Source organism: Duncaniella sp. (assembly GCF_029054785.1).
In the GTDB taxonomy this organism is placed as follows: domain Bacteria; phylum Bacteroidota; class Bacteroidia; order Bacteroidales; family Muribaculaceae; genus Duncaniella.
In genome coordinates this window covers 1-44,674 of the sequence record NZ_JAIDEN010000025.1, presented here as the reverse complement: position 1 = coordinate 44,674, position 44,674 = coordinate 1, and the positions used below count along the sequence as shown (strand labels likewise).

Here is a 44,674-nt window from a genome sequence, read left to right as displayed (position 1 = left end):
CGCTTACTTTTTTGCCGCTTTTGGCAAGAAGAGTGAGGAAGAGCGCTACGCCTACAAGAGCATCACGGCCATAGTGGGCAGCCGGATAGATCACTCCGCCGTTGCCTTCGCCGCCGATCACGGCGCCGGTTTCTTTCATCTTGGTGGTCACGTTGACCTCGCCGACTGCCGCTGCTGAGTATTCGCAGCCGTGGCGGTGTGTCACATCGCGTAAAGCTCTCGAAGAGCTGAGGTTGGAGACGGTAGAGCCGGGAGTGTGGGCGAGCACATAGTCCGCGATGGATACAAGGGTGTATTCCTCGACAAACATTTCGCCGTTTTCCATAACAATGGCAAGACGGTCTACGTCAGGATCGACAACAAAGCCTACATCAGCCACACCTTTGGCCATGAGACCTGAAATTTCAGTCAGGTTCTGGGGAATGGGTTCCGGAGTATGGGCGAACTTGCCGTTGGGCTCGCAGTTGAGTTCGATGATGTTCTTTACGCCGAGCGCGCGCAGAAGCTGGGGGATGACAACGCCACCGACTGAATTGACTGCATCGACGGCGACTGTGAAGTCTGCTTTGCGGATAGCTTCGACATCGACAAGGTCGAGGGCGAGAACCTGTTCGATATGACGCAGGTTGTAGGTGTTGTTGGTATATTCGTGGCCGAGGTCATCGACTTCAGCGAAAGTATAGGCTTCCTCTTCGGCGATGCGGAGCACTTCTTTGCCCTGGGCATCGTTAAGGAATTCGCCGTTTTCATTGAGAAGTTTGAGCGCGTTCCACTGCTTGGGGTTGTGGCTTGCAGTGAGGATGATACCGCCGCATGCTTTTTCAGCTACAACCGCTATTTCAGTAGTGGGAGTCGAGGCCGGACCGATGTTGATGACGTCGAAGCCCATTGCTGTCAGAGTTCCGACAACGATGTCATTGACCATTTTGCCGCTAAGACGTGCGTCGCGACCGACAACGATGGTGCGGTTCTGGCGGCTGGTGTTTGCTGCTATGAATGTTGCGTAGGCGGCAGTGAATTTGACAATATCAAGTGGGGAGAGGCCGGTGCCGGGAGCTCCTCCAATTGTACCGCGGATTCCTGAGATGCTCTTGATGAGTGACATGAGTGCTATTAGATCATTGATTTATAATAAGTGATGGTGTAAAGGTAGGGGACTACGTATGACATGTCGCTTTCCGGACCGGCCTGCGACTTGACAACGATGTTTACCTTTGAGTTGTAGCCGAGGAAGCGAAGCGGCAACTGGATGCCGGTTCCGTATTGGGTCGATTCGCTCACGCTTGTGTTTTCAAACAGGAAGAATGTCGACTGTGAGTTCATCGAGTCGGCGTTGCCGGATCCGATGAGCGAATTGTCTGCACCTACCACGTAGTAGAACAGATTGTAGCGTGTGAAGCGGAAATAAACCCGGTCATCTTTCTTGGGTTTTTCGTCAGTGCCGACTGAGATCACCTGCATGTAGACGTTTGATTCATCGTCAATGCGGTAGTAGGGGGCATCTTTGGCCGGGTCTTTTTCAAGGTCGGCCATGATCTCCACGAGGGCCTGCTCATAAGCTGTTTCATCGGCAGCTTCCTTCCCTGATTCTTCGAATATCTTTTCGGCAATCTCCCGGCGGGTGATGAACACGGAGTCTGAGGGTACATAGTCGACCACATGGTGGCGTACCAGAAAGTCGTTGACCGCGTAGTTTTCATCAGCGAGAAGTTCTGCGTAGCTCTTCGAATCGTCGCATGAACTTGTCAGAAAAGCCAGTGCGAGAAGTGTGAATATTGGGAAAATTAATTTTTTCATTGAAGATATTTATCGTATGTTGGAATGATTTCAAGTAATTTCTGGAGAGCCTGTCCGAGCGGGCCTTTGAATTCGCCGCCGGCTGCGTTGGTGTGTCCTCCGCCTCCGAAGTGCTCTTCGCAGATTCGGCTCACTGAAAAGTCACCTTTGCTTCGCATCGAGACTTTCACGCAGTCTTTGGCATCTTCACGCAGAAATACGGAATAGGTGATTTCCGGAATCGATAGCGGGACGTTGACCAGGCCTTCGGTGTCTCCTTTTGAGTAGCCGAATTCTTTCAGTTCCTCCTCGCTGAGCATTATGACTGCGGCGCGATGCCGGTCAAGAATCTCCATCCGGTACTGGGCGAAGCCCATGATGCGGATTCTCGACTCGGATGACGTGTTCATCACGAGTTTGTAGAGATTGTCCTTGTCGATCCCCTTGCGCATCAGGTCATGGATGATCAGATAGAGGTCAGGATCGTTTGAATTGTAGGAGAAGTTTCCGGTGTCGGTCATCATGCCTGTGTAGATGCAGGCAGCTGAATTGCGGTTGAGATAGCGTGTCCATCCGGCCTGCCAGAGAAAAATGTAGAGCAGGGCAGAGGTGGACGACACCTCCGGTCGCGAAATGATTATCTCGCTGTCAATGCGTGGCTCAAGGTGATGGTCAATGACGACTTTTTTTGCCGTAGATTTCAGGATGGCGTCTGAGAGTCTGTCAACTCTTTCGATGTCGTTGAAATCAAGGCAAAATATGAGGTCGGCGGCGGCGATCAGTTCGTGTGCGCGGTCGCCGTTGCGTGTCGCGGCTGTAATGTCACGGACTCCCGGCAGGAACTGGAGGCTGCGCGGGGCGCAGTCGGCGGTAACTACATTGGCGTTCTTGCCAAGGGCTTTGAGCACAAAACAAAGCGCGCATGATGATCCCAAGGCATCTCCGTCAGGACTGACATGGCAGGTGATGACGATGTTGCGTGATGCCAGCACAAGTTGTTTGACCCGGTCGACAATCGCCGGATCAAGCTCTGTGAGAAAGCGTGAGTGTCTCTTTGTTTCTGCCATAATGACTGCAAAATTACAAAAAAGTCGTGGATTTTCAGTCGTGCAAAAAAACTAATTATTATTTATTGGCTTTTCAGGAGCTTATTTTTTCGGTAATATCAGCAGGAAGCGTGAGCCTCGTGTGTAGCTTTTGTCAAGTACAACGTCGCCTCCGAGGATTCTCGCCAGCAGGCGTGAGATTGTCAGACCGAGACCTGCGCCCTGGGTCTCCTTGTCGAGTTTTACAAAGCGCTCGAATATCACTTCTCTTTTTTCATCCTTGATGCCGATGCCGGTGTCTGTGACGCTGAAGATGACGGTTTCCTTTTCGTTGTCAACTCTGTAAGCGAGAGTGATGCTTCCCTTGCTGGTGAATTTGGCTGCATTGGTGAGCAGGTTGAGCAGGATCTGATGGACGCGCTGAGGATCGGTGAAAAGACTTATGTCAGGCGATGCGGCGTCAAACATCAGAGCCACCCCCGGACTGAGCCTGTGGCGCACTCCGTCAAGGACCATTGTGCAGAGCGGCCGCAGTTCGACAGACCGGTTGTGGACCGGAACCGAGTCACTGTCGATTTCAGAAATGTGGAGCACATCGTTGATTATCGTTGAAAGCAATTCGCTGTTCAGTTCGACCAATGACGAGAAGCGTTCGAGATATTTTTTATTTGAGGCGTCTGAACAGTCGGTGATCAGCTTGCAGTATTCGTTAATGGCTTTCAGGGGTGCTTTGACTTCATAGCTCATGTTTTTGATGAAGTCGGTTTTCATGTAGTTCGCTTTCTGAGCCTGATCACGCGCTTTCAGCAGATCTGTTTTTGATTTCTCAAGATGGATGCTTTCAGCCCGCAGTGCTTTGTTGCTTTTGTCAAGAGTCCGGACCAGTTCGCGGTTTTTGCGGTAGAGTCTGAAGAGGATTGCGATGAAAACCAGCAATATCAGAATCGCAATGGCGGCAGTCGTCACGATGGTCTTCATGTTTTCGGCTTCGGAGTTCTGCTTTTCCAACCGGAGTTTGTCATAGTTGTTGCGGATCTCGTATGTGTCATAGATGACCTGGAGCTCTTTATATTTTTCGTCAAGGCGATCGCTGAGATAGTCTTCAAGCATCCGGTTATATTTCAGTGAAGCCTGGAGCTGAGTCTGCTTGTCTCCGGTGGCCTGTGCACATTCAATCTGATGTCTGAGCAGTGACATCAGCCGGCTGGAGTTCTCGGCGATATAGGGGGTGTCAATACATCCGTTTATGTAGTCCAAGGCCTTACGGTAATTCTTATGGGCCATGTTGTAGTATATCTGCGGGCCGGGGAAGGTGCTGTTGGTCTGACAGACAGTGGAATCCTTGCTGACGAGCTGTTGGGTCAGCTTATAGTATTTCTCTATTTCCGGGGCGGAGAGTTTTGTGTAGTTTGAGAGGATCCGCTGATAGATGATATATCGGTTGGCATCATAGTTGCGGAATCTGCGGCCTCTTTCCCGGTATTGTTTTTCCAGTGTCTTTATTGCTTCCAGTGTTTTCAGATCGGCTTGATAAGACTTTTCGAACTGGGATGTGGAACTATATATGAGAGCCGCGTGTACGTAATAGGCATTATGGAGCGAGATTGCGGATGACGGGAGTTCCTGGATCAGAGAGCCGAGTTTGTCAAGATAGCGAGAGAGCAATGCTTCTGAGCTTGTATGTCCGAGCAAGGTGCAGATTGCATGCAGCAATACGATCCTGTCATAAAGATCGGCGGGCTGGTCCATCGTATAGGTGTGGATGAGTTCCTGAAGAAGCTCGTTGCGTTTGTTGTCGTCGGCGTGGTTGGCTCTATGGATGTTGCGGGTCAGTTTCAGAAAGGTTCGAGTTTCTTTCAATTCATCGGTGTTGGCCCGATAGGGACTGTCTTCTGTCGGTGAGGGGCCATCATGAAAATAGAGGGTCTTGTTGTAAAGCTCCATGAGCATTGAGTCGTTGCGGATGTAGCGGTTGGCAAGCTGACGTAGGATGTTGAGCGCAGCGCTGCTGTCTCCCGCGCGGTTTGCCACATCGAAAATTTCAAGACCCAATAAAGACCCTTCTCCGCGAGGCAGGACATCAAAGAGATTTTCCATGATCCTCAGGGAGTCTGTCGGTGTTGAGGCTTCTGACAGATTACTGTACAGCGAATCTGCGATTTCCTCGGATGTTTTTTCTGTCGCTACGGTGTTTGTGGCTGTCGTAAGCAGGAACAGACATCCGAGCAATATTCCTTTTGTGTTCATGATGGTAGATCAGTAGAATTTGAGTTGTAAACACCTGGCTCAGAGGAGCGTTTTTGGCTTTCTGGAGTCTGAAATTCAGATGTCCTTCCGTTTTTGTGTGATTCAGACATCAAGTTCAAGCCCCGGACGCTTTACGACGGTGATGATTTCGTCCGGAGAATCGACGATATTGTCGGCGTGATGGTCGCGCAGTTCTTTCACCGAACGGAAGCCCCAGCTGACTCCGCATGAGTCAACGCAGGCTCTGCGGGCGGTTTCCATGTCTACACCTGAATCTCCGACGTAGAGGACCTTTGATTTGCGCGTCGGGCATTTGGACAGAATCTCGAAGACGATCGAGGGGTCCGGTTTTGTCGGTACACCCTCTTTGTTTCCCTCGACAGCCTTCCAGTCCACATCAGGGAAATAGTGTCTGACGAGCGAGACGACAGCCGACTGGTACTTGTTGGAGGCCACAGCCATTTTCACGCCCATTGCGCCGAGCTCTTTCAGCAGTTCCGGAATTCCGGGGTAAGGACGTGTGAGATCTGTCTTGTGCTCGTTGTAATACTCGGTGAATTTTTCGCGGACTTTTGCCACGGTTTCAGGAGTCTTGTCGTCTTCCGGCAGTGAGCGCTCGATGAGGCGTGTGATGCCGTTGCCGACAAATTTTGTATATGATGCGAGATTATGTTCGGGATATCCGAAAGCTCTGAGCGCATGGTTTGTCGCGGATCCGAGATCCGAAATGGTGTCGAGCAGAGTTCCGTCAAGATCGAAGATAACAAGCTGTTTCATTATGAGGCGATTTAAAAGGGTGTATACAAAGGTTGCTGATGGTGGAGAGCCTGCGGGCCTGTTGTCAGAACGGATAGCCGACGGCGAAATGGAAAGTGGCGTCGCGGTGCCAGTCCGGATGTATGATCGGCCATCGTTCCTGACCGGCAGCCGGGTTGTGGGCTTTCAGACCGAGGTCAAGGCGCAGAAGGAAGTAGGTGAAGTCGAAACGCAGGCCGAGTCCGTAGGCTGCGGCTATCTGTTTCCAGAATGTGTCGAAGTGGAATATGCCGCCCGGCTGGTTTTCGTAATTTTTGATTGTCCAGATGTTTCCCGCGTCGGCGAAGACACCGCCTTCGATGACCCAGAAGAGTTTTGCCCTGTATTCGAGGCTGAGGTCCAGCCGGATGTCACCGCACTGGTTGATGAAGTTTGACACGGAGTTGCGTGAGTTGTAACATCCAGGGCCTAATGTCCTGACACCCCAGCCTCTGACTCCGTTTGCGCCGCCCGCATAGAAGCGTTTTTCGAATGGGAGCACTGTCGAGTTGCCGTAAGGGATGCCGATTCCGGCGCCGACATGGAATGCCAGTGAGTGCCGCTGATTGAAATTGCGGGTTAGTGAATAGTCTACTTCGCCTTTGACATATTGCGAATAGTTTATACCGAAGATGTTATAGGCGCCGTTATGGCGTTTTCTGTCGGAGAGGTCTGAAATAGCGTAGAGCAGATTGCCGGCGGTCTCGATTGATGTGCGGACCGTGTAGATCATCGGCTGTAAGGTGTATTTGCGCAACAGAGACGATGGAATCCGTTTATTTGTGAAGTAATAACGGTAAGCCATGCTCATGATGAAGTGGTCTTCGTAGCTGTAACGCAAAAGCGGGTTGTCAGGGGCTATCTGGTCAAGGAAGTCAAGGGTTCTTTCAGGAAGATAGACATAGTTTATGTCGATAAGGTCGAAATTGTGGCGACGGGTGTTGTTGCGGTTGACCCATTTGTATTTCCAGGCGGCGCCTGCAATGATGCGCGTATATTCCGGGCGTTCCTGATAGTTGAACGAGAGGGCGAACTCAGTGTCAACGTTGAGCCGCTGCCTTACACGCTGAGATGCGAACGGGAACTCGAATTTCGGGAATGTGATGCCAACTTCTCCGGCATACTCCGTGTATCTGTTGTTGATCAGGCCGTTGAATTTGCCTGAAAGACTTTCATAGTTCATGCGCAGACGGGCAGTCAGGAGCTGAGAGCCTTTTGCAAGATTGCGGTGCTGATATGTGGCTCCGAGACCGAAGCCAAGATCGCCTTCAGAGTTAGTCCCTTCGACGTCGAATGTTATCGACTGTTTTTTGTTTCTTGAAAGCAGGATGTAGGCATCAAGTTCTTTGCGTCCGTTTTCAGTCTTGGCAGGAACAAGTTCGATGTTTATGGACTTGAGGATTCCTAAACGGGCAAGGGCCTCATAGGTGCGGTCGACTTCCGAGGCCTTGTAGATACTGCCCGGTGTGATGAAGCATTTCTGATGCAATGCGCCTGGTGTGAGGTAATGGTCGCGGCCATAGATCACTGTGATATCCTTGTAGCTGACAGTGTCGCCTTTCAGCTCTCCAATCGCAGTGGCATTCGCACCGTCGGTTGCAAAGATTATGCGGTTTATATAATATACGTGGTGGTTCGTGGCGCTGTCGGTTGCCTGCCGTATAGCTCCCTGTGTGCGCGGTGCTCTGACCGTGAGGGTCAGATCGACATCTTTGTTGAATTCGGATGTGTCGGCATAGAATGTAATATACTCTTTGGAGAAAGAATAGTATCCGTGTTCTCGCAGGCGCTGGGTGATCAGAGCCCTTTCCGAGTCAAGATTGTCGCGGTCGAATCGGTCGCCGGGACGGATTGTGAACTGAGCCGAGTCGCTCATGATTATCCGTCTGACGGCCGTGTCGGGAATTTCATGGCTGATGGATGCTATGCGTCGCGGCTCACCGGTGGAGACCATGTAGTTTACCTTGATTTTTTTTTCGGTCGGGAACATCAGGGTGTCGGCCACAACCTTAGCTTCGAGATAGCCACGGTTGACAAGGGCAAGTTGCAGTTGTCTGGCCGAGGCATCGGTCAGCGACTGGGAATAGATGACAGGAGGCTGTCCCATGCGTCTCACCCAACGGTTGTACCATTTGGTCGTGTCTTTGCCTGAAAGGTTATATGTCCCAAGCTGGAGTTTCCAGAACCCCAACACTTCATGGTTGGGTGATTGTTTCAGATAATTGACAAGGTCGTGGCTCGTGACTTCTTTGTCGCCTGAGATCTTGATGCTGACATCATCAAGCATGTATTTTCCGGCAGGAACATGACGCGTCGCACTGCAACTCCACATGAAGATAAGAGCACACAGTGACAATACGATGATCAGAATTTGCGGTTTTCTACGCATATTAATATGCAAAGTTACATTTCCGCTGTCAAATAACCAAGCAGATGTCTCAAAATCGAATAAAATCGCAGTTGAACCGGTCGGGCCTGCAATATGCTGTGAAACATAGTCTGAGATGTCTGTTTGTATATTATTCTCAGTAAATTTGTTGCCTAATTCATACGTTATGAGCTATTTTGATACATTTGTTTTACTTAGCCTGCTTGAAGACATATTCGGCAGTCTTAAAGATTTAGCCACCTCTCCTGATACCGCCAAGTGGTTTTGGGGTATCGCTATTGCTCTTATTGTTATTCTGTCTCTCGCGTTACTAATTGTGTCGATCATATAATTATGGATAATATTAGGTGACTTTGCTGAACAACTGGCAAGATATGAGCAGGAGTGTTATGAAAGTAAAAACTGCGCCGCATCTTCAGCGCAACAAAAAACATCAGTCATTAACACACACTCTCTCAAAAATCCAGGTCATATAAATTTAAACAGTATCTAAAACTTCAATTAAAATTTGTTAGTCACTGCAAAAATTTGTATTTTTGCAGTGACTTTGTTAAACCTCTCCCTGGAATTTTCCGTTTTATGGGCTATGTATGTGGATATTTTTTGACAATAGATCTTTATTTTAGGCTTAGAACGCACACAATAGGATCTGTTTTTATCACTTCAGGCTGTTAGTTGACTGAAAAAAACGGGCTTGCAGGTTGCCGGATTCATACATTTTTATATGCCAATCTTTTTTAGACACTTTTAATAATATGTACCACAAATCATTTTCACGACTGTCGTTGACGGCTGTCGCAGTGGCATGTCTGCCATTGGCTGCGTGTGTCGACGATAATTACGACCTTTCGGATATCGACACAACTGCCGAGATCAAGGTGAACAATCTTGTCGTTCCGGTTAATCTTGATGAAATAACCCTTTCGAATGTCTTTGATCTTGACGAGGGCAGTGTAGTCAAGGATGTCAACGGCATCTATGCAGTGCTTGTCGATGGCGAGTTCAAATCGGAAGAACTTAAAGTAAACGCTGTTTCACTGGCGCGCCCGACCATTCCGGCTACCTCTACCACAATCTCTCTTGTCAGCGGAAGCGGCGGAGTTGAAGTCCCTCCGCTTAACATCGGTGAGCAGAGTTTTACTTATGAAATCGACGGGTTCAACACTTCGTTCACATACCAGACAGCCACAGTTGACAAGAGCATCCGTAAGCTTTCGAAGATTGCCGTAGACTGGACCATAAACATCCGTCTTACAGTGCTCAACAACGGCAATGTATTTAAATCAGTAGCATTCCGCAATGTCAGCTTGAAATTGCCCGCCGGTCTCCACACTCCGGACTATGCTTCACAGAATGGCGTCATCACTCTTCCTGACATCAATCTGAGTGCCGGCCATATGACTTATGATGTCGCTATACGTGTGGATGAGGTTGATTTCACTCGTCTCACTTCGCAGGAGTTCTCATTTATCACAGATCCGAATGGAGAGAAGCCCGGCACACTTAAAATCAACGGTAACATCGGCGTCGAGAGCGGTTATGTCCTCGTTGTGACCAACAGCAATGTAACATCTGTTCCCACCCAGACATCTCTGACCCTGGCACCTGTCGGCTCCGATATTCTTGTCAAAGCTGTTGACGGTACCATCCGCTACGGCATCAGTGACTTCAACATTGATCCTGTCCGGCTGAACGATCTTCCTGATCTGCTGCGTCAGGAGGGAACCAACATCACAATGACCAACCCTCAGCTCTATCTTTCGATCAACAATCCTCTTGCCGATTACAGCCTTGACGCGAACAGCGGTCTGACTCTCACCGCCTGCCGTGACAACGGTAGCCGCGATCAGTTCTCGCTTGATGCCGGCCAGTCGATAAAGATAGGCTACAACGCCGGTATTGTCGGCCCCTATAAATTCTGTCTTGCTCCTGACCCCTCGGCAGCAGGTGACTTCGCAGGATTTGAAAACGCCACTCCTGTGCTTTATCATGGCCTCAGCAATGTGCTCAGCGGCAACGGACTTCCTTCGACAATCGAAGTGTCCTTCGATGATCCACATGTAGGTCCCGGTGCTGTGACCGGTTTCGCCGTACCCCAGACGCTTCAGCGACTTGAAGGCGAATATCATTTCTATGCCCCGCTCAATCTTGGCGTAGGTTCGGAGATCGTCTATGACGAGGTTACCGACGGCTGGAGCGACGAAACTCTTGAAAAGGTTACAATCCAAAAGCTCAAACTGAATGCTTCCGTGACCAACTCTCTGCCTTTTGATATCGTTCTTTCAGGCTATCCGGTGGATGAAGCCGGCAACCAGTGCAAGGATATCAAGACCGGAACACCTGTAAGTTTCGGCAGTGTTACAGTCAAGGCCGGCGAGACAATGCCTATGGTTCTCGAAAGCACCGGCACAATCACCCGCCTCGACGGTGTGCGCTACTTTGCGACAGCTACCGTGACCAAGGCCGATGTCACTCTCCGTCCGGATGCAACCATCAAGCTTGCCGGTATCAAGGCGACAGTTTCAGGCTTCTATATTGATGAACTTTAACCCGACCATACCCTTAAAACACAGTAAAAAATGATACACAATATAAAATCTTTAGCCGGATGGGGGATGGCTGCGGTTATTGCCCTTCTTCCCGCAAGTGTCGCAGCCCAGAATCTTCAGTCGGGCTACTTTGACGACAATTATCTCTATCGTTTCCAGTCCAACCCCGCTTTTGGCAATGAAGGTCACGGATTCGTGGCTATGCCCGGACTCGGCAACCTGAACCTAACCACCAACGGAACAATCGGTGTCAACCACATATTATATAATGTCAACGGCAAGACAACGACATTCCTTAACCCCGAAGTCAGTGCCTCGAAGGTGCTCGACGGTCTGAAGGACAAGAGCCGTCTGGGTGTCAACCTGCGTGAGACAGCGCTCGCTTTCGGTTTCAAAGGTTTTGGCGGCTACAACACAGTGAGCGTAAGCGCCCGTGCCGATGTCGGCATCGCTCTTCCGAAAGACATTTTCCGCCTGGCAAAGCAGGGTGTGGAGAATTCGACATATGATCTTTCCGATCTCAACGTCCGCGGTGTCGCATGGGGTGAGATCGCTTTGGGCCATTCCCGCCAGATCAACAAGAACCTCCGTGTCGGAGCAACTCTGAAATTACTTGTCGGTGTAGGCTCTATTGAGACCAACATCAATTCCGCCAAACTTCAGTTGCGTGAGGATACCTGGGTGGCCGATGTCGATGCCGAGATCCAGGGAAGTCTCAAGAATCTCAAATACAAGACCGAGTACAATGAAAACACCAAGCGCGACTATGTCAACGGTGTGGAAGTGGAAGATTTTTCTCCCATCAGCGGCTATGGTATGGCTGTTGACCTCGGTGCTGTTTATAAACTCAATGATGATTGGGAATTCTCTGCATCGGTGCTTGACCTCGGTTTCATTTCATGGGACAACAACCATGTCGCATCAACCAACGGCAAGCAGCAGGTAGTTACTGATGACTACTCTTTCAATGTGGACAACAACGACACATGGGATAAGTTCAAGGACAATCTTTCGATGCTCTACCAGCTCGAAGACCTCGGCGATACCGGTAGCCGCACTTCCGGCATCGGCGCTACCGTAAACCTCGGCGCTCAGTACACCCTTCCGGTCTATCGTCGTGCGAAATTCGGTTTCCTCAACACCACCCGTGTCAACGGTCCTTTTACCTGGACTGATTTCCGCCTGTCGGCAAACGTGGAGCCTGTCAAGTTTTTCTCGGCCGGAGTCAACTTCGGCGTGGGTACCTTCGGCCCGTCGTTCGGCTGGATCGTCAACCTCAAGACATCCGGATTCAATCTTTTCGTAGCATCTGACCACACTCCAGGCAAGACCGCCAAGCAGGGTGTGCCCCTCAACTCCAATACCAACGTAAATCTCGGTATCAACATCCCGTTCTGATCTGACGGCGTTTTTTTACAGAACTGACAGTCAGCCCCGGATATCCCGACAGATATCCGGGGCTGATATTTTTATCCGCTTGTGGACCTGAGGTGTGATTGTTGCTACATTGGTTCACGAGGTATTAAAACGCCATCGGGACAGATGAAAAAATTACTGCCGCTTGGCGGATCCGATTTGCTTTTTATCTGCACGTTTAGTAATTTTGCAAAATTTCAATAGCCAATTCTTAAGAGGGCGTTTTTTAGCCTGAAAGTAAAATCTGAGCGGAGTGTCTGACCGCCGCTCTTAAACAGAACAAATATTCAAAAAAATTCGACAGCAGTATGAAAGGTAAAATGTCGCCGATGATCATTCTGATCATAGTCCTGGCAGTTCTTTTGCTCATCGCCGTAGGTTTCGGAGTCACCCAGGTGGCATCCCTCAAATCGGAGGTCAACGAAGCCCGTCTTCAGAATGAGGAGCTTCAGCTCCAGAACGAGCAGCTTCAGCTCTCCAACGAGTTCGATATGCTCAATGCTGAATTCCAGCAGTATGAGGACCAGGCCCAGCGTCTGGCCAATGACACGATCCTTGCAAAATACACAGCGGCCAAGGCCAAGGTCGAGGAACTTATGAAGGAACTGAAGAGTGAGAAAGTCAAATCTCAGGCCCGTATCAATGAGCTTCAGAATGAGATCTCGACACTCAAGGGTCTCCTGCGCCATTATATCGCCCAGATTGATTCTCTGAACAAGGAAAACGCAGGTCTGCGTGCCGAAAATCAGGAAATCAAGGATCAGAACCAGCGCCTGTCATCGCAGGTGCAGGAAGTGACCCGCAGCAACGAGACCCTCAGCGAGCGCATGACTCTTGCCGAGAAACTCAATGTTACCGGTGTCACTCTGACAGCGTTGAAGAAAAACGGAAAGGTAGAGAAGAACGTGACCAAGGCAAAACAGCTGATGGTGACATTCACCATTCCTCAGAACAATTCTACTCCTGTCGGCGAAAAGGTGATCTATCTCCGCATCGTCAACCCTGAAGGTCAGTTGCTCGGCGGCGCAGGTTCATTCCCGTTTGAGGGCCGCTCGGTTCCGTCGACCGCCCGCAAGAGCATCGAATATGCCGGTGACGAGATTTCTGGAATCACCATCTATTGGGACGTGAACACCACCCTCACCCCCGGCGACTATACCGTTGAGCTTTTCACCGACGGCTATCGCCTGTGCTCGCGCCACTACACGCTGAAAAAATAGCAGCACGCGTTTAGAGGTTGTTGTTGACCCTCATAATCTTTTCCCTCAAACCCTCTCCAAGACAGATGGAACACTTATGGCAATCAATAAATAATGTGGAGCTGACACCGCTGACGGCAATTCTCCGTATAGTGGTCAGCCTCCTGTTCGGCAGTCTGATCGGCATCGAGCGCAAGCGCAAGGGTCAGATGGCCGGAGTGCGCACCTTTTCGCTGATCTCGATGGGAGCCTGCATTGCCATGATGCTTTCAATCTATGTCTGTCAGGAAACAGTCGGACTGCTGCGCGGCGATCCAAGCCGTATTGCCGCGCAGGTCCTGTCCGGGATCGGTTTTCTCGGCGCCGGTACAATCATTCAGATGAAAGGCTCTGTCCGCGGACTGACAACTGCCGCCGGAATATGGATCATTGCTACCATCGGCATGGCCGTCGGCTGCGGTCTGTATCTGATCGCCTTTGTAGCCACTTTGCTGGTCCTTTTCGTGCTCACGATTCTCGAACAGATCGAACACCGCGTGAACGTAGGCAATGAAGCCCGGACGATCAGGCTGAAAGTCAAAGGCATCGTGAAATCCATCGAGCCTTATCGCGATGTGCTTGCCAGTTATAACATCCATCTTTCGCGCGTCTATGTCGAATATGATTACGAAGACTCGACCACACGCCTCAATCTGCTGATCCTTATCCGCGAACATTCTGACTTCATCGAGGTTTTCTCGGCTCTCCATGATCTGCATCCGACGATCTCCATATCCCTTTCCAATCAGGCCGATCTGAGCTGATTGAAAAGGAAATCCTAAAAACGTCATTCCGACTCTTACGCATGTTACTGAATCTGATTCTCGCCAATGCAACCCAGGTTGCCGAGGCATTCAATGTCGAAGGCCTGATCCGGGATCTGGCTTTCATTCTTATTCTCGGAGCGGTGACAACCCTCCTTTTCAAGTGGATGAAACAGCCGGTGGTTCTCGGCTACATTGTGGCCGGGTTTCTTGCCAGTCCGAATTTTGAATATCTTCCGTCCGTAACGACCGAAGACAACATTGAGTTCTGGGCGCAGCTGGGTATCGTTGTCCTGCTTTTCTCCCTCGGCCTTGAGTTCAGTTTCAAAAAACTGGTCAATGCCGGAGGTTCTGCCGTGGTGACGGCGCTATTCATTGTCTGCGGCATGATGGGAGCCGGTTTTGCCGCCGGCCACATGCTTGGCTTTTCAAATATCAACAGTCTCTTCCTCGGCGGTATGCTGTCGATGTCATCGACCACCATTATAATAAAGGCTTTTACCGATCTCAACCTGCGCCACAGGAAGTTTGCTTCCCTGGTGTTTGCCGTGCTGATCGTCGAAGACCTTTTCGCTGTGTTGATGATGGTCGTGCTGTCGTCGATCGCCATCAACAACAGTGTCGAGGGAGGGGAGATGCTTTACAGTGTCAGCAAACTTGCCTTCTTCCTGATCATCTGGTTTGTGGTCGGAGTGTTTGTCCTGCCGTCATTGCTCAACTCTCAGCGCCGCTTCCTGAATTCGGAGACATTGCTCATAATTTCTATGGGGCTTTGCCTCGGCATGGCAGTCTTTTCCGTAGCCTGCGGCTTCTCCTTGGCGCTCGGCGCTTTTGTGATGGGATCTATTCTGGCCGGAACGAGTTTTGCAGAGCGCATCGAGCGTGTCACCCTTCCGGTCAAAGATCTCTTTGGCTCGATATTCTTTATTTCAGTCGGCATGATGGTCGATCCGGCTATCATCGCGCAGTACTGGCTGCCGATTCTCATTCTTTCGGCGGTCGTTGTCTGCGGAATGATCTTTTTCGGAACCACGGGAATGCTGCTCACGGGCCAGACATTGCGTGTGGCCATCGAGTCGGGCTTCTCGCTCACTCAGATCGGTGAATTTGCATTCATCATCGCATCGCTCGGCATGTCGCTCGGTGTCCTTGACGCGCAGATCTATCCGATTGTGGTTGCCGTCTCTGTGGTCACAACATTTACCACGCCTTATTTCATCCGGATGGCTGGTCCGACGGCCGGTTTCGTCGAGTCGCACCTTCCGCGCAGACTGCAATTCCTGATAAACCGCTACACCGAGGAGGCGACAACATCCGCAAGCGCAACCCGTCAGCTATGGCAGTCGCTTTTCAAGCGCTATCTCTGGAGAGTTGTGCTCTATTCGATTGTCCTGATCGCTCTCTCGCTCATCTCGCTGGACTATATCCTGCCGACCTTTGTCGGAATCTTCCCTGACTGGGGCCGTCTGCTTGCAACCGTAGTCTCGCTGCTGATCATGTCGCCCTTCCTGCTTGCCATGACCTATCCGGCCTCGAAAAAGACCGAACGCGAACGTCTGATTGCGGCCAACGCGCGTTATGACGTGCCTTTGATCGTCATGACAATCGTGCGTCTGCTCATCGCTATGATCATCCTTGTCTACCTGCTTAGCTCGATCTATTCGATGAAAGTCGGATGGACAATCGGGGTGGGGCTGTTCTTCATCCTTGTCCTTTCGTTCTCGAAATCGGCCCACAGGCGCATGATCCGCATCGAATCGCGTTTTATCGATAATCTCAACGAGCGTGAACTGCGGCGCAGCGGCGCGAAAAACCGTCTTGTGCCGAATATGCACCTGGCCTATATGACTGTCGGCTACAAATGTCCCTTTGTTGGCGAGCAGCTTAAAAATTCAGGTCTTAGAAACCGGTTCGGAGTCTCGGTCTCTTCAATCCAGCGCGGCGGTGATTTCATAATGGTCCCCGGTGCAGAAGAGCGGGTGTTTCCGGGCGATGTCCTTGGAGTGATCGGCACTGACGAGGAGATCCAGCGGCTTCTGCCGGTTGTCGAAGCTGCTGACGATGAAGCGCCTGCCGCATCGGCTGACGATATAAAACTCACCGGAGTGCGTCTCAAATCCACATCTCCGCTGATCGGCAAGACCATTGTCAGCTCAAACTTCCGTAACGTCTGGGAATCGCTGCTCGTTGCCGTGCAGCGTGGCGACGAGTATTTTCAGCCCGATCCCTCGATCGTGTTTGCTGAAGGAGACACCATCTGGGCGGTCGGATCCGTCAGACGTCTGGCCGAGATTGAGGGCTGAGTAGTCACCTAAATTTGCAAACTCGATGAAAACATTGTAACTTAGAGGCGAGAAACGATTACCGGCGCAAAATAATAGCTTGTCTTGTGAACCATCTTGCGTTGCGTTTGTTTAAAAAGTGTAAATCGAAATATAACCCCTCAAATTAAATAAACAGAAAAATGAAAGCATTAAACATTGTTCTCTCAGTTATCGGCGGTGCTGTCGCAGGCGCTACTGTTGGTCTCCTCCTCGCTCCTGAAAAGGGTGAAAAGACTCGTCGCAATATCGTCAAGTATCTTGAAAGCAAGGGCATAAAGCTCCAGAAGAGCAAGCTTGAGGAACTGGCTGACGAAATCGCCGAGGAAATTGAGAAATAATCATTCCCAGTAAAAACACCGTTAACACCCCAACCAAAGAATTATGTCAAATCTGTCATTGCTCTATGCATTTATCGGCGGCGCGATTGTAGGCGCCGGAGCGGCTGTGCTTTTTGCTCCTGAAAAGGGAGAAGATATCCGTGCACGTATCGCAGACCTTCTTCGCAAAAAAGGCATCATTTGCTCTGAAAATGAGATTGATGCTCTTGTCGAGCAGCTCACAACCGAGATCGACGACTGATCAGTTTCGTTGCCGCGACATAATGCCGGCATAAAAATACACGTGGCTTCACCCGCCCCGCGCTTCCCGCTGAGAGATATTCCGCGGGGCGGTGAGGAACGTGAATTCATCACCTCATTAAATTGTGTGGATTTCCGCGCATTTCATCCGATATGCCTGACAAACAGAACCAATTCAGCACCATCTGGGCCGAACTGCGGTCGGCGCTGAAATTAAATATCGATTATGCCAAGCTGACGGCGGCTGAAAAGCTCACGATGCTTCTCACGATGCTGTCATTCTCGCTGTTGGCTTTTGTGCTGACTTCGCTTATCATGTTTTTCCTCTCTCTTGCCGTTGTGCGCTGCATAGCGACCGGAGTGGGCATGATCTGGGCCTACTTTATAATGTGTGGCTTCTATGTGCTTTTGTTCGCTCTGGCATTCGCATTCAGAAAGCAGCTGATCATCAATCCGATCGCCCGCTTTGTCTCACGCTTATTTTTCAATCCCTGATATTCCTCCCGATCCATTATGAGCACTACAAAAGAACTACCTCACGAAAAACCCGAATGGACGGGCTATACTCTTGACGAACTCCGCTACATGCGGGCCTATACAGCCGCCCGCATCGAGATCAGCCGTGACCGCCTGAAACGCAACTTCACCGGTCTGAAAAAAGCTAACCCCGTAAAGTCAGGAGGGATGATAGGGAAGGTGCTTGGCACACTCAGTTATCTTGACATTGCCCTTGTGACATTCCGTATCGGAAGCAAGGCTTTCAAGATGATGCGTTGGCTGCGTCGTAAATAACACATTGTCAAAACTATAAATATTAAAAATAGCACTCGGAAGTGAACGATTACATAGAACTGCGTCTCGACGCCACACCGTGCGACGAGATCCGTACTGACATTCTCGCAGCCCTGCTTGCCCAAGCAGGGTTTGAAAGTTTTGTGCCGGATGAGACCGGCCTGACTGCATATATAAAGTCTGAGCTGTTTGACCGTGAGGCGGTTGACGGACTTTTGGCCGATTTCCCGATGGAAACAGACTTTGCCGTTTCTCAGAAACTCGTTGAAGGCCAGGACTGGAACAAGGAATGGGAAAAGAACTATTTCCAGCCGATTGTGATTGATGACCAGTGTGTCATCCACAGCTCGTTCCACAAAGATATTCCCGAATGTCGCTACGACATCGTCATAGATCCGAAGATGGCGTTCGGAACGGGCCATCACGCCACCACCTCGCTTGTCATCCGCCAGTTGCTTGCAATGAATCTCCAGGGGCTTAACGTGGTTGACATGGGCACAGGCACAGGAATCCTTGCCATTCTTGCTACCATGCGTGGCGCGCGCAGGGTGGATGCCGTAGAGATTGACGAGTTCGCCTATACAAACGCTGTCGAAAACATGCGCCTGAATTCTACGGAAACTGTCGAACTTCACCTTGGCGACGCTGCGGAACTTGAACCGATAAAGGATGTCAATCTCTTCATCGCCAATATCAACCGCAATATCATTACAGCCGACATCGCAGCCTATGCGGCTACGCTTGCTCCCGGTGCCACGATGCTTCTGAGCGGTTTCTATGAAGAAGACATTCCGGTCATCATGGCCGCTGCCGAACCCCTCGGCCTCACCTACAAATCCCACACAGTACTAAACCGCTGGTGCTGCCTGAAACTTTGCATATTCTGAGTCGATCATTAACCAATCATTAACTGCTGAAGTCTATTTAATTAATAATTTGAACAACTTCTGAATAGAATCTTTCCTGTTCGGAAGTTGTTTAGATATATGTCTTTGCTATGTCGACATTCTACAATACCAAATACTTAAAAATCGTTGCTATCGCTATAATCCTTGTTTTGACCGGAGTGGATTTATATTTCCGTTGTATTAACTACATTCCTATATGGGATGATTTGGCATATGAATATCCGCTTGGAGAACATTATATCAGTTCTCCTGATAATGACTATTCAAAAAAATTGGATTCTTTGTCAGATGTTTTCACGTCTCAGATCAATCACTATAATTATACAAATGGGCGTTCAATTGTTCATACAATATTGCAGATATTTGCACTTTATGGTACATATAAATGGTATCATTTATTTGCGCCGTTATTGTTGATTGTGACACTTGTCTTGTTTGTATGCTATGCAACACCCGGATTAAGAAAAAAGCCTTTGATATGGTTGCTTGCATCATTCACATGGTTGTATCTTTTTCCACCGACAGGGCCTTATTATCGTCCGATGTTTGGTCTGAACTATTTGTATCCGATGGCATTGGTTTTGGGCTATTTGTTGATATGGAGGCATTTAAGGGAGATAATAGATAAAAAGCAATCCATTCTGTATATAATAGGTCTGCCTATATATGGATTTATAGTAGGATGGTCACATGAAAGTTTTTCGATACCTTTGTCGGGTATTACATTTTTTTACTGCATAGCGAATTATAAGAAGATTGGTGTTAGTCAAAAACTATTATTTTTTTCATTATGGATCGGGACATTTATATTATTCATAGCTCCAGGTAATTTTTGCAGAGTCTCAGGGATGGGAGTTTCATTCATTACGAATATCTGCATTGGAATGTTGATGTTTTTGTCTATTAAGATTTTTTGGCTACTTCTATTGTTGGTTGTTGTGATGGTGATATTTGGAAAATACAGCATCAGGCAATTGATTAATGCAGAAGGTTGGGATCTGGGACTTTGGGCATTGACTGTTGTTTTTGGATTGATTGCTCATAGCGGATCTTGGAGCTATAACGGAATTGAGTTTATATCTGCCATATTGATCTTTAAATTAATAAATCTGTGGTCTAAAAAAGTAAAATTCCAAAGTAATTGCCAACTTGGACTGACCGTGGGACTATTTTTCGTTATGGTTGTCCATCAGGTTGCAATTATCAGGGCTCATAATTGCATCTATCAGTCTCAATTACGTATGATTGATGATTATCGCAATTCAATGGATGGAATAGTTAAGCGGTCAGAGCCATTGTTATCACCTGTTGTAGTTCCGTTTGTAGACAGATGGGATAGGAGTGCATCAACAATATGGTGGACATTGAAGCTGGAATATGGCCGTGATAAAGACGTTCCTTTTATAGCGTTGAATGAACGTGATTGGGAGGTGCTGAAAAATCCTGAAACATTCTTTATACCTGAAAATAAAGTGCCAGGCAATTCTCCTTTTTATGAAGGTGATGAATACTATTGGGCCTTGGCTGATGAGGTTCCCGCTAATAAGCGATACAGTGTAAATCTCAAACCTGTAAAATTGGAGGAATGTCCTTATCTCTTGATTAAACTAAAGAAAATTTTCACTCCGAATTCATTTTGGACCACAGATTTCATCATGTCTGATTCAATGAAGTCAGTATCTAAACTTCATCCGGACATTAAAATGATACCTAAGACATCGTGGCGCTCTGTTGAATCCATAACAGGAAACGAATGATGGTGACGCCATCATTCGTTTCCTGGCTGGTGGTTGCGCTTTCCTTGGGAGTAATCCATAATGATATATGACGGTCGATTTTTCGTTTCATTGAAAATACGGCCGATATACTCTCCGATGATACCAATGGTCAGCAACTGACACCCTCCGAGGATCAGTATGACACAAAGAAGTGTGGGATAACCTTGAACAGGTTCGCCATAGAATAGCGTTTTGGCAATTACAACAATAAGATATATAAAAGCAATTGCCGATACCGCAACGCCGATCACGGATGCGATACGCAATGGAGAAATCGTGAAACCCGTTATTCCGTCAATCGCCAATCCAAGCAGATTGCTGAATCGGAATGAAGAGACTCCGTTTTCCCTGTCGTTAGTCTCATATTCGACAGGACATTTTTTGAAGCCGATCCAGCAGAATAGTCCTTTGGTGTAACGTTGTGTCTCGCGCAGATTTTTCATTGCATCAAGACATTTTCGATCCAAAAGTCTGAAATCGCCTACATTGGGGAGAATGTTTATTTTAGTATTTTTTTGAAGTAAGGAGTAATAAAGCAGTGATAACTTTTTCCTAAGCCATGATTCTTTTCCGCGAGACAGACGTTTACCATACACATCGTCATAACCTTTTTCCCATTCAGCAATCATTTTAGGAATGGCTGATACGGGATGTTGCAAATCAGCATCCATTATAATCAAGGCATCTCCTTGAGCGTGGTCTATTCCTGCTGCCATAGCAGATTCCTTGCCGAAATTCCGGGAAAGATTTATATAGCTTATTCTTCGGTCGGCATTCTGCATCTCTTTAAGGATTTCAGCCGTATTGTCGGAACTTCCGTCGTTGACAATCAGAAATTCCCAGCGATACTTAGAAATCTTATTGGCCATCTCACTAAGAGCATTGTGCAGTTTCGGCAGTGAGGCCGCTTCATTATAGGCGGGAACAAGGATTGTGATCAGTTTGGACGATTCCATGAGGATATTTGCAATTAGATGTGTCTATTAGGTTAGAATATGCGGCAACAAAATTACGGTTAAATTTTTTTGATTGAGGAATTAATGTGAATTTTTTTGATTGAGTTAGGTATTTTTGGCGGAAATTAAGTAATTTTGCACTTTCAAACGAAAAATGCGGCGGGTTTGGTTTGTATTTCCGTCGGTCTTTTTCTCTCCTTCAGGTTTCCAATGCAGAAAATCGACACTGAGATGTGTCGGAATAACAATATATAGTAACTAAGGAAGTTTTTTGATGAATTTTGCAGCTTCTCTTGATTTCAAGCCGAAATTGGTTTCGACTTTGAAAGATTATTCCTTTGACAAGTTTAAAAATGACCTTGTGGCCGGCATCGTGGTCGGCATTGTAGCCCTCCCGCTTGCGATCGCCTTCGGTATTGCCAGTGGCGTCAGCCCGACAGTGGGTCTTATCACGGCGATTATCGGCGGTTTCATCGTATCTGCCGCCGGCGGCTGCACGGTGCAGATCGGCGGCCCGACAGGTGCATTCATTGTCATCGTCTACAATATAATAGCCAACTTCGGCCTTGAGGGTCTGGCAGTGGCCACTCTGATGGCCGGCCTGATACTTGTGGCTCTCGGCTTTTTCCGCCTTGGAACCGTCATCAAGTTCATCCCTTATCCGATCGTCGTCGGTTTCACAGCAGGTATCGCCCTCACGATTTTCTCGACCCAGATCAATGACTTCTTCGGTCTCGGACTCAAGAATGTGCCGAGTGAGTTCATCCCCAAGTGGGGTATGTATCTTTCAAACTTCGGCAACATCGACTGGATCACACTCGGAGTTGGTCTCGCAGCACTGGCAATCATCATTGTCACTCCGAAAATCTCCCGCCGTCTGCCCGGAGCGCTGATCGCGATTATTCTGGTCACTCTGGTCGTTTCGTTGGTACCCGGACTCCATGTCGAGACCATCGGTGACCGCTTCGGCTCACTCTCGACAGACATTCCCGAACCTCACGGCTTCGAACTGAGCATGGCTACCATCAACCGTCTGCTCCCGTCGGCATTCACAATCGCCATTCTCGGCGCCATCGAGTCGCTGCTTTCGGCCACAGTGGCCGACGGTGTGACCGGAACCCGTACCAACAGCAACACCGAACTTATCGGCCAGGGCATGGCAAACATCATCGTGCCTTTCTTCGGCGGCATTCCTGTCACCGGCGCCATCGCCCGCACAATGACCAACATCACAAACGGCGGACGCACTCCGGTTGCCGGCGTGGTCCATGCGATTGTCCTCTTCCTGATCTTCCTGTTCCTGATGCCGCTGATCAACATGATCCCGATGGCCTGCCTTGCCGCTGTCCTTATCATGGTCAGCTACAACATGAGCGGATGGCGCACGATCCGCGCGATTTTCCACAATCCGAAGAGCGACATCTCCGTGCTTGCGCTCACATTCCTTCTCACTGTCATCTTCGACCTCACGATAGCAATCGAGATGGGTCTTCTTCTCGCCATCATCCTCTTCCTCCGCCGTGTGATGGAAAATACCGAGATCAAGGTCTACTCCGAGCATCTTGATATTGCCGAAGGTTCTGAAACCACAATCCACGAGATGCTCAATGTCAATCCCGGTGTAGAGGTCTACGAGATCGACGGCCCGTTCTTCTTCGGTGTCGCTACTAAGTTTGACGAGCTGATGCGCACCACTCTCGGCCAGAAACCGAAAGTGCGCATAATCCGTATGCGCAAGGTGCCGTTCATTGATTCAACCGGCATCCACAACCTCGAAGTCCTCATCAAGTCATCGCAGGAGGAAAACATCCAGGTGGTGCTTTCAGGCGTGCGCGAGAATGTCCGCACTGCGCTTGTCAATGCAGGCATCAACAGTCTCCTCGGCGACGACCACATCTGCGACCACATCACAAAGGCTGTCGAGATGGCCAACAAACTCGCTCCGACCGGGTCTGTCACAGCCGCCACAGTCTGATTCCTCACACAGAATCAACAGATACACAGAAAAGCCTGAGACCGCAACCGGGGTCTCAGGCTTTTCTGTGCTTAGTAGGGACGCTTTTAAAAGTCCCTACCGGCAATTATGGCCTTTGCTGCCACTTCTTTATAGGGCATATCTTTCAAGATCTCCCAAAGAGATGTGTCCTTCGTAGATGGCCTTACCGGTGATCACTCTCCGCAGGCCGAGGCTGTCGAGGTGTTCGATGTCGGAGATTGAACTGATGCCGCCGGAGACGGTGAACACCACCTCAGGGAATGTCTGCTGCAATCCGGTGTACATCTCGAAAGCCGGGCCTTCGAGCATCCCGTCCTTTGAAATATCGGTGCAGATTGCCTGAGAGAGTCCGTCGGGGATGAAGCGGCGCAGGAGGTCTTCGATCGTGTCGGAAGTCTCTTCAAGCCATCCGCCGACGGCCACTCTGCCGTTTCTGACATCGGCTCCCAGTATCAGCCTGTCGCCGCCGTAGTTTTTGAGCCATTCGCCCATCAGCTGCGGCTCGCGGGCGGCGATGCTGCCGATGATGGCATAGGTGGCCCCGGCGTTGAAAGTGTCCTTGAGGGCCTGTGAGGTCTTTATTCCGCCTCCCCATTCTGCCGTCACTCCGTCGATGCGCGCAATCCGTTCAAGAGTCCGGAGATTGCGTGGCGAACTTGCCTTGGCGCCGTCAAGATCGACAACATGGATGCGCGTCAGGCCGTGATCGGCAAAACGCCTTGCCATATCTTCGGGCGATGCTTTGTAGTCCGTGCAGCGGTCATAGTCACCTTGTGAAAGTCTGACGCATTTTCCGTCAATTATGTCAATAGCGGGGATAACTTCGATCATCTCTCAGAGTCTTATTAGGTATGGGTTATAGTTTCAGAAAATTGGCAAGAATCAGCTCGCCGACATCGCCGCTCTTTTCGGGATGGAACTGAGTGCCGTAGAAATTCTCATATTTCAGAGCCGCGCTGAACAGCTTGTCGCCATAGCGGGTTGTCGCGATTGTGTCGGGGCAGAGGTCTGCGTAGTATGAATGTACATAATAGACATAACTACCGCGCTCCACTCCTTTGAGCAGTTTCGACTCCATGTTGTTGATGCGGTTCCAGCCGACGTGAGGCACTTTCAGCCCTTCCGTTTCCGGAAAACGCTTCACACGGGCATCGAAAATCCCCAGACAGTCAACGTCGCCTTCTTCCGAGTGGCGACACATCACCTGCATGCCGACACAGATGCCGAGCACCGGATGGCGCAGGTCGCGGATCACTTCACAGAGACCGCGGCGGCGCAGTCTGTCCATGGCTTCGGCATCGTAGCCGACTCCCGGAAGCAACACCCGCGAGGCCCGGCGGATCTCTTCCGGATCAGAGGTGAGTTTCCATTCGGCACCGAGGCGCGACAGTGCGTTCTCGACCGAACGCAGATTACCCATATCGTAGTCTATTATAGCTATCATAGGATTCCTTTGCTTGAGGGGAGGTTATAACTGAACACATCGCGTCTGATCGCCATCCGCAGCGCACGGGCGAAGGCTTTGAATACGCCCTCGATCAGATGGTGGTTGTTTTCGCCGCGGGCGCTGATGTGGAGGTTGCAGCGCATGGCTGAGCAGAGCGATTTGAAGAAGTGGCTGTACATTTCGGTCGGTGTGTCGCCGACATATTCACGGGTGAATTCCACATCCCAGACAAAATCGGCCCTCCCGCCGAAATCAATCAGCACCATAGCCCTGCACTCGTCCATAGGGAGCACGAAGCCGTAGCGGTCGATCCCTTTCTTTGATCCGAGAGCTTTGTCGATGGCCTGACCGAGCACAATGGCGATGTCTTCCATCGAATGGTGTTCGTCGACCTCAAGATCTCCTTTGCAGCGGAGGTCGAGCGAGATCCCGGCGTGGTGGGGGAGCTGCCACAGCATGTGGTCGAAAAATTTCAGTCCGCTGTCGATGGCCGACGGCAGATTTCCGTCAAGATCGAGGCTCAGGCTGATCCGTGTTTCGGAGGTGTTGCGGGTGATTGAGGCTGTCCGGTCGGCCGAGAGGATATGGCGGGCTATTTCATCCCAGCTCTCGCTGACGAGCATACAGCCCTCAGGCTTTTCAGCCGTGGCCGGTGGGGCTATCAGTATGCCGCGGGCGCCGAGATTGCGGGCCAGTTCGATGTCGGTCAGCCTGTCGCCGATCACGAAACTCGCGCCGAGGTCATAGTCTCCGCCGAGATAGGCGGTGAGCATTCCGGTGTGCGGTTTGCGGGTCGGTGCGTTGTCCTCAGGGAAAGAGCGGTCTATCAGAATGTCGTCGAATCTCACCCCTTCGCCTTCGAGGGTGGAGAGCATGCGGTTGTGGGCCGGCCAGAAAGTCTCTTCCGGAAACGACGCAGTGCCGAGACCGTCCTGATTGGAGACCATGACCAGCTCATAGCCGCGGTCGGTCAGCGAGCGCAGCCCTGAGATGGCTCCCGGAACAAATTCGAGTTTTTCGAGAGAGTCTATCTGTTCGTCGGCAGGTTCTTTTATTATAGTGCCGTCGCGGTCAATGAATATTGCTTTTTTTGACATGAGGGTTTGGTGATGATAATGTTGTTTGCCGGACATAGTCAATCGGGAGTCGGGTCTCAGAACTTTTCAAGAAGAGCCACCACGCGGGCGTTTTCTTCGGGAGTGCCTATGGTGAAGCGCAGACAATTTTCGCATCCTTTCACACGGTTGCGGTTTCTGACGATCACGCCGCGTGAAATCAGATAGTCATACATCGAGTCCGCGTCATCGACCTTCACCAACAGGAAATTGGCGTCAGACGGATAGACCTTTCGGACCTTCGGATGAGCGCCGAGCAGTTCGGCGAGCCGCGCGCGCTGTGTCTTTATCTCCTCGACCTGAGCCGAGATGTCAGTCTCTGAAATCCGTCTCAGCAGTTCTGCCTGAGTGGGACCGTTGACATTATAGGGATATTTCACCCTTCCGTAAAGCTCTGCGATTTCCGGGACGGCGAATGCCATTCCCATGCGCAGCGAGGCCATGCCCCAGGCTTTGGAGAAGGTCTGGAGCACAATCAGGTTGGGATGGGCGGCAATCTCGCTGATCAGCGACGGTTCTGACGAAAAGTCGATGTAGGCCTCGTCGACCACCACCATTCCATTGAAATTTTCGGCCAGGCGGATGATCTCATCCCTCCTGAAAGAGTTGGCGGTCGGATTGTTTGGCGAGCAGATCCACATCAGTTTGCTCTTGTCGTCAGCCGCGGCAAGCAGGCGGTCGACCGGCAGCGAATAGTCCTCGCCGAGCCTCACGGTGCGAAGCTCGATGTCATTGATGTCGGCGCTGACCGCATAGACCCCGTAGCTTGGGGCTATGGCTATCGCATTGTCGATGCCGGGGCGGCAGAAGATCCGGTAGGTCAGGTCGATTGCCTCGTCGCTTCCGGCACCACCTATAAATATATGGTCTGCGCCGATCCCCTTGAGCTTCGAAATCGCTTTTTTCAGCTCTTTCTGATGCGGATCGGGGTAGCGGTTGAGCCCGGAGGGGTAGGGGCTTTCGTTTGCGTCGAGCCAGACCGATATGTCGCCGCCCTTGAATTCGTCGCGGGCAGTGGAGTAAGGCTCTAAGGAGAGTATGTTGGGGCGCACAAGGCTCAGTGGATTCATGTGTTCGGAAGGGTTGTGTCGGGGTGGTGGAATACTATGGGTTTCAGCGTGGCCGCAGACTGTCATTGAATTTCAGTGCGCACGGCTACGGCGAGGGCATGTGCGTCAAGCCCTTCGGCTTCGGCCATGACCGTGATGGTCGGGGCGAGCAGTCCAAGCCCTTCGCGCGACAGTTCCTGATAGGTGATTTTCCTCATGAAGCTGTCGAGATTCACGCCGCTGTAAGCCCTTGCCCATGCCGAGGTCGGGAGGGTGTGGTTGGTCCCTGAGGCATAGTCTCCGGCGCTTTCGGGGGAGTAGTTGCCGATGAACACACTGCCTGCCGCACGTATGCGCCCGGCGATCTCCCAGGGGGAGTCCATCGAGATGATCAGGTGTTCCGGCGCATAGCTGTTGACGAAATCGACCATGTCATCTCTGTTGTCCATCACAATGAGACGGCTGTGGGCGAGCGATCCGGCCACGGATTCAGCGCGGCTGAGTTTTGCGGACAGACGGCTGATCTCCGCCTCGGTCTCGGATGCTGTTTTCCCGGAGGTGCAGACGAGGATCGCCTGGCTGTCCGGGCCGTGTTCGGCCTGAGAAAGCAGGTCGGCGGCTATGAATGTCGGGTTGGCGCTCTCGTCGGCCATCACAAGCACCTCGCTCGGACCTGCCGGCATGTCGATGGCCACTACTGCCGACAGCTGCTGTTTGGCTTTGGTGACAAAGCGGTTGCCGGGGCCGAAAATCTTGTCGACCCTCGGAATACTTTCGGTTCCTACGGCCATAGCGGCTATGGCCTGGGCGCCCCCGATGCGGTAGATTTTGTCGATTCCGCAGACCGAGGCCGCATAGAGGATCTCAGGCGCTATCGGATTGTTGCCGCTCTGGGGAGTGCAGAGGATGATCTTGCGGCAACCGGCGATTCTGGCCGGACAGGCGAGCATGAGCACAGTCGAGAATAAAGGTGCGCGTCCGCCGGGGATATAAAGTCCGACGCGGTCAATCGCCACAGGCCGCTGCACACAGCGCACTCCGGGGAGAGTCATCACGTCGACCTCCGCCGGATGCTGGGCCGAGTGGAATTTCGAGATGTTTTCTTTGGCCGTATTGATGGCGGCTTTGACACTGTCGGTCACCTTGGTGCATCCTTCGGCTATTTCGGCTTCCGAGACTTCGAAACTCCCGATGGCGGTGCGGTCAAACCTCAGGGCCATCTCGCGCAGAGCCTCGTCGCCGCGGGCTTTGACGTCGGCTATGATCTCGCCGACGGCCTTGTCGACCGCCGGATCGTCAGGAATGTTGCGCACTGTCAGCTGCGCCCACTCCGTGCGTGGAGGGTTGGTGTAGGTCTTCATAGAGGGGCGGGAGGTGTTTATTTGACAATGTTTTCCAGCACAAGGACCAGAATGTCCTCCGCTCCGATACCCTTGAGCTGTTCGATGCGTTCCCAAAGCTGCGATTCGGGGATCACTACATGGAGCGAGAGCCAGTCGGGATCGGCCAAATGGAGGATTGTCGGACTTTTCATGCCCGGAAGGATCTGCAATGCCGCCTCAAGCGACGATTTCGGCAGATTCATCAGCACATATTTCATGCCGCGGCTTTCGATGATCGAGCGGAAGCGGAAGCAGAGTTTGTCAAGCTCGGCCTGCTTGTCGGCGGGCAGACCGGGAGTTGAGATGAGCACGGCCTGCGAGTCAAGCACGGATTCAACCTCGACGAGGCCGTTCTGGATCAGTGTGCCTCCCGACGAGACGATGTCGAAAATCGCATCGGCCATGCCGATTGCGGGTGCGATCTCCACCGACCCGGTGATGGTGTGGATCTCGGCGCTGATTCCCTTCTCTTTGAGGAAACGTGAGAGTATGGCGGGATATGATGTCGCTATGCGGCGACCGTTGAACCATTCGAGGCCCTTGTAGTCGGCTTCGCGCGGCACGGCGAGGCTCAGACGGCAACCGCCGAAACCAAGCTGCATGACCTGATGGACTTCGGCGCCTTTTTCTTCGACTTCATTGAGTCCGACAATTCCGATATCGGCGGTTCCCATAGCTACTGCCTGCGGGATGTCATCATCACGGAGCAGAAGCAGATCAACGGGAAATCCTTTGGCATGAGCGATGAGAGAACGGCTGCCTACCGATGCCGAGATTCCCGCATCGGCAAGCAAAGCCATTGTTTTTTCGTTAAGGCGACCTTTGGCCTGAATGGCAATTCGTAACATAAATTAGGGTGTAACTTAGAAATTGATTTGCAAAGTTACGGTTTTTATTTTAAAATGCAATCAAAACAATCTTTTTGCTTATGAAATATTCTGCTCCGGTCCGGCGGTGGGCTGATTTGTCAGGCGCTTGCTGTGGATCTTGATTTGCATACATCAGAATAAGTTACTACCTTTGTCGACCTCCTCATACCATGACCAATGATTATCCTGAATGATGAACACAAATGGTGACAACAAGACAGCCCAGGTAATTGTATCTCTTACATCTTTCCCTGCTGCGATAGAATTTGTATTACCTACTGTCAGGTCAATACTTGCCGGGACAGTCCTTCCTGACAAAATTGTGCTTTATCTGACATATTCCCAGTTTGAGGACAGTGGAATCCCTCAGGAGTTGCTCGATCTTTCCCGCGAGAATCCTATTTTCGAGATTCGCAACTACGATAGCGAGATCCGGTCATACCGCAAGCTGATTCCGGCGCTGAAGGACTTCCCCGAAGCCGTCATTGTGACGATAGATGACGATACGGACTATCATCCCGACATGCTTGCAAGTCTTCTTCGTCTCCACCGTCAGTTCCCTGATCATGTCCTGGCCCATCGGGCAAAACGGATATTGCCTGACAAGCCTTACAAGAAGTGGCCCAAGCTGAGATGGTATCATTTTCTCAGCGGAAAGATCAAGATCAGCCCGGCGATAATTCAGACCGGAGTCGGGGGAGTGCTCTATCCGCCTCACTCTCTCAAGGAGGATATGCTTGATGAAAAACTCTTCAGGGAAATGGCCCCGACAACTGACGATATATGGTTTTGGGCGGCTGCTGTGGCAAATGGGAGGACTGTCATACCGGTGCCGTTCGGCCCGCACAACAAACCCAAAGGTCTTGGCAAACCGCGGGAACTTGCCTTGAAGACAGTCAATTTCAAGTCAGGCACAGATCGCAACGATTTAGCATTCAAGGCTATTATTGAAAAATATCCGGAAGTCAATCATCAATTTGAGAAATAAACGAAAAAAGCAAGATAATGGAAATAGATCTGGTTTATCTGTGGGTCAACGGTAATGATCCTGTCTGGCAGGCAAAGCGCCAGGCTGTTGCCGGAAACGTAGAAACCCGTTCGTCTGCAAATTGCAAAGGCCGTTATGTCGATAATGGAGAATTGAAATATAGCCTTCGTTCTGTCGATCGTTATGCTCCCTGGATTAGGAAAATCTTCATTGTAACTGACAATCAGGTGCCGGAATGGCTCGATACTACCAACCCTAAAATCCAGATTGTTGACCATACCCAAATTTTGCCTAAGGAAAGCCTTCCTTGTTTCAATTCGGCATTGATTGAACATTTCTTGTTTCGCATTCCCGGATTGTCAGAGCATTTTATATATGCCAACGATGACATGCTCTTAAACCGGCCTGTGACACCGAATACTTTTTTTGAGTCAGATGGATTTCCAATCGTCCGGATGCATCGTAAACATTTCAGAAAATTCTATCTTTGGTTCAGGGAAAAAGTTTTGAAAAAGAAACCCACTAACCATGTGCGGCTTATATCAAATGCCGCTGCTTTGGTCGAGGATAAATATGGTATATATATTGGAAGCCGTACCCATCATAATATTGACGCCTATTGCAGAAGTGATTATGAACGTGTTCATAATATTTTTAAGGATAATATAGCGAAGGTATTGTCTCATCATACTCGCAATGATAAAGATATTGAGCGTCAGATATATTCTTATGTGCCATTGATTGAGAAGCGGGCACATGTGGAATATGTCGATGGAAATACGTCGTTCCGTATTCAGATACACAAAGTACGGCAGTATGAAATGATGGAAGAGTTTAATCCAATTTTTCTTTGTTTGAATGATTCGGAATATGCTCATGATTCAGACCGTATGAGATCAAAAGAATTCCTGGAGGGGCGTTTTCCTGAAAAATCACAGTTTGAAAAATAGAATATATTATTGATGGATACAATGGAAGTGGATCTGGTTTATCTGTGGGTCAACGGCAATGATCCGCAGTGGCGCGCAAAGCGTAATGCTGCTATCGGACGCACCGAAGCTGATTCGGCTGTCAATTGTGATGGCCGCTATGCTGACAATGACGAGCTTAAGTTCAGCCTGCGCGCTGTGGAGATGTATGCCCCCTGGATCCGGAAGATTTTCATTGTGACTGACAATCAGGTTCCGGAGTGGCTTGATACGACCAATCCGAAGATCCGCATCGTGGACCATACCGAGATCATGCCGCCCAAATGTCTGCCTTGTTTCAATTCGGCTTTGATTGAGCATTTCCTTTATCGGATACCGGGTTTGTCAGAACATTTTATATATGCGAATGACGACATGTTTATAAACCGTCCGGTCACTCCGGCGGATTTCTTTATGTCCGATGGTCTCCCGATCATCCGTTTCAGCCGTCGTCCGTTCAGAAAGCTGACTCTGTTTCTGAAAGAAAAGGTTTTGGGCCGCAAGACAAGCAACTATAATCATACCATACAGAATTCAGCCCGTCTGGTTGAGAAGAAATACGGTGTTTATATCGGACATAAAACCCATCACAATATTGACGCTTACAACAAAAGCCTTTGTCGGCATGTTTTCGAAGATGTGTTCAGAGACGACATAGAGCCTACGCTGACAAATCATGTGCGTAGCGACAATGACATACAGCGCAACATATATTCCTATGTGGCGATTGTTGAGAAAAAAGGCCATTTGCAATATGTGACGCGAAAAACTTCGTTCCGCTTCCACATCGACAATCATTCCCACTACCGGAAATTGGAGAAATACAATCCTATGCTTTTCTGCATGAATGATTCTCAGTATGCCGATCAGGCGGACCGCGAGCGTGTTACCGAATATCTGAAGACGCGCTTTCCACGCAAATCCGGCTTCGAAAAATAGCCCTCTTATTCGGCAATGTCGTTGAGGTCGTAGCGGTTGAAATAGTCCATCGGGATTGTCCGCTGAGTGCCGCTCGCTCTGCCGCGGTTCTGTTTTTCGACAAATTCTTCTTTTGATCTTACTGCATAATGATTGATGCGGATGACATCCTGCTGCGGCTCGCGTTCGCGGAAGTTGCGGGTGATCGGTTCGCCGTGTGAGTCTGCGGCCACGCCGTCGATGCGCGCCGCTTCATGGCAGCCGGTCATGGTGAAGACGCGCCGCGGGTTGACGATGCTTTTGACGTGACGGTTCAGCGGATGAGAGGGGAGCGAGTGGTGTCTGAATCGCTCCATCACAGGTGCCGGTGATTTCTTCTCGGCCCCGCCGCTGCCATAGATGAGCCAATTGATCTCGACCGCCGGAGAGCCGGCGAAACGTTCCAGAAATTCGGGGATGGATCCGTCGGCGAGAGGTACGATGAATTCGTCGAGGTCGATGAAGGCTAACCAGCGGGTGTCGAAGCGATGGCGTTCGATGCAGTCGTCATAGGCGGCTATCTGGCGGCGGTAGCCTCGATAATAGATGTATTCGACCGTTCCGGACTCGATGTAGGGTTGAAGCACTTCGCGGGTGCAGTCGGTGCTTTCATTGTCGTAGATATAGAATTTTTCCACGCCTTGGCCGATGTGCCAGTCGAGCCATTCCTTGAAATAGGGGCCTTCGTTTTTGGCGATAGCGCAGACCGCAAGGAAGCAGTCAGGCTCGGTGTGGTCGCGTTTGAGGCGGAGCTTCAGCTTCAGGGCTTTTCTGACTCCGTAGCGCAGGATGCCGCGCCAGCGGTTTCGTGCCATTTTGCGGGGGATCAGTCCGGCGATGATTTCTGCTGCTGTCTTGTTCATGGTGGCGTGGAGATTTTCTTAGAGGTTGTTTTTAAACAACCTCTTAAAGTTCGAAACTCGATTTTTCAGGCAGGATGCTGTCAAAGGCGTCTTTGACGGCCTGCATCACCTGATCATAGTTCCTGATGTGGATGTTGTCGTTGAGGCAGATGAGGGAATATGACTGGTTGTAGATGGCTTTGATGGCCTTCTTGGATTTGATCATCAGCGGGAACATTTTGGTGTCGCTGTATGTGTTGTAAGGCTCGAAATTGCCTTTGCAGATCTGCCAGGTGCGGAACAGTTCGGGGGTGTAGTCGCTTGACGCGCGGAAGCGGTTGGCCGATGTGGCCGTCAGCTCCTGGCCCTCTGCGGCCCAGACTTCCTCGAAAGTGCTCTTCAGGTAGGGCTGGGCATTGTGGGGGGTGCGGAGGGTGATGAACTTGTCGTAGTGTTTCAGCAGATAGTTCCAGCGGGCGCGTGAGCCGTAGCTCTTGTCAAACCATTTGTCGTGGAACTTTGCCATGACCTCCGGCTTGTCGAAGTGTTTGTTGATGAGGCGGATGTTGTTTTTGATGCGGCGGTACCACTGCGACCATGAGGGGTTGTACTGGAAGGCGGCGATGTCGCAGGGAAGCCCGTTGCGGAAGAAGCGTTCGGGACCTATGGAGTTGATGATGTAGAAGTCGTCGTTGAAATAGACGAAGTGTTCCGCCAGTCCGGGAATCCTGTGGATGTAGCGTTCGATGACCACGGAGTTGTAGGTCGGCAGGAATTCCTGGGGGATGTAGTCGCTGTGGCTGACAAGGTTGATCTTAGGATTGTTCTCGTCGAGCCATTCGGGTTTCTGTCCGCTGGTGATGAAGTGGATCTTGCGCACCCAGGGAGCGAATTTCTCTACTCCCCGGAACCAGTATCTCAAAAAGCCGTAGTCACGGAAACGGGCATCCGTGACACTGTTCTTTTCAGTGACGGTCTTGTTGGAGTATTTGGCAAACTCGGCTTTCCACTCCGGGTCATCCATGTTGACCCATGTTATTACAAAGTCTATTTCCATGTTTCGGGCGTTAGAGGTTTCCGCCTGGCTCGGACAGTTCGGCATGTTTGAATCGGTTGTGGGTCCACAGATAGAGTTCCGGTTTTTCACGGATGGCTTTTTCGAGCAACTCGTAGTAGATCCGTGTCAGTTCGAAATCGGGGAGAGACTTCGGATTTTCGTGCATTTGGATGAATTCGGCTTCATAGTATCCGCGGCTGACTCTGTTGACCCGCAGAAACCAGGCTTCAAATCCATAATGCTTGGTGATTTTTTCAGTTCCGGTCAGGACCGGGGTTCTGTGATGGAGAAATTGCAGGAAATGACGCACTTCGCGCTTTTTGGGCGACTGGTCGGCAATGAAGCCTATGACGGAGGTCTGTCCCTTGGCGGCCATCTCGGTGATGTAGCGCGCGGTCTTGTACATGTCGACATTCACGGCTCCGTGCGATGCGCGGTGTTCAAGAATGATTCTGTTCATGTTCTTGTTGCGCAGTTTGTGGTAGATCTGAGCCGGGACGGCGCTTTTTTCAAGATGGAGCGGCATGGAGGAGATCCATTCCCAGTTGCCGTAATGGCCGAGATAGAGGGCGATGGACCGTCCCTGGCGCAGGACGGAGTTGCCGGCCTCGACGTTGGTGAAGCGCATTCTCCGGCCCATCTCTTCGGGCGACATGGCCGACAATTTGAAACTTTCGGCTATGTTGTCGGCGAAGAAGCGATAGGACTTTTTCTCGATGTCGCGGATTTCGGCAGGAGTTTTTTCGGGGAAAGATTCGGTCAGATTTTTGCGTACTATCCCGCGGCGGTAACGGACCACGTGATACAAAAGCAGATACAATCCGCCAGACATGACGTAGAGCACGCAGAATGGCAGACGTGACATCAGTTTGAAGAAAAATCTGAGCAGATGGTATGTCATTTTCTGTTTATTAAAATACCTTTTGGTGCATTTTAGAAGAACAAAATTATCTAATTTTTCCAATACGGACAAATTAATGTTTAATAATATTTAAATTCACAGGCCATTGTCATGTTTTGAGGATGGAAATAGGTTGATATTTCGTTTTTTGTAGTAACTTTGTCGAATTGGAGCTTGTTTTAAACAACCTCTTGGATATCAAATTGCACATATATATTCGTCCGAAAAAGGAACCTCATTATCATGGAATACTCATTATTTGATCCTGACTTTTGGCGGCATCTTGACCAGTCGATTCTGTTTGCAGTAAACGGAATGCACATGCTGTTTTTAGATAAAGCGATGTGGCTGATCAGCGGAAAACTCTTCTGGGTGCCGTTTTATGTGATGCTTGCTGTATTTTTAGGCTATCGCCTTGGAACGCGCAAGACAATCCTGATCCTGCTGTGTATCGCTGCCATCATAACTCTTGCAGATCAGACCTGCGCCACTTTCATCCGCCCGTTTTTCGAGAGGCTGCGTCCCTCACACCCCGACAATCCCGACAGTGCGTTCATTCAGCTCGTCAACGGCTATCGCGGTGGGCGATATGGATTCCCCTCCTGCCATGCGGCCAACACCGTGGCTCTGACGGTGTTTATTATTCTTGTGACGAGACTGAAATGGCTCTCGGCGGTGATGATAGTCTGGATGATGGCCGTGTGCTACTCAAGAATGTATCTTGGAGTGCATTATCCCTCTGATCTGCTTGTCGGCGGAACGGTAGGGGCAATTTATGCGGTCTTGGTTTACTACGCTTACAAGTCCATACTGAAATGGGATGCCCAGCGCACGAGCCTCGATCTCCGCGGGGCTTAGAGGGTGTATAAATCAGACATATCACATATCAATCACGGATTCATGAAAACCTTGCGAATGTATCCCGGCAGCATCAACGAACGCTATCTTGACGAGGTGGTCGACTGTCTGCGCTCTGGCGGGATAATCATCTACCCGACCGACACGCTCTATGCAATGGGCTGTGATGCGCTCAACAACGGGGCTATCGAGAGACTTTGCAGGATCAAGGGTGTCAACCCGCAGAAACAGACGCTTTCGGTGGTCTGCGACGGCATTTCGATGGCCAGTGAGTATGCCCGCATTGACAATGAGGCTTTCAGAATCCTGCGCCGCAATCTGCCGGGGCCGTTCACTTTTGTGCTTCCGGCTGCCACTTCTCTGCCAAAGGTTTTCAAGGGGCGCAAGGAGGTGGGACTCCGCGTCCCTGACAATCCGATCGCTATGGCCATAGCCTCCCGCCTGGGACATCCGATATTGTCGTCATCGCTGAAAGTCGACGACGAGGTCCCTGAGTTTGATCCGCATGAGCTTGCTCTCTCTTTCGAGGGGCAGGCTGAGTTGCTGATTGACGACGGCGAGAGCGGCAATGGCGATTTCGGCTGGACTCCCGGCCCTTCGACTGTGGTCGATCTCACGGACAGCCATGCGCCTGAGATCATCAGGGAGGGGAAAGGTGAGCTGCAATAAAATGCGCGTCTGAAGTGGATTTCAGGCCCCTTTGCACATCTGCTCTCGAAGAGTATGTCTAAATTTTTTATCGAAACGTGTCACTGAAACGAATTACTCCCGAAGAATATTCCCGGCTGTTCGGTGCCGGTGCCCATCGGTTCAACTCCGTCGCATTCAATCAGCTAAACAGTGAAAAATGTGAAGAGCTGCACTTTCTTGCATTCTGTGACGGAAAGGGGAAGGAGAGGCTCGGAATCGTGTTGGGCGAACGTGCCGACATGCTGCGCTCGCCTTTTTCGGCTCCTTTCGGCGGATTTGAAGAGTGTGGGGGCGGGCGGCTGTCGTTCTGCCTGGAATTTGCCCGTGAACTGAAAGCCTATGGCGAGAGTTGCGGCAAACCGGTGGTGATCACTTTCCCTCCGGCCTGCTATGACGGCGACAGTTCGATGTTCACCCGTCAGACACTCTGCGCTCTTGGAGGCGGAGGCTCTCAGCTTCATGCCGATTTCAATTATCACTACTGTCTGGAGGATTTCGACGACTTCAGCGCGAGGCTCTGGCCCAACGCGCGGCGCAATCTTGCGGCGGCTCTCCGCAGCGGTCTTGAATTTGTCCGTTTCGCCGATCCGACAGACAGTGAGATGGCCGAGGTCTACAATATTGTCCGCATCAACCATGAGAGTCACGGCTATCCGGTCCACATGTCGCTGGCAGATGTCATGGCTACTTCAAAAGTCATCGACATGGATTTTTTCATGGTGAGGAAAGATGGGCTCGGTATAGCTTCGGCGATCATCTACCGGACTTCGCCGGAGGTTGTTCAGCTGATCTACTGGGGCGATCTGCCTGAGGGTAGGAGTTGCCGGGCGATGAATTTTCTGTCATACAATATCATACGCCATTATTCCGAAACACGCGCCGCGAGCGGTCTGCGGTTTTTCGACCTCGGTCCGGCTTCTTCCGACGGAGTGCCTGCCGTCGGTCTCTGTGATTTCAAGGAAAGTATCGGTTGCCGCCTGACTCAGAAGGTGACAGTCAGCTTGTAGAGTCAGAATGTAGCCCCCGAAAGCGGCGCCAGAGTGGCTGGTATGGGGCCCGCGAATTAAAAAACAGCGTCCGGCAGTTCTTTTTTGGGTGAACTGCCGGACGTTTTGTTTCGTTATGTGAAATCGTGTTTTATCTTTGCCTTTCGTGGCTGGAGAGTGTAGAGGCTGTCCGCACCGAGGGGGAGATGTTTTATTCGTCGAATGTCATTTCGTCAAATCCTGCGGCGTCAAATTCGTCTTCGTTGAACTCTGTCGAGCCGTAGAATTCATCGTCGAGATCAGTCGAGGCTGCGGCCTGGGCTGCCTTTGCGTCGATCTTCGCATCGAAATCGTCAAGGTCGATGAACTGCGATGGTGCGTCGCCCATCGAGATTGTGCACAGGGGGTCCTTGAGGCTTTTGCCGGGGATCGAATTTTTCATTTCGATGAAGAATGACCGGTCTGTCATGTAGTCGAACACCCAGACCATCCGCTGTCCGTCATCTTCGATAAAGTCGCTGAGCGGGGTGTCTTCCATCAGGTAGACGTCTTCTGAAGAGTCGGAACCCATGTCTTCAAGACAGATTTCCTGATTGCGTTCCCAGCCGTCTTCGCAAAGGAAGAAGGAGCTGAACTGGCCTTTGTCATAGCCGACAGAGTCGCAGATTGCGTTACGGAGATCAAGGAATGTCGCGTCAGCGTCGATCTGAATTTCGCGTTTGAAGTTGTCTACTTCATCAGATACTATGCGGAAATTGAATATCATATTATGGAAGATGTTTTTTTGTTTTTGCAGTTTTTCAATTAAAAAATCAAGCCTTGGCAGGCTTATAAGCTTCTATGCTGCGAAAGTAGTAACTTTTTTTTAAATCGAAAACAGTTTGGCAAAAAAATTGCAAGGGTGTTTGGTTACATTGCATGTTACATAGCTCGCTATGCAGCTTCGATTCAGAACTATATCCACCTCAAACATTTCGCTCAGATTTTAACGATTGTGATTAAACATACTCTAAGTTATACCTCACTTTAGGTCACTCCCAGTTGATTTCAAGGTCGCGCAGAAGTGTGGCGGAGGCTCCGACCGATCCTGTGTGCTGGACGGCTACGGAGGTTCCGGCTGTCGGGGCTACTGTGGCTGACAGGCTTACGTCAGGTCTGACCGCTGGATTTCCGGTCTGCGACCGGGGTTTGTCTGTGCGCGCAAGGGCTGAGAGTTTGTCACCGCGCATTTCGACGATGATCGTGCAGGGGTTGCGGAAACAGTCGGATGCAGTGCTCTCGCTCACGGGACTGACTTTGCCGTTGTCATATTTCACAAGGGTGAATGTGACTGCCTTGTCATAGTCGGGTGTGCGTTCGATTCGGAGTGCGTAGCCGGTCAGGGTGACAGGGTCGAATTTTATGCAGATGTCCATATATTGGCCCGTGGCGCTTCCGAAGCCTTGACCCGGTCCTTTGCAGGGTTCGGCGATGAGACTCACGCGCATGTTGCGGCAGTTTTCACGGACAGGGGTGTAGAAAAAGCGGGCGCCGCGTGTGGCCTGCACAAGTCCTGTACCGGTAGCTGCGTCAGTGGCTTTGCCGTAGTACCAGCTGAGATTTTCGTCAGGAGTCCAGTCGTGGTCTGAGGTGTCGGCAGGCTTGAATGTATCGAAATGCCAGAAGCCTTGGCGACCGGGTGTGCCTTTGCGGATGGGTACTTCTGCAAAAGATGTTAGGATCGCTTTCTCGTTCTTTTGCAGTGACCAAAGAGTTTTGATGGACACGGCTTCTGCCATCGACGCTTTTGCCGGAAGTCCCTGATGGGTGTCGGATCCTTTGGGCGAAACTGACGCGGAGATGTAGAAGCCACGGTCGGCGCAGGTCAGGGGATAGATCCGCGCGCTTGAACCGCGTCCGTGGCGGATTGCGGTGCTGTCAGAATGGTCGGGGCGGGTCGAGCGGTACCATACAATATAGCTGTCATCGCGTTCGCCATCAGATAGCTGATAGCTTAGAGTGAGAGCCTTTTTGTCAATGGTGATGACCGGTGATGAGGTGAAATGCGGGGCCGGCTTGAGGTTGGCGGCAACGGTGACCGTTGTGGCGCCTGTCAGTCCGTCGGCTGACGAAGCTGAGATTTCGCAGTCCATCTCGCGTGGAAAGCTGTTGGCGCTGACGGCTGTGGTCTGTCCGTCTGATCTGACAAGCCTGAGGGTTGTCGGGGCGTTCCAGGTAAGTGCAGAGGTGCTGACGGAAGCGGGATAGTCGCCCCACAGGCGTAAGGAGGGGGTGAGGGGCAGGCTGTCGTTCTGCGCTGCGAGCTTTTTCGCCGGAGAGTTGAGCCGTAAGGCTACGGGAAGTCCGGTCAGAGGTTTGGCCATCCGGGTTTCGAGTTCTTTTATCTTCGGAAGTTGGCTGAGCGGGTCCCAGCCGTCGTCGCCCGCAAGGAGATTGGGGGTGTTGTAGACGGTCTGATTTCCGTCAGTGACTTTATAGGCAAGCAGAAGCGGTGACCCGCTGATGACTGAACTGAGACCGGGGCGGGCGGCGTCGATGTTGACCGGCGAGCCGTTGAGCGAGATGTTGCTCTGGTAGCATCGCTGTGAAGATACGTCGCGAGTCCACTGGAGCGTCACGGGATTGTCGGAAGTCCAGCGGGTGTCAATCATGGTCACCATGCCCGGAACTTTGGTGAGATACTGTGTGCCGCTGACTTTGGTGTGGATGTCGCAGTTCAGGAAGACTGCGCCTGTGGAGGCTGTGGAGTAGAATGGTTTTCCGCTGAAGAATGTGAACCGGCAGTCGAGATAGACGGCTGATCCGCTTAGAGCATCGTCGGTGCATTCGAAATAGCAGTCCTTGTAGAGCGAGCGCCTTGCGCCGACAAATGGACACAGATTCAGACGGCTGATGAAGCGGCAGTTGCGGGCGAAGAGGCGGTCAGTGTCCTCGCAGATTCCCAGCTGGGCCTGAACGATGGCTTCGCGGCGTTTTGTGCGGTTCAGTTTCGGATCGCGCGGATAGACGAGATCCACGTTGCAGTAGTTGCCGAACGTCATGTTCTCAGTCCGGAGGCTGTGGCCTTTGAAATGGATCATGGTGAAGTTGCCGAGCGCTCCCTGGGTCTGCCCGCGGTTGACGGCGAAGACAATGTCTTCAGGATTGTCGGAAAGTCCGGTCAGCGACAGGGTGTCACAGCTGATTTCGACGGCGTAGGGGACGGATCCTGAGTTCTGCGGATTGCGTCTGATGGCAGGATCATCCGGATCGTCGAGCCAGTAGACTCCGGGTTCGACCAGAAGCACAATGTTTGTGGAACCGCTCTTGTTGATGGCCTCGAATGCCTTTGCGGGGTCGTTGAATGTGTATGGCGATGACGCTGACGCTGCGGCCGGATCGGAGGTCAGCAGCAGTGTGTCCGGTCCTAATCTGTGGTCCGTGGTGGCTGAGATTGTGATGAATGGTATGGCGGAGAGCGCGCCGAATGTCAGGAGCTGTTTCAGCATGGTGGTTTAAGGTGAAATAGAAAACCTCGGACGGACTGGCATTATGTTGACAGATCGCAGCCAGTCTGTCCGAGGAAGGGAAATTTGGTTCAGACTCTTGGAGTCATCGTTTATTCATTCACTTCAAGGTTGAGGTTGAACTCTTCGTTCCAGGGCAGACCGTCTTTGGCGAGTTCTGCGAGGAACGGATCGGGATCGAATTCCTCGACGTTGTTGACGCCGGGTTTGACCCATTTGCCGGTCAGGAACATCATTGCGCCTACCATAGCGGGCACACCGGTAGTGTAGCTGACAGCCTGCATGCCGGTTTCATGATATGCGGCCTGGTGAGAGCAGTTGTTCCAGATGTAGTATGTGAGGGGCTTGCCTTCCTTGTCGAGACCTTCGATGCGGCAGCCGATCGAGGTTTCGCCCTGATAGTTCTCGCCGAGATCCTGAGGATTGGGGAGAACGGCTTTGAGGAACTGGAGAGGCACGATCTTCTGACCGTTGTAGTCGACCTCGTCGATGCGGGCCATGCCGATGTTCTGGATCACACGCAGGTGTGTGAGATATTCCTGACCGAAGGTCATCCAGAAACGGGCACGTTTGATCGACGGATAGTTCTTGACGAGTGATTCAAGTTCTTCGTGGTAGAGAAGATAGCTTTCACGCTCGCCGATGTTGGGATAGGTGAGTGTCTTGTGGATTTCGAGAGGACCTGTTGTCACCCATTTACCATCCTGATAGTAACGTCCGTTCTGAGTGATCTCGCGGATGTTGATTTCGGGATTGAAGTTGGTGGCAAAAGCTTTGCCGTGGTCTCCGCCGTTGCAGTCGACGATGTCGAGATACTGCATGTCAGAGAAGTAGTGTTTGGCGGCATAGGCGGTGAACACTCCGGAGACTCCGGGGTCGAAGCCACAGCCGAGGATAGCTGTCAGTCCGGCTTCCTCGAAGCGCTGTTTGTAGGCCCACTGCCATGAGTATTCGAAATGGGCCACGTCCTTTGGCTCATAGTTGGCGGTGTCAAGATAGTTGACTCCGCAGATGAGACAGGCGTCCATGATGGTGAGGTCCTGATAGGGAAGAGCCACATTGATGACGAGTTCGGGTTTGTGGCGGTTGAAAAGCTCGACGAGCTGGGGAACGCTGTCGGCATCGACAACGTCCGAGCTGATGTTGGGCTTTCCGATGGCCTCTACAATGGCGTCACACTTGCTGCGGGTGCGCGAAGCGATGACTATTTCGGTGAAAACTTCGGGGTGCTGGGCACACTTGTGAGCGACTACGGTTCCGACACCGCCTGCTCCGATGATTACGACTTTTGCCATTATTATATATTAATGTGTAATTGATTTAAAATTATCAGTCACGCTGGTTGCCGAAGAAGCGGAGAAGATAGAGGAAGAGGTTGATGAAGTCGAGATAGAGATTCAATGCACCGATTGTGGCAAGATGGCTTGCGTAGGCCGGAGGAGTGTTGAGGGCCAGCTGCTTGATCTTCTGGGTGTCCCATGCGGTGAGACCGATGAAGATCAGGACTCCTGCGATCGAGATGATCCAGTCAAGCTGGGTGCTTTTGGTGAAGATGTTGACAATCGAGGCGATGATCAGTCCGAAAAGGGCATACAGAAGGAAGTTGCCCCATTTTGTGAGATCTTTTGTGGTGAAGTAGCCATAGACGCTCATTGCACCGAAGGTGCCGGCGCAGATGAAGAATGTCTTGGCGATGGATGTCATCGTGTAGATCAGGAAGATCGGCGCGAGAGCCAGACCGTTGATGGCTGCGAAGACAAAGAAGAGCATGTTGGCCGTTGTCGAGGAGATACGCATCAGACGGGATGACATATAGATCACGATGCCGACTTCGGCAATCAGGAGTCCCCAATAGAAAATACTGTGTGTGAGCATGAAGCTCATGTAGCCTGTCGAGCTGGCGCAGAAAAGGGAGATAAATGCCGTCACAAGCAGGCCGAGGAACATTTTGAAATAGACGCGCTTCATCACAGAAGATGTGGTCTGGATGGCTTGCTGCTGGGAGTTGTGATAGTTATTGTAGTCGTTGCCGCCTCCGAAATAGGGAGGAGGAGTCTGCTGATTGTAATTCATACTTTTTTATAAATTAATTTAATAATCAATGTATCTGTTCATAGATAGAACAATTCAGTCTTACATACGTTCAGGAACGTTGATGCCGAGCAGGTTCATGCCTGTTCTTATCACGCGTGCGGTCTGGCGGCTGAGTTCAAGACGCAGTGAGCGCACGGCGATGTCTGTTTCCTTGAGGATCGAGCAGTCATGGTAGAACTGGTTGTAGATCTTCACGAGGTCATAGACATAGTTGGCGATGAGTGCCGGGCTGTATGTCTGGCCTGCGGCCTGGACTGTTGCGGGGAAGTCGGCGAGAGCCTGGATGAGGGAGATCTCTTTTTCTCCGGGCACAACTGTTGCGTAGTCAGTGATCTCCATGCCTTCTTCTGCCGACTTGCGGAGTACGGAACAGATTCGGGCGTAGGTGTACTGGATGAAGGGTCCTGTGTTGCCGTTGAAATCGATTGACTCTTTGGGGTTGAAAGTCATGTTCTTGCGCGGGTCGACCTTGAGGAGGAAGTATTTCAGTGCGCCAAGTCCGACGGTTTCGGAGATGTTGTCGATTTCCTCTGCGCTCAGACCGTCGAGTTTGCCGAGTTCAGCCGAGACGGTGCGGGCGGTCGATACCATGTCGTCCATGAGATCGTCAGCGTCGACAACGGTTCCTTCGCGTGACTTCATTTTGCCTTCTGGCAGTTCGACCATGCCGTAGGAGAAGTGGACGAGGTCCTTGCCCCACTTGAATCCGAGACGGTCGAGAAGGATGGAGAGCACCTGGAAGTGATAGTTCTGTTCGTTGCCGACCACATAGATCATCTTGTCGATCGGGTAGTCGCGATAGCGGAGCTTGGCGGTGCCGATGTCCTGGGTCATGTAGACAGAGGTGCCGTCGCTGCGGAGGAGCAGCTTGTGGTCAAGACCTTCACCTGTCAGGTCGGCCCAGACAGATCCGTCTTCCTTGCGGTACATCTTTCCGGCTTCGAGGCCTTCGAGCACCTTTTCCTTGCCTTCGAGATATGTCTCGCTCTCGTAGTAGATCTTGTCGAAGTCGACGCCCATGCGTTTGTAGGTCTCGTCGAAACCTGCATAGACCCATGAGTTCATCATTTCCCAGAGAGCGCGGATTTCAGGATCTTTGTTTTCCCACTTCACGAGCATCTCGCGGGCCTCTTTCATGAGGGGAGAGGCGGCTTCGGCCTCTTCCTTGGTCATGCCTTTTTCTTCAAGGTCCTTGAGTTCGGCTTTGTAGTGCTTGTCAAAGAGCACATAGAAGTCACCGATAAGATGGTCGCCTTTCTTACCGGTCGATTCCGGAGTGGCACCTTCGCCCCATTTTTTCCATGCGAGCATAGATTTGCAGATGTGGATGCCGCGGTCATTGACTATGTTGGTCTTGATGACGCGGTTGCCACAGGCTTTCAGTATCTCTGCAAGGCTGAAGCCGAGCAGGTT

Annotated in this window: 39 protein-coding genes; 18 read left to right on the top strand and 21 right to left on the bottom strand. The window is 50.9% G+C overall.

From position 1 onward, the window contains the following. The 6 genes from K2H17_RS01330 to K2H17_RS01305 form a co-directional block, all read right to left on the bottom strand. Nucleotides 1–1,105 (bottom strand): phosphoglucosamine mutase (locus K2H17_RS01330; RefSeq protein WP_300130483.1); only part of this gene is annotated, 1,105 nt, incomplete at its 3' end. Between the two features lie 8 nt (nt 1,106–1,113). After that, entirely contained in the window at nt 1,114–1,797 is a 684-nt protein-coding gene (locus tag K2H17_RS01325; protein WP_300130481.1) for a DUF4827 family protein, read from the bottom strand. Next, nucleotides 1,794–2,843: a bifunctional oligoribonuclease/PAP phosphatase NrnA gene (locus tag K2H17_RS01320; RefSeq protein WP_300130479.1), complete on the bottom strand. Its 1,050-nt coding sequence runs from the start codon at nt 2,841–2,843 to the stop codon at nt 1,794–1,796. The genes K2H17_RS01325 and K2H17_RS01320 overlap by 4 nt, the downstream gene beginning before the upstream one ends. Nucleotides 2,844–2,924: 81 nt before the next feature. Beyond that, nucleotides 2,925–5,069, bottom strand: coding sequence for a HAMP domain-containing sensor histidine kinase (locus tag K2H17_RS01315; protein ID WP_300130477.1), 2,145 nt, complete (start codon nt 5,067–5,069; stop codon nt 2,925–2,927). A 102-nt stretch (nt 5,070–5,171) separates the two neighbouring features. Then, nucleotides 5,172–5,846 carry an HAD family hydrolase gene (locus K2H17_RS01310; RefSeq protein WP_300130475.1) on the bottom strand — a complete coding sequence of 225 codons (675 nt, stop codon included), beginning with the start codon at nt 5,844–5,846 and terminating at the stop codon, nt 5,172–5,174. A 64-nt stretch (nt 5,847–5,910) separates the two neighbouring features. Next, entirely contained in the window at nt 5,911–8,253 is a 2,343-nt protein-coding gene (locus K2H17_RS01305; RefSeq protein WP_300130472.1) for a BamA/TamA family outer membrane protein, read from the bottom strand. Between the two features lie 755 nt (nt 8,254–9,008). On the opposite strand from K2H17_RS01305, the gene K2H17_RS01300 reads away from it, so the two are divergent. The 11 genes from K2H17_RS01300 (at nt 9,009) to K2H17_RS01250 (ending at nt 20,579) form a co-directional block, all read left to right on the top strand. Further along, nucleotides 9,009–10,802: a hypothetical protein gene (locus K2H17_RS01300; RefSeq protein WP_300130469.1), complete on the top strand. Its 1,794-nt coding sequence runs from the start codon at nt 9,009–9,011 to the stop codon at nt 10,800–10,802. A 30-nt stretch (nt 10,803–10,832) separates the two neighbouring features. Beyond that, nucleotides 10,833–12,200: a DUF5723 family protein gene (locus K2H17_RS01295; protein WP_300130467.1), complete on the top strand. Its 1,368-nt coding sequence runs from the start codon at nt 10,833–10,835 to the stop codon at nt 12,198–12,200. Nucleotides 12,201–12,526: 326 nt separating this feature from the next. Then, nucleotides 12,527–13,438: a hypothetical protein gene (locus K2H17_RS01290; protein WP_300130465.1), complete on the top strand. Its 912-nt coding sequence runs from the start codon at nt 12,527–12,529 to the stop codon at nt 13,436–13,438. Nucleotides 13,439–13,503: 65 nt separating this feature from the next. After that, nucleotides 13,504–14,220, top strand: a complete 717-nt coding sequence (locus K2H17_RS01285) for an MgtC/SapB family protein (protein ID WP_300130463.1) — start codon at nt 13,504–13,506, stop codon at nt 14,218–14,220. Between the two features lie 41 nt (nt 14,221–14,261). Then, a complete protein-coding gene (locus K2H17_RS01280) occupies nt 14,262–16,523 on the top strand; it encodes a cation:proton antiporter (RefSeq protein ID WP_300130462.1) in 2,262 nt (753 codons plus the stop codon). A 161-nt stretch (nt 16,524–16,684) separates the two neighbouring features. Then, nucleotides 16,685–16,882 carry a YtxH domain-containing protein gene (locus tag K2H17_RS01275; protein WP_300130460.1) on the top strand — a complete coding sequence of 66 codons (198 nt, stop codon included), beginning with the start codon at nt 16,685–16,687 and terminating at the stop codon, nt 16,880–16,882. A 43-nt stretch (nt 16,883–16,925) separates the two neighbouring features. After that, a complete protein-coding gene (locus tag K2H17_RS01270) occupies nt 16,926–17,123 on the top strand; it encodes a YtxH domain-containing protein (RefSeq protein WP_300130458.1) in 198 nt (65 codons plus the stop codon). A gap of 152 nt (nt 17,124–17,275) precedes the next feature. Continuing rightward, nucleotides 17,276–17,617, top strand: a complete 342-nt coding sequence (locus K2H17_RS01265) for a hypothetical protein (protein WP_300130455.1) — start codon at nt 17,276–17,278, stop codon at nt 17,615–17,617. Between the two features lie 18 nt (nt 17,618–17,635). Further along, entirely contained in the window at nt 17,636–17,914 is a 279-nt protein-coding gene (locus tag K2H17_RS01260) for a hypothetical protein (protein ID WP_300130453.1), read from the top strand. A gap of 41 nt (nt 17,915–17,955) precedes the next feature. Further along, nucleotides 17,956–18,801, top strand: coding sequence for a 50S ribosomal protein L11 methyltransferase (gene prmA, locus K2H17_RS01255; protein ID WP_300130451.1), 846 nt, complete (start codon nt 17,956–17,958; stop codon nt 18,799–18,801). Between the two features lie 110 nt (nt 18,802–18,911). After that, a complete protein-coding gene (locus K2H17_RS01250; RefSeq protein WP_300130448.1) occupies nt 18,912–20,579 on the top strand; it encodes a DUF6056 family protein in 1,668 nt (555 codons plus the stop codon). A gap of 11 nt (nt 20,580–20,590) precedes the next feature. On the opposite strand, the gene K2H17_RS01245 is transcribed toward K2H17_RS01250, so the two are convergent. Continuing rightward, nucleotides 20,591–21,556, bottom strand: a complete 966-nt coding sequence (locus tag K2H17_RS01245) for a glycosyltransferase family 2 protein (protein WP_300130446.1) — start codon at nt 21,554–21,556, stop codon at nt 20,591–20,593. A 274-nt stretch (nt 21,557–21,830) separates the two neighbouring features. On the opposite strand from K2H17_RS01245, the gene sulP reads away from it, so the two are divergent. After that, complete coding sequence (gene sulP / locus K2H17_RS01240; protein ID WP_300130444.1) at nt 21,831–23,531, top strand: sulfate permease; 1,701 nt, start codon at nt 21,831–21,833, stop codon at nt 23,529–23,531. A gap of 129 nt (nt 23,532–23,660) precedes the next feature. Here the strand turns inward: sulP and hisA are convergent, their stop codons facing one another. The 6 genes from hisA to hisG form a co-directional block, all read right to left on the bottom strand. Continuing rightward, nucleotides 23,661–24,383, bottom strand: a complete 723-nt coding sequence (gene hisA, locus K2H17_RS01235) for a 1-(5-phosphoribosyl)-5-[(5-phosphoribosylamino)methylideneamino]imidazole-4-carboxamide isomerase (protein WP_300130442.1) — start codon at nt 24,381–24,383, stop codon at nt 23,661–23,663. Nucleotides 24,384–24,408: 25 nt separating this feature from the next. Next, nucleotides 24,409–24,996 (bottom strand): imidazole glycerol phosphate synthase subunit HisH, encoded by a 588-nt coding sequence (hisH, locus tag K2H17_RS01230; protein WP_300130440.1) that lies wholly within the window; start codon nt 24,994–24,996, stop codon nt 24,409–24,411. Next, complete coding sequence (gene hisB / locus K2H17_RS01225; RefSeq protein WP_300130437.1) at nt 24,993–26,096, bottom strand: bifunctional histidinol-phosphatase/imidazoleglycerol-phosphate dehydratase HisB; 1,104 nt, start codon at nt 26,094–26,096, stop codon at nt 24,993–24,995. Before hisB ends, hisH begins: the two co-directional genes overlap by 4 nt. A 56-nt stretch (nt 26,097–26,152) precedes the next feature. Beyond that, on the bottom strand, nt 26,153–27,184 hold the full coding sequence (hisC, locus tag K2H17_RS01220; protein ID WP_300130434.1) for a histidinol-phosphate transaminase: 1,032 nt from the start codon (nt 27,182–27,184) through the stop codon (nt 26,153–26,155). Nucleotides 27,185–27,246: 62 nt separating this feature from the next. Continuing rightward, on the bottom strand, nt 27,247–28,524 hold the full coding sequence (gene hisD, locus K2H17_RS01215) for a histidinol dehydrogenase (protein WP_300130432.1): 1,278 nt from the start codon (nt 28,522–28,524) through the stop codon (nt 27,247–27,249). Between the two features lie 17 nt (nt 28,525–28,541). Continuing rightward, the gene (gene hisG / locus K2H17_RS01210; protein WP_300130430.1) at nt 28,542–29,393 is read right to left on the bottom strand and encodes an ATP phosphoribosyltransferase; all 852 of its coding nucleotides are present in this window, start codon (nt 29,391–29,393) and stop codon (nt 28,542–28,544) included. Between the two features lie 211 nt (nt 29,394–29,604). Between hisG and K2H17_RS01205 the strand changes: the two genes are divergently transcribed. The 3 genes from K2H17_RS01205 to K2H17_RS01195 are packed head-to-tail and all read left to right on the top strand — an operon-like array spanning nt 29,605 to nt 32,309. Further along, a complete protein-coding gene (locus K2H17_RS01205; protein ID WP_300130427.1) occupies nt 29,605–30,402 on the top strand; it encodes a glycosyltransferase in 798 nt (265 codons plus the stop codon). Between the two features lie 17 nt (nt 30,403–30,419). Continuing rightward, nucleotides 30,420–31,352: a stealth family protein gene (locus K2H17_RS01200; protein ID WP_300130424.1), complete on the top strand. Its 933-nt coding sequence runs from the start codon at nt 30,420–30,422 to the stop codon at nt 31,350–31,352. Nucleotides 31,353–31,364: 12 nt separating this feature from the next. Further along, nucleotides 31,365–32,309 (top strand): stealth family protein, encoded by a 945-nt coding sequence (locus tag K2H17_RS01195; RefSeq protein WP_300130422.1) that lies wholly within the window; start codon nt 31,365–31,367, stop codon nt 32,307–32,309. Nucleotides 32,310–32,314: 5 nt separating this feature from the next. Here K2H17_RS01195 and K2H17_RS01190 read toward each other — a convergent pair whose 3' ends face one another. From K2H17_RS01190 to K2H17_RS01180, 3 genes are read right to left on the bottom strand one after another with little or no spacing between them, the layout of a single operon-like run. Next, nucleotides 32,315–33,190, bottom strand: a complete 876-nt coding sequence (locus K2H17_RS01190; RefSeq protein ID WP_300130420.1) for a glycosyltransferase family 92 protein — start codon at nt 33,188–33,190, stop codon at nt 32,315–32,317. 43 nt (nt 33,191–33,233) lie between these two features. Beyond that, entirely contained in the window at nt 33,234–34,226 is a 993-nt protein-coding gene (locus K2H17_RS01185) for a stealth family protein (protein WP_300130417.1), read from the bottom strand. Between the two features lie 10 nt (nt 34,227–34,236). Then, nucleotides 34,237–35,127, bottom strand: coding sequence for a lysophospholipid acyltransferase family protein (locus K2H17_RS01180; protein WP_300130414.1), 891 nt, complete (start codon nt 35,125–35,127; stop codon nt 34,237–34,239). Between the two features lie 243 nt (nt 35,128–35,370). Between K2H17_RS01180 and K2H17_RS01175 the strand changes: the two genes are divergently transcribed. The 3 genes from K2H17_RS01175 to K2H17_RS01165 all read left to right on the top strand — a co-directional run bounded on the left by K2H17_RS01175 (nt 35,371) and on the right by K2H17_RS01165 (nt 37,682). Then, nucleotides 35,371–35,985 (top strand): phosphatase PAP2 family protein, encoded by a 615-nt coding sequence (locus tag K2H17_RS01175; RefSeq protein ID WP_300130412.1) that lies wholly within the window; start codon nt 35,371–35,373, stop codon nt 35,983–35,985. 42 nt (nt 35,986–36,027) lie between these two features. Further along, nucleotides 36,028–36,654, top strand: a complete 627-nt coding sequence (locus K2H17_RS01170; protein ID WP_300130409.1) for an L-threonylcarbamoyladenylate synthase — start codon at nt 36,028–36,030, stop codon at nt 36,652–36,654. Nucleotides 36,655–36,731: 77 nt separating this feature from the next. Next, a complete protein-coding gene (locus tag K2H17_RS01165) occupies nt 36,732–37,682 on the top strand; it encodes a hypothetical protein (RefSeq protein WP_300130407.1) in 951 nt (316 codons plus the stop codon). Between the two features lie 190 nt (nt 37,683–37,872). On the opposite strand, the gene K2H17_RS01160 is transcribed toward K2H17_RS01165, so the two are convergent. The 5 genes from K2H17_RS01160 to argS all read right to left on the bottom strand — a co-directional run. Beyond that, nucleotides 37,873–38,427 (bottom strand): hypothetical protein, encoded by a 555-nt coding sequence (locus tag K2H17_RS01160; RefSeq protein ID WP_300130405.1) that lies wholly within the window; start codon nt 38,425–38,427, stop codon nt 37,873–37,875. 265 nt (nt 38,428–38,692) lie between these two features. Next, nucleotides 38,693–41,149, bottom strand: a complete 2,457-nt coding sequence (locus tag K2H17_RS01155) for a hypothetical protein (protein ID WP_300130402.1) — start codon at nt 41,147–41,149, stop codon at nt 38,693–38,695. A gap of 110 nt (nt 41,150–41,259) precedes the next feature. Continuing rightward, nucleotides 41,260–42,462: a saccharopine dehydrogenase family protein gene (locus tag K2H17_RS01150; RefSeq protein WP_300130400.1), complete on the bottom strand. Its 1,203-nt coding sequence runs from the start codon at nt 42,460–42,462 to the stop codon at nt 41,260–41,262. A gap of 34 nt (nt 42,463–42,496) precedes the next feature. Beyond that, a complete protein-coding gene (locus K2H17_RS01145; RefSeq protein WP_300130398.1) occupies nt 42,497–43,240 on the bottom strand; it encodes a Bax inhibitor-1/YccA family protein in 744 nt (247 codons plus the stop codon). Between the two features lie 60 nt (nt 43,241–43,300). Then, a partial coding sequence (argS, locus tag K2H17_RS01140; protein WP_300130395.1) for an arginine--tRNA ligase occupies nt 43,301–44,674 on the bottom strand: 1,374 nt, incomplete at its 5' end.

Excerpts from the sequence above, each read along its gene's own strand:
- K2H17_RS01325 (WP_300130481.1), bottom strand. The coding sequence starts at position 1,797 with ATGAAAAAATTAATTTTCCCAATATTCACACTTCTCGCACTGGCTTTT.
- K2H17_RS01320 (WP_300130479.1), bottom strand. The coding sequence starts at position 2,843 with ATGGCAGAAACAAAGAGACACTCACGCTTTCTCACAGAGCTTGATCCG.
- K2H17_RS01315 (WP_300130477.1), bottom strand. The coding sequence starts at position 5,069 with ATGAACACAAAAGGAATATTGCTCGGATGTCTGTTCCTGCTTACGACA.
- K2H17_RS01310 (WP_300130475.1), bottom strand. The coding sequence starts at position 5,846 with ATGAAACAGCTTGTTATCTTCGATCTTGACGGAACTCTGCTCGACACC.
- K2H17_RS01305 (WP_300130472.1), bottom strand. The coding sequence starts at position 8,253 with ATGCGTAGAAAACCGCAAATTCTGATCATCGTATTGTCACTGTGTGCT.
- K2H17_RS01300 (WP_300130469.1), top strand. The coding sequence starts at position 9,009 with ATGTACCACAAATCATTTTCACGACTGTCGTTGACGGCTGTCGCAGTG.
- K2H17_RS01295 (WP_300130467.1), top strand. The coding sequence starts at position 10,833 with ATGATACACAATATAAAATCTTTAGCCGGATGGGGGATGGCTGCGGTT.
- K2H17_RS01290 (WP_300130465.1), top strand. The coding sequence starts at position 12,527 with ATGAAAGGTAAAATGTCGCCGATGATCATTCTGATCATAGTCCTGGCA.
- K2H17_RS01285 (WP_300130463.1), top strand. The coding sequence starts at position 13,504 with ATGGAACACTTATGGCAATCAATAAATAATGTGGAGCTGACACCGCTG.
- K2H17_RS01280 (WP_300130462.1), top strand. The coding sequence starts at position 14,262 with ATGTTACTGAATCTGATTCTCGCCAATGCAACCCAGGTTGCCGAGGCA.
- K2H17_RS01275 (WP_300130460.1), top strand. The coding sequence starts at position 16,685 with ATGAAAGCATTAAACATTGTTCTCTCAGTTATCGGCGGTGCTGTCGCA.
- K2H17_RS01270 (WP_300130458.1), top strand. The coding sequence starts at position 16,926 with ATGTCAAATCTGTCATTGCTCTATGCATTTATCGGCGGCGCGATTGTA.
- K2H17_RS01265 (WP_300130455.1), top strand. The coding sequence starts at position 17,276 with ATGCCTGACAAACAGAACCAATTCAGCACCATCTGGGCCGAACTGCGG.
- K2H17_RS01260 (WP_300130453.1), top strand. The coding sequence starts at position 17,636 with ATGAGCACTACAAAAGAACTACCTCACGAAAAACCCGAATGGACGGGC.
- K2H17_RS01250 (WP_300130448.1), top strand. The coding sequence starts at position 18,912 with ATGTCGACATTCTACAATACCAAATACTTAAAAATCGTTGCTATCGCT.
- K2H17_RS01245 (WP_300130446.1), bottom strand. The coding sequence starts at position 21,556 with ATGGAATCGTCCAAACTGATCACAATCCTTGTTCCCGCCTATAATGAA.
- sulP (WP_300130444.1), top strand. The coding sequence starts at position 21,831 with ATGAATTTTGCAGCTTCTCTTGATTTCAAGCCGAAATTGGTTTCGACT.
- hisA (WP_300130442.1), bottom strand. The coding sequence starts at position 24,383 with ATGATCGAAGTTATCCCCGCTATTGACATAATTGACGGAAAATGCGTC.
- hisH (WP_300130440.1), bottom strand. The coding sequence starts at position 24,996 with ATGATAGCTATAATAGACTACGATATGGGTAATCTGCGTTCGGTCGAG.
- hisB (WP_300130437.1), bottom strand. The coding sequence starts at position 26,096 with ATGTCAAAAAAAGCAATATTCATTGACCGCGACGGCACTATAATAAAA.
- hisC (WP_300130434.1), bottom strand. The coding sequence starts at position 27,184 with ATGAATCCACTGAGCCTTGTGCGCCCCAACATACTCTCCTTAGAGCCT.
- hisD (WP_300130432.1), bottom strand. The coding sequence starts at position 28,524 with ATGAAGACCTACACCAACCCTCCACGCACGGAGTGGGCGCAGCTGACA.
- hisG (WP_300130430.1), bottom strand. The coding sequence starts at position 29,393 with ATGTTACGAATTGCCATTCAGGCCAAAGGTCGCCTTAACGAAAAAACA.
- K2H17_RS01205 (WP_300130427.1), top strand. The coding sequence starts at position 29,605 with ATGATGAACACAAATGGTGACAACAAGACAGCCCAGGTAATTGTATCT.
- K2H17_RS01200 (WP_300130424.1), top strand. The coding sequence starts at position 30,420 with ATGGAAATAGATCTGGTTTATCTGTGGGTCAACGGTAATGATCCTGTC.
- K2H17_RS01195 (WP_300130422.1), top strand. The coding sequence starts at position 31,365 with ATGGATACAATGGAAGTGGATCTGGTTTATCTGTGGGTCAACGGCAAT.
- K2H17_RS01190 (WP_300130420.1), bottom strand. The coding sequence starts at position 33,190 with ATGAACAAGACAGCAGCAGAAATCATCGCCGGACTGATCCCCCGCAAA.
- K2H17_RS01185 (WP_300130417.1), bottom strand. The coding sequence starts at position 34,226 with ATGGAAATAGACTTTGTAATAACATGGGTCAACATGGATGACCCGGAG.
- K2H17_RS01180 (WP_300130414.1), bottom strand. The coding sequence starts at position 35,127 with ATGACATACCATCTGCTCAGATTTTTCTTCAAACTGATGTCACGTCTG.
- K2H17_RS01175 (WP_300130412.1), top strand. The coding sequence starts at position 35,371 with ATGGAATACTCATTATTTGATCCTGACTTTTGGCGGCATCTTGACCAG.
- K2H17_RS01170 (WP_300130409.1), top strand. The coding sequence starts at position 36,028 with ATGAAAACCTTGCGAATGTATCCCGGCAGCATCAACGAACGCTATCTT.
- K2H17_RS01160 (WP_300130405.1), bottom strand. The coding sequence starts at position 38,427 with ATGATATTCAATTTCCGCATAGTATCTGATGAAGTAGACAACTTCAAA.
- K2H17_RS01155 (WP_300130402.1), bottom strand. The coding sequence starts at position 41,149 with ATGCTGAAACAGCTCCTGACATTCGGCGCGCTCTCCGCCATACCATTC.
- K2H17_RS01150 (WP_300130400.1), bottom strand. The coding sequence starts at position 42,462 with ATGGCAAAAGTCGTAATCATCGGAGCAGGCGGTGTCGGAACCGTAGTC.
- K2H17_RS01145 (WP_300130398.1), bottom strand. The coding sequence starts at position 43,240 with ATGAATTACAATCAGCAGACTCCTCCTCCCTATTTCGGAGGCGGCAAC.